The organism is Burkholderia sp. 9779_493 (assembly GCF_015712215.1).
In the GTDB taxonomy this organism is placed as follows: Bacteria; Pseudomonadota; Gammaproteobacteria; order Burkholderiales; family Burkholderiaceae; genus Burkholderia; species Burkholderia cenocepacia.
This window is the reverse complement of record NZ_JACCQA010000014.1, coordinates 1-57,671: the sequence shown is the minus strand read 5'-3', so window position 1 is coordinate 57,671 and position 57,671 is coordinate 1. Positions and strand designations below refer to the sequence as shown.

The following is a 57,671-nucleotide window of genomic DNA, read 5'->3' as shown; positions in this document are numbered from 1 at the left end:
ACACGTATGTCGAGTATGCGTGGCCCGCCGCGCTGGGCCAGCTCTACAGGCGCAACGGCCTGGCCGTCGCGCTTGCCCTCGCGATCGGGCTGGCGCTTTTCCTGATGCTCGGCGTCGCGATGCACGGCTCGCTGCTGAATGGCCCGTCGGGCGGCCGTTTCTACGCGATCTTTCCGCACAACCTGCTCGCCGCGATGTTCGGCTCGGTGTTCGGCCTCGCCGTTCTGGCGCTCGGGGTCGGCGTGACGCGTTTCTGGCGCGACGTGTCGACGGGTACGGCGAGCCTGCCCGCGGTCGCCGAGGCGGCGAAACACGCGCTCGCGCTGACCTATCTCGACGGCGGCCACGGTGACGGCTGCAACGAGTCGGACGATGCGTTCACGCGCGCGCGGCGCCGGTTTCACCACTTCACGTTCTACGGCTTCATGCTGTGCTTTGCCGCCACGCTCGTGGCGACCTTCTATCACTACGCGCTGGACCTGCACGCGCCGTACGCGTTCCTGAGCCTGCCCGTGCTGCTCGGCACCGTCGGCGGAATCGGTCTGCTGATCGGGCCTGCCGGCCTCCTGTGGCTCAACCTGCGGCGCGACCCCGCGCGGACCGATCCGGCACAACGTCCGATGGACCGCGGCTTCATTGCGCTGCTGATGCTCGTGAGCGCGTCGGGACTGGCGCTGCTCGCGTGGCGCGACACGAGCGCGATGGCGACGCTGCTGGCCGTTCATCTCGGCATCGTGATGGCGCTGTTCGCAACGTTGCCGTACGGAAAATTCGCCCACGGGATCTTCCGCTGCGCGGCGCTGCTCAAGTCGTCGATCGAAAAGCGCCAGGCCAACCGCCTGCAACTCGGCTCGGACTGAACCGGGCCAACCGAAGCGGTCCGGCTTTCGGGCCGCTTCGCACCATACATCCAACGGAGACACCCCATGCATCCCTCACCGTCAACCGCGCCGGACGGCACGGCCGCACGCACGTCGAAGCTCGGCGCGGTCCTGCGCGTGACCAGCGGCAATTTTCTCGAGCAGTTCGATTTTTTTCTGTTCGGCTTCTATGCGACCAGCATCTCGCGGGTCTTCTTTCCGGCGGCAAGCGAGTTCGCGTCGCTGCTGCTGACGTTTGCCGTCTTCGGCGCCGGTTTCCTGATGCGCCCGCTCGGCGCGATCGTGCTCGGCGCCTACATCGACGAAGTGGGCAGACGCAAAGGCCTGATCGTGACGCTCTCGATCATGGCGAGCGGCACGATCCTGATCGCGTGCGTGCCGGGGTACGCGACGATCGGGCTCGCCGCACCGGCGCTGGTATTGCTTGGGCGCCTGCTGCAGGGCTTCTCGGCCGGTGCCGAGCTGGGCGGCGTGTCGGTCTATCTGGCGGAAATGGCGACGCCCGGGCACCGCGGCTTCTATACGAGCTGGCAGTCGGCCAGCCAGCAGGTCGCGATCGTCATCGCGGCGGCCTTGGGCTATCTGCTGAATCATCTGCTGACGAGCCAGGAAATCGGTGCATGGGGCTGGCGCATCCCGTTCTTCATCGGTTGCGCGATCGTCCCGGTCATTTTCGTGCTTCGCCGAACGCTGCAGGAAACGGACGAATTCAAGGCGCGCACCCATCGTCCGCGTGCACGCGAGGTAGTCGCGACGATGCTGCGGAACTGGCGCACCGTGTTCGCCGGCATGCTGCTGGTCGCGATGACCACGACGACGTTCTATCTCATCACGGTCTATACGCCGACGTTCGGCAGGGCCGTACTGAAACTGTCGACGGCGGACAGCCTGGTCGTCACGCTGTGCGTGGGCGTGTCGAATTTCTTCTGGCTGCCCGTCGGCGGTGCGCTGTCGGACCGCATCGGACGCAAGCCGATTCTCGTGGCCATCGCGGTCGCGGCCATCGTGACGTCGTATCCCGCGCTCGCGTGGCTTGCGTCCGCCCCCAGCTTCGGCCGCATGCTGGCCGTGCTGTTGTGGCTCTCCTTCTTCTTCGGCATGTACAACGGCGCGATGGTCGCGGCGCTGACCGAAATCATGCCCGCCAGCGTTCGCGTGGCCGGTTTCTCGCTGGCCTTCAGCCTCGCGACGGCGGTCTTCGGCGGCTTCACGCCCGCGGTGTCGACCTATCTGATCGAGATCACGGGCGACAAGGCCGCACCCGGATACTGGCTCAGCTTCGCCGCATGCTGCGGACTGCTCGCGACCCTGTCGCTGTATCGCAAAGGCGGGACGGTGCGGCGTTCGGCGTCGCCTGCATGAGAAGCGCGCCCGGCGGCACGGTTGCGGCACGGTTGCGGCGCGCTGTTCGACGACGGCGGCGCGCTCGCGCGACTGCTCGGTCGCCTCGCGACGCCGTTGGAGAACCTCGTCGCTGCCGCATTGCGTACCGGAAGCCGCAATGAATCGAATGCTGGATCGACGAAGGCGCGCGTGCTTGCGACGCGCGAGCCACGTCGGTCCACGCACGTCATCCGGCATTCGCGCGCCGTGTGCGTCACGGTCGACCGTTCAGCGTAACGACGCGCGACGGTCCGGCCGCTGCGTTGACGTAGCCGGATCGCGGGCCGCGCGCCGTCGCGCACTCAGTCGAACGGCACGGCCAGCCGGTCGATCACCGCGCTGGTCTCGGGCCGGACGCCGCGCCACCAGGCGAACGCCTCGGCCGCCTGCTCGACCAGCATGCCGACGCCATCCGCGATGCCGTGCACGCCGGCATTTTTCGCGAGTCGGAGAAACGGCGTCAGGCGCTTGCCGTAGGCCAGTTCGTAGGCCGTGCCGGTCGGACTGAACACGCTCGGCGGGACAGGCGGCAGGTTGCCGGTCAGACTGGCCGACGTCGCATTGACCACCAGGTCGAAACGTCCCATCCGGGCGAGGTCCGCATAGCCGCCCGCGATGAGCGTTCCGCATCCGGCGACCTCCAGGGCCAGTGCGCGCGCCTTGTCGACGTCGCGATTCACGATTACGAGTTCGGCCGGCCCGGCATCGAGGAACGGCAGCAGCGCGCCGCGTGCCGCGCCGCCGGCACCGAGCAGCAAGATGCGCTTGCCCGCCATCGGAAGCCGGAGATTGACTTCGATGTCGCGAACCAGTCCGATGCCGTCGAAGTTGTCCGCCCAGATGCGGTCGCCGTCGAACTTGAGCGCATTGGCTGCGCCCGCCAGCGTCGCGCGCGCGCTTCGCTCGTCGGACATCGCGAATGCGTCGAGCTTGAATGGCGCGGTCACGTTGATACCCTTGCCGCCCCCCTCGAAAAATGCGCGAACCGCTGCAGCAAAGGCGCCTGCCGGCTCGACCGGCCCCTCGATCGCCGTATAGCGGATGTCCTGTCGCGTCTGTTGCGCGAACAGACCGTGAATCAGCGGGGATTTCGTGTGCCCGATCGGATAACCGATCACCGCGTATTGGTCCGTCATCGTTGGCTCGCTTTTGAATAGAGGACGCCGTCGGCCTGCATCGCATCGATTTCGGCCGAATCGAACCCGAGGGAGCGCGCGACCTCCGCGTTGTGCTGCCCGAGATCGGGGGCGACGTCGCGTATCGTCGTGTCGCAATCGGAAAACCGGAACGGCAGGTTCGGCAGGCGCAGCGTCCCGTAGCGCGGATGCTGCTGCTCGACGACCATGCCTCTGGCCTGGATCTGAGGATCGTTCAACACCTCGTCGATGCGCTGCACCTTCGCGCACGGCACGTCGATGCCGTCCAGCAGTTCCAGTACCGACGCGACGGAACGCGCGGCCACCCACGGCTCGACCACCGCCAGGATTTCCGCGCGGTGCGCGTTGCGGCCGGTGCTGTCGTGAAATCGTGTGTCCGCGCCGAAGCCGGCCGGGCCGCCGTGCGCTTCGATCAGTTGCGCGAAACGCCTCCATGCGTCGTCGACTTGCGCGGCGATCACGAGATCGCCGTCGGCGGCCCGGAACACGCCATAGAGCGTCGAGGTCGGCATGTCGTGCCCGGTCTGCTCGGGCAGCACGCGCTGCAGCGTGTAGCACTGCACCGCATATTCGTGCATCGATACCAGCGTGTCGTACAGCGCCATGTCGATATGCTGCCCGCGGCCGCTCTTCACGCGCCCGAGCAGCGCGGCGTTGATGGCCGCGACCGCATGAATCCCGGTGTACATGTCGCCGAGCGAAATGCGCAGCAGCGGCGGCCGCTCGCCGGGCGTGCCGACCATCTGCATGATCCCGCTCTTCGCTTCGGCGATCAGCCCGAAGCCGGCGCGATGCGCATCGGGACCGGTGTGCCCGTACGCCGAAATCGAGCAGTAGACGAGGCCCGGATTGCGCGCCGACAGTTCTTCATAGCCGAGCCCGAGCTTGTCCAGCGCGCCCGGCCGATAGTTCTCGATGAAGACGTCGGCCGAGTCGCACAGTCGCTGCATGAACGCCTTGCCGCGCGCGTCCTTCATGTTGACGCTCACGCCGCGCTTGCCCATGTTGAGCTGCAGGAAATAGCCGCTTTGCTGGTCGTCGAGCACGGTCGCATGCTGACGTCCGGCGTCGCCGGCGCCCGGGCGCTCGACCTTGATGACTTCGGCGCCGAGCGCCGCGAGACAGCGCCCGACATACGGGCCGGCAAGAAAATGGCTGTAGTCGACGACGCGCATGCCTTCGAGGGGACGGGCCTGCATCACGCTGCCTCCGGCCGGCGCGGCACCATCAGGCGATGTTCGCCGCGTTGAACGACCTGCCCGTCCTGATTGATCAGCTCCGACGGCAGCACGACGATGCCCCAGTCCGGGCGGCTCTTGCTGGCCCGCATCGAACCGACGCGGAACGTCACGTGCAGCACGTCGCCGACCTTGATCGGCAGCAGAAAATCCCAGGTCCAGCCGAGCGACATGCCGGGCACAAAGCGATAGTCGCTCTGGGTCTTCAGGCCGTCGGCAACGGACAGCCCGAACAGCCCGTGCGCGACGAGGCAGCCGAAATGGCTGGCGTTCGCGTAATCCTCGTCGACGTGCACGGGCGTATGGTCGCCGGTGAGGTCGGCGTACGCGAGAATGCGCGCCTTGGTCACGACGTAAGCCGGGCTCGTGCACGCGTCGCCCTCGCGGGCGTCGTCCCAGTATTTCTCGACGATCGTCATGGTCATGCCTCCGCGCGCGGGTCGATCGCCAGCGCCTGCGCGACGCAGGAAGCCGGCTTGGCCTGAATCAGTTCGACGGCAAGCCCGTCGGGCAGGCGAAGCCAGTTGCGCCCCTGCGGCATCTCCGTCACGTCGAATCGCCGCGCCGCGGCGAGCGCGGCTTCCAGGTCCTCGCACATCACGCCGAGATGGGCGAGCCGGCCTTCCGGGCCGTCGTGTTCCGGCGCGTGGATGAACTGCAGGCCGCCGAGCGTCCAGTACTGTCGCGGGGCGTCGAGCGGGCCGTCCACTTCGCGCAGCGTCATGCCGAGCACGTCCTCGAAGAAACGGATGTGCCAGCGGATGTCCTTCACCCAGATCGCGACGTGTTCGAGATAGGCTTTCGTGGCGCTCATGCGGCAGCCTCCTCGCGTTGGCGATCGGCCATCGCGCGCTCCAGCCCCTTGATGCACGCGACGAGCGTCGCATTGACCGGCGTCGGCACGCCGTAGCGCTGCCCGCAGCGCACGACCGAACCGTTGATGAAGTCGATCTCGGTGATCGAGCCCTTCTCGAGGCTTTGCAGCATCGAGGTCTTGAAGGTCGCGGGCAGCCCTTCAGCGGCCAGCGTCCATGCCTGTTCGGGGTCGGTCATCGACAACTTCACGCCGGCTGCCCGGGCCGCCGCGATCGCCTCGGCCACGGCCGCGAGCGACGTGGCCTTGAGCAGCGGCTCGTCGTAAAGCTGTCCGTAGGTGAGCCCCGTGAGGCCCGTCAGCGCGCCCGTCGCGACGTTCACCAGCAGCTTGTCCCACATCGTGCCGACGATGTTGTCGCTGATCGTCGTCGCGAGACCGGCGCCATCGAACGCGTCGGCGATCGCCCGCACGCGCGGCGTGATGCGGCCGTCGAGTTCGCCGATGTAGGTCGACTTGCCGATCACGCCGGATTCGATATGGCCCGGGCCGCGCCGCACGCCGCCGACGTAGGTCTTGCCCGCGAGCACGCGCTCGCGGCCGACGGCGTCGCTCAGGATGTCCTCGTGGCCGAGGCCGTTCTGCAGCGACAGCACGACGGTATCCGCGCCCACCAGCGATCGGGCGCCGCGAATCGCCGCGTCGGTGTGGAACGACTTGACCAGCACCACGACCAGGTCGGCCGTGCCGACTTCGGCAGCCTGCGTCGTCGCATGCACGCGTACCTGGCGGCTGCCGCGGGCGTCGTCGACGCGCAGTCCGTCGCGACGCATCGCGTCGACGTGCACGGGCGAGCGATCGATCAGCCAGGTCTCGTGACCGCCTTCGGTAAGGGTGGCGCCGATTGCGCACCCCAGCGCGCCAGCGCCCAGAATTGCAATTTTCAATGCTGTCTCCTTGACGTATGGCCTCACGATAGGAGTTGCTGCTCATGCCGGCAATGCAATGGATACAATGACGTCATTGCAATGGACAATAATGTGCCGATGCCTGCCGATCTGCCCGACCTGAAGCTGCTGCAGCTTTTCGATCTCCTGTACGACGTGCGCAGCGTCACGCGCGTCGCCGAGCAACTCGGCCAGAGCCAGCCGACGGTCAGCATCTGGCTCGGGCATTTGCGGGAACACTTGCACGATCCGCTCTTCATCCGGACGCCCGGCGGCATGGCGCCGACGCCTCAGGCCGATGCGCTGATCGGGCCCTGCCGGGAAATCCTCGAATCGCTGCGGCGCTTCACCGCGTGGGAGATCGCGTTCGATCCGTCGACGGCCCAGCGACGCTTTCGCGTCTGCATGACCGACGCGAGCCACATCACGCTGCTGCCGCGGCTACTGGCCCATGTCAGGGCGCAGGCGCCCGGCGTCCGGCTGGAAGCCGCACGGATCGACGGCAATACGGAACGCGCGCTCGAATCGGGCGAGGCCGACCTCGCGATCGGCTATGTGCCCTGGCTCGGCGGCGGCATTTACCAGCAGAAGCTGTATGACCAGGACTGGATTTGTCTGGCCAATCGGCATCACCCGAGAATTCGCGGCCGGCTCGGCGCAAAGCAGTATCGTTCCGAAGGACATGTCGCGATCACGGCGGGAACCGGCGCGCAGCTGCTCGAACAGGCGCTGCGGCAGGCGCGCATCGAGCGGGACGTGGTGCTGGAATTGCCGGGCTTCCTGGGTCTGGGGGCGATCGTCCAGACGACCGACCTGATCACGACGCTTCCCCGCCATATCGGCGAGACGCTGGCCCACGCGAACGACCTGGCGGTTCATGCCTGCCCGATCCCGGTCGACGGATTCGCGGTACGGCAGCATTGGCATGCGCGATATCACCACGAGGCGGGCAACCGGTGGCTGCGCGGCCTCGTGACCGAGTTGTTCGGTGCGTCGCGTTGACCGGTAGCCATGGCGCGGGGGTGCCGGTACGCGTAAACGGGGTGGGCGACCCAAACGTCACCGCCCTCATCCCGACGTAGACGCAGAAATAGAGGGGCCGCGGCCCCAACGGCACGCGACCGTTGCGCAGAATATCGAGCACGCCGGCCATGCTCAGCCACGGCGCAGGCCCGCTCGGTCTCCAGGTCGCGCAGCCCCATCGCGTCCTGCACGGGCGCCACGATCCAGCCGGACGGCGGGAAGAAGTCGGCCGTCTCGAAACCGGACGCGGCTTCGCTCGCCCTCCCGCCCGTGGCCGTGCGGCCCGCCGTTTCGCTTCGTCCTCCCAATCTCAAAATTACGATTGCAAATGCCTCTCATTTGCATTAAATTGCCGCGCAAATGTACTGTTTGGAACACAGATGTCGGCGCGAGGCCGCCCGCCGTGCCCGAACGCGAAACACACTAAAAGGAGGAGTATGAGCAGGAGGAACTGGGCGGCCGCACCGATGGCCATCGTCGTCGGCACGACCGGCATGGGCAGCGCCGACGCGCAGGAGACGGCGCTACCCACCATCGAGATCTCCGCCCAACGCGCGACGGCGCCGTTTCGCACGCGCGAATCGACGAGCGCGACGCGCAGCGAGGCGGACGTGATGGAGATTCCGTTCGCGGTCAGCAGCGTCGACACGAAGCTGATCCAGACCGTGGCCGCCACGCGCGGCGACGATCTCTACGACTGGGTCGCAGGCGTCTCGCGCCAGAACAACTTCGGCGGCCTGTGGGACAACTACGCGGTGCGCGGCTTCGCCGGCGACGGCAACACGTCCGGCACCGACTACCTCGTCAACGGCTTTTCGTGGAATCGCGGCATGAGCGTGCCGCGCGACACCGTCAACCTCGAACGGATGGAAGTGCTCAAGGGGCCGGCGTCCGCGCTGTATGGCCGCGGCGATCCGGGCGGGATCATCAGCTATACGACCAAGCAGCCGCAGTTTGCCCGCGCGACCACCGTCGGCGTGTCGGCCGGCAGCTACGGCGCATTGCGGCAGACCCTCGATACGACCGGCCCCGTCACGCAATCGCTGGCGTACCGCTTCGTCGCGATGAACGAGAACAACGGCAGCTTTCGCGACACGGTGTCGAGCAAACGCTACCTGTTCTCGCCGTCGTTCACGTGGGACATCGGCGCGGACACGACGCTCCACTACGAGTTCGAGAGTGCGCGTCAGCGCGCGCCGCTCGATCGCGGCGTGCTCGCGGTCAACGGGCAACTGGGCGTGATCCCCGCGTCGCGCTTTCTCGGCGAGCCGCGCGACGGCGACTACGACGTGCGCAACACGGGCCACCAGTTCACGCTCGAGCATCGCATCGATTCACGCTGGTCGATCAATGCCGGCGTCGCGCAACGCAACACCGACCTGTCGGGGCGCTCGTCCGAGGCGTTCGCATTGCAGCCGGACGGCCGCACGCTGTGGCGCCGCTACCGGCAAGTCGCGTTTCACTCGAACGACCTGCAAGGCCGCCTCGAGACGGCCGGCTCGTTCCGCACCGGCGGCATCGGCCACACGCTCGTGATGGGCGTCGATGCGTATCGCTTCAACTACGATCAGTTCGTCACGCGTTCCACGCCGACCGCCGCCGCGCCGTATGCGATCGACATCTTCGATCCGGTCTACGGCCAGCCCGCGCCGACGCCGCGCACCGCGACCAACCTGCTCGAACGCGACGACGGCCAAGGCGTCTACGCGCAGGACACGCTCGCGTTCGGGCCTCACTGGAAAATCCTGGCCGGGCTGCGCTGGGATCGCTTCCACCAGTCGATCGACAACCGCCTGAAGGGCGTGACGACGAGCCAGCTCCAGACCGCGCTGAGCCCGCGTATCGGCGTCGTGTATGAAATGAGTCCCGCGTGGTCGCTGTATGCGAACACCGCGTATTCGTTCCGGCCGAACAACGGCGCCGACGTCGGCGGCCGCGCGTTCGATCCCGAAAAGGGCCACGGCTACGAAGCGGGCGCGAAATGGGCGGGCGCGCGCTGGCTCACGACCGTCTCGGCGTTCTACGTGACCAAGCGCAACGTCCTCACCGCCGATCCGGCGAATGCGGGCTTCTCGCGCGCGGCCGGCGAAGTGCGCAGCCGCGGCGTCGAATTCGAATGGAGCGGCGATCTCGGTCACGGCTTGCGCGGGCTCGCCAACCTCGCGTACGTCGACGCCGAGGTCACGCGCGATGCCGTGCTCACGCCCGGGGCGCGCCTCGTCGACGTTCCGCGGCTGAGCGGCAGCGCGCTGCTGATGTACGAAACCACGCTGCCGTTCGCGGACAAGGCCGGCGCCGGTGCCGGCGTGATCTACGTCGGGCGCCGCGCGGGCAACACGGCCAACACACAGGACGGCTTCGAGCTGCCGGCCTACGCGACCGTGCAGCTGAACGGCTATCTTCAGGTCAACAAGCACCTGCGCGCGTCGGTCGTGCTGAACAACCTGTTCAACCGCACGACCTACGTCAGTTCGTACAACAGCCTGTGGGTCACGCCGGGCGCGCCGCGCAGCCTGTTCGCGTCGCTCGCCTACTCGTTCTAGCGCCCGTTCGCGCTACCGCGCGAGCGCGGCGACTTGCGTCGCCGTCAGCGCGCCCCTGCGGAAAACGCAGCGGGCTCCGCCGCGCCGTCCCGCTCGATGCGCTCGACGATGCGCGCCAGCCGAATGATGTCGGTCAGCGCGAAATCGGCCGCATCGGGCCGGGATCGGCCGCACGCGTCGGCCATCCGCATCGCGAACGACAGCGCTTCGGACCGCTCGTGCAGCAGCGCGCGCAGTGCATCCGCGATCACCTGCCGGTCGCGCGGATCACCGAGGCCCAGCACCGGGCCGGCATCCGGCATCGCGCGCGGCCCGGCCGCCCGCACGGAAACATCCTGCACGCGCATCGTGTTTCGTTCCATGGCCTTCCTCGTTGTCGACTCGCGACCGACCAGCGGCCCGTCACCGCCGGTTCGAGCGCGACACCACGTCGATCCACACCGCCAGCACCAGCACCGCGCCCTTGACGATCATCTGCCAGTACGCGTCGACGTCCAGCATCGACATCCCGTTGTCGAGGCTCGCCATCACGAGCGCGCCGATCAGCGCGCCGTAGACGGTGCCCGATCCGCCGCGCATCGACGTGCCGCCGATGAAGCACGCGGCGATCGCGTCGAGCTCGCCCATCGTGCCGGCGGACGGCGACCCGGCCGCGAGCCGCGCCGTGTTGACGAGGCCGGCGAACGCGCACATCAGGCCCATCAGCGCGAAGATCGCGAGTTTCACGCGATCGGTGTCCACACCCGACAGCCGCGTCGCCTCCAGGTTCGACCCCACCGCATAGATGCGCCGGCCGAATACCGTCTGCGTCGCGATCCACGAGAACACGCCGAGCAGCGCGAGCAGCAGCAGCACGGGCACCGGAATACCGCCATAACGGTCGAGTGTAGCGACGAACGCGAACAGCACCGCCCCGGCGCCGACGATCTTCGCGACGTCCTGCCACAGCGGCGCGACCGCGAGCCGGTAGCGCCGCCGCGTGCCGCGCTGCCGCACCACCAGCAGCGTCGCGACCACGAACAGCAGGACCGCGAGGGCGTCCCCGGCGACGCGCGGCAGATAGCCCTGCCCGATGAACACGAAGCCGTCCGACACGGGCGCGATCGTCGAGCCGCCCGTCACGCCGAGCAGGATGCCGCGAAACGCGAGCATCCCGCCGAGCCCGACGATGAACGACGGCACGCGCCGATAGGTCGACCACCAGCCGTTGAAAAGCCCGATCAGCACGCCGAGCGCGAGCACGGCCGGGACCGTCGCCGCGACCGACCAGTGACGGTTGACGTCGAGGATCGCGGCGACGCCGCCGAGCAGCCCGAGCAGCGAGCCGACCGACAGGTCGATCTCGCCCGCGATGATGACGAACACCATGCCGCACGCGAGCATGCCGGTGATCGACATCTGCCGCAGCAGGTTCGATACGTTGCGCGGCGTGACGAACGCGCCGTCCGTCAGCACCGAGAAGAACGCCCAGATCGCGACGACCGCGAACAGCAGCGCAAGCACCTTGTAGCGCGTGAAGACATGGCGCAATGGCAGCCGCGGCGCGCGGCCGGCGCCTGCATCCGGCGTCGCCGGGGTCGAGGAAGAAAGTTCGGAATTCATATCGCGCTCGCTGCAGTGGGTTCGGCGGGCAGCCGCGCGGGCTTCAGCGCGGCGCCGAGGATCTGTTCCTGCGTGAGGCCCTGGTTGACGAAATCGCCGCGCAGCTCGCCCTCGCCGATCACCAGCACGCGATCGGCCAGGCCGAGCACCTCCGGCAATTCCGACGACACGACGATCAGCGCGACGCCGCGCCTGGCCAGCGCGAAGATCAGCCGGTAGATCTCCGCCTTCGCGCCCACGTCGACGCCGCGCGTCGGTTCGTCGAGGATCAGCACCTGCGGCTCGGTCAGCAGCATCTTCGCGAGCACCGCCTTCTGCTGGTTGCCGCCCGACAGGCTCGCGATCGACAGGAACGGGTGCGCTGCGCGCACCGACAGCCGCTGCATCTCGGTGCGGATCGTATCGAGCTCGGCGGCCGCGTCGATCCGCCCGCGCGCTGCGAAGCGCCGCAGCACCGCGAGCGTGATGTTGTGGCCGACGCCGAGCTGCGGCACGATGCCGTGGCGCTTGCGGTCCTCCGGCACCATCGCGATGCCGGCGCGGATCGCGTCGGCCGGCGAGCGGATCGACAGCGGCTTGCCGTTCATCGTCACGGTGGCCGTGCACGCGCCCGGATACGCGCCGAAGATCGCCTGCATCAGCTCGGTGCGCCCCGCGCCGACCAGCCCGGCGACGCCGACGATCTCGCCGCGCCGCACGCTGAACGACACGTCGTCGACCCGCTTGCGGCGCGCGTTCGTCACGTCGCGGCACGTCACGTGGCGCACGTCGAGCACGACGTCGCCGATCTCGTGCGGCTCGCGCGGATACAGGTCGCGGATCTCGCGGCCGACCATCATCGCGATGATCCGGTCGGTGGTCAGCGCGGCCATCGGCTCGGTCGCGACGTGGCGTCCGTCGCGGATCACGGTGACCGTGTCGCACACGGCCGCCACCTCGTCGAGCTTGTGCGAGATGTAGACGCACGCCACCCCACGGCGCTTCAGATCGCGCACGATGTCGAGCAGGATGCGCGTCTCCGACGCACTCAGCGACGACGACGGTTCGTCGAGGATCAGCAGCTTCGCGTGCTTGTTCAGCGCCTTCGCGATCTCGATCAGCTGCTGGTGGCCGCCGCCGTAGTTCATCACCGGCTGCGCGACGTTGATCGTGTCGATCCGCAGTTCGTGCAGCAACGCCTCGGCGCGCCGGACCATCGCCGCGAAGTGCATGCGCCCGCCCGGCAACGTGATCTCGTTGCCGAGGAAGATGTTCTCGGCGACCGACAGCTCGGGCACGAGCATCAGCTCCTGATGGATGATCGCGATGCCCGCCCGCTCGGTGTCGCGCACGCCGGCGGCCACGAGCGGCGCGCCTTCCCAGCGGATTTCGCCGTCCCACGTGCCGTGCGGATAGACGCCCGACAGCACCTTCATCAGCGTCGACTTGCCCGCGCCGTTCTCGCCGCACAGCCCGACGCATTCGCCGGGCCGCACGGTGAGGTCGATGCCGTCGAGCGCCTTCACGCCGTCGAATGCCTTGACGATGCCGCGCATCGTCAGCAAGGGTTCCGTCATTCGTTCATGCCTCGCAGGATGCGCGCGGGCGCGCTAGTGAAGCGCCGCCCGCGCGTCGCGCCGTTACTGGCTCGCCAGCTGGGCCTGGGTATAGAAGCCGTCCTTCACGACGACGTCGACGTTGCGCTTGGTCAGCAGCGTCGGCTGCAGCAGCACCGTATCGACCTTCTTCCTGCCGTTGTCGTATTGCGCGTTGAACGCGGGCTTCGCGCCCTTCGCGAGATCGACCGCGAGCTTCGCGGCTTCGCTCGCGATCAGCTTCAACGGCTTGTAGACGGTCATCGTCTGCGTGCCGGCGATCACGCGCTTGACCGCGGCCAGATCCGCGTCCTGCCCGGATACCGGCACCTTGCCGGCCAGATGCTGCGCGGCGAGCGCCTGGATCGCGCCGCCGGCCGTGCCGTCGTTCGACGCGACGATCGCATCGATCTTGTTGTTGTTCGCGGTCAGCGCATCCTCGACGATCCGCAGCGCGGTCGATGCGCTCCATTCGGGCACCCACTGCTGGCCGACGACCTTGATGTCGCCGCGGTCGATCGCCGGCTTCAGCACCTTCAGTTGTCCTTCGCGCAGCATCTTCGCGTTGTTGTCGGTCGGCGCGCCGCCCAGCAGGAAATAGTTGCCCTTCGGCTTCGCATCGAAGACGCCCTGCGCCTGCAGCTCGCCGACCTTCTCGTTGTCGAACGAGATGTACGCGTCGACGTCCGCATCGAGAATCAGGCGGTCGTACGACACGACCTTGATGCCGGCCTTCCGCGCCTCGGCGACGACGTTGCCGAGCGTCTTCGAGTTGAACGGCACGATCACGATCACGTCGACGCCGCGCGAGATCAGGTTCTCGATCTGCGAAATCTGCCGCGCCTCGCTCGCATCGGCGGACTGCACCGATACCTTCGCGCCGAGCTTCGTCGCGGCCGCGACGAAATAGTCGCGATCGCGCGACCAGCGCTCGACGCGCAGGTCGTCGATGCAAAAACCGATCTCGGGCTTGTCCTTGCTCGCATGGGCGAGCGGCGTGCCCAGCGCGAGGATCGCGAGCGCGGCGGCGCCGGCCAGCGAACTCAATACGGTACGACGCGTTACGGATTTCATGTCTCCAAACTCCTTGTTATGGAACCACCTCACGAACGCCGGGCGGCAGCCGACATGCGCCGCCCGCATCGAGTCACTGCAAAGCCCGGCAGCGCGACCGTTGCCGGCCACCTGCGCGGCATCGCGTCAGCGCAACCCGTAGATCGCCTGGTTCACGATGTTCTCGAGCCGCTCCTGCGCGCCGCTCGCATGTTGCGGGTCCACGCCGCGCGCGAGCGCGTCGGCCGCGAGCGACTCCAGCGTATAGCCGCCCGCCAGGATCTTGCGGCCGAACGCGTCGTCCCATTGCGCATAGCGCTGCCGGCGCAACGCATCGAGTCGGTCGTTCTCGACCAGCACCGCCGCGCGTTCGAGCGCGAGCGCGAGCACGTCGATCGCGCCGACGTGGCCGTAGAACAGGTCTTCCGGATCGATGCTCTGGCGGCGCACCTTCGCGTCGAAGTTCATCCCGCCGGTCGTGAAACCGCCGTGACGCAGGATCTCGTAGAACGCGAGCGTCAGTTCCTCGACGCTGTTCGGGAACTGGTCGGTGTCCCAGCCGTTCTGCGGGTCGCCGCGGTTCGCGTCGACGCTGCCGAACACGCCGAGCGCGAACGCGTTCGCGATCTCGTGATGGAACGAGTGACCGGCGAGCGTCGCGTGGTTCGCCTCGATGTTCACGCGAATCTCGTTCTGCAGTCCGTACTGCACGAGAAAGCCGTGCACGGTCGCGACGTCGTAGTCGTACTGGTGCTTGGTCGGCTCCTGCGGCTTCGGCTCGATCAGCAGCGCGCCCTTGAAGCCGATCCGGTGCTTGTGCTCGACGACCATCGACAGGAAGCGGGCGAACTGGTCGCGCTCGCGCTTCAGGTCGGTATTGAGCAGCGTCTCGTATCCTTCCCGCCCGCCCCACAGCACGTAGTTTTCGCCGCCGAGGCGATGGGTCGCGTCGAGTGCATGGCATACCTGGGTCGCGGCCCACGCGAACACGTCGGGGTTCGGGTTCGTCGCGGCGCCGGCCGCGAAGCGCGGATGCGAGAACAGGTTCGCGGTGCCCCACAGCAGCCGCACGCCGCTTGCCTGCTGGCGCTCGCCGAGATAGTCGACCATCCGCGCGAAGTTGGCCGCGTATTCGCGCAGGCTGTCGCCTTCCGGCGCGACGTCGGTGTCGTGGAACGTATAGAACGGCGTACCGAGCTTCGTGAAGAATTCGAACGCCGCATCCGCCTTCATCCGCGCCCGCTCGAGCGCATCGCCCGGCTGCTGCCACGGCCGCCGGAACGCGGCCTGCCCGAAGATGTCGTGACCGGGCCACACGAACGTGTGCCAGTAGCAGACCGCGATCCGCAGATGCTCGGCGAGCGTCTTGCCCAGCACGCGCTTGTCGGGGTCGTAATGGTGATACGCGAGCGGGTTGTCCGACTGCGGGCCTTCGTAGCGAATCGCGGGAATATGTTCGAAATACGACATGGCGTCTCCGTGCGGGTTCTTGTTGCAGCGCAACGCGCGTCGCGGCGACGCGCGCGGCCGAATTCGGTTGGCTGGATCGTGCCCGCGCGCCTGCCGGCCGGCAATTGCGAAATTGCGCAGCCCGCTTGATGTTTCTTGCCAGCGGCGCTCGTACGGTACGCATTCCGTCCTACAATCGCCGTCACCAGACCACCGCGCGCCGCCTCCGCGAGCGCGCCCCGGAGACAACGGCACGGCGCCCCCGACGCGCTCGCCCGACACCGAGATGACACGCGCCCCTTCCGCCCAGACACCGCACCGCATCGCGCTGCTGTTCAACGCGAACAAGGTCTACGACCGCGAGATCATCAGCGGCATCGGCCAGTACCTGCACACGACGCGCGTCGTGTGGGACCTGTTCCTCGAAGACGACTTCCGCTGCCGGCTCACCGGGATCGAGCGCTTCGACGGCGACGGCATCATCGCCGACTTCGACGACCCGGCCGTGGCCGACGCGCTCGCCGGCTCGCCGCTGCCGATCGTCGCGATCGGATCGTCGTACGAGGACCCGACGCAGTACCCGGACGGCGTCCCATATATTGCGACGGACAACCCGAAGCTCGTGTCGCTCGCGTACACGCACCTGATCGGCGCCGGGCTCGCGCATTTCGCGATGTACAGCCTGCCGGTCGCGCAGGAGAACCGCTGGGCGCAGCAGCGCGAGTTGGCGTTCGACCGGCTCGCGCGCGCGGACGGGCTCGACGCACCGATCTACCGCGGGCTGTCGACCAGCGCGTCGGGCTGGAATCACGCGATCGAGCAACTGATCGGCTGGCTGCATGCGCTGCCGAAGCCCGTCGGCGTGATCGCGGTGACCGATGCGCGCGCGCGGCACCTGCTGCAGGCGTGCCTGATCGCCGGCCTCGCGGTGCCGGAACAGGTCGCGATCATCGGCATCGACAACGATCCGCTCACGCGCACGCTGACGCGCATTCCGCTGTCGTCGGTGATCCAGGGCACCGAGGAAATGGGCCGCACCGCCGCGCACCTGCTGCACCGGATGCTGCGCGGCGCGCGCTTTCCCGGGCAGCGCATTCTCGTGCCGCCGGTCGGCATCAACGTGCTCGAATCGACGCGCCACCAGCCGCTGGCGAGCCCGCACGTGATGCGTGCGCGGCATTTCATCCGCCAGTACGCGTGCCAGGGGATCAAGACCGAACAGGTCGCCGACTATGTCGGCGTGTCGCGCTCGCTGCTCGAGGAGCACTTCCGGCGCGAACTGCAGCGCACCGTGCACCAGGAGATCCTGCGCCACAAGCTCGAAGCCGCGCAGGCGCTGCTTGCCGGCCGGCAGGCCAGCAGCGCCGAAGTCGCGATCCGTTGCGGGTTCACGTCGCTTCAGTACATGTATGCGGTGTTCAGGCGCGAACTCGGCTGCACGCCGCGCGAATATCAGGAACGCGCGGCCGCCACGCCCTGACGCCCGCCGCCCATCCGACCTCCACTCATGCATATCGATACCGATTCCTCCTACCTGACACGCGGCGTCGCACGCGTGCACGCCGAGCCGTGGGGCACGTTGCCCGACGGCGAGCCGGTGCGGCGCTATACGCTGCGCAACGCGCACGGGATGCGTGTCGTCGTCAGCGACCTCGGCGCGACCGTCGTGTCGTGGCTCGCGCCCGATCGCACGGGACGCTTCGCCGATATCGTGCTCGCGCACGACACGCCGGCCGAGTACGTCGAATCCGGCGTCTACCTCGGCGCGACGATCGGCCGATGGGCAAACCGGATCGCCGGCGCCCGCTTCACGCTCGACGGCGTCGACTACCTGCTCGACCGCAACGAGAACGGCAACCTGCTGCATGGCGGCGCGAACGGGTTTCATCGCGCGCGGTGGGACGTGATCGACGACGGCGGCGGCCTGACGCTGCGGCTCGATTCGCCGGAAGGCGATGCGGGATTCCCCGGCAACGTGAGCGTCCAGGTGCGCTACACGCTCGACGACGACGGCACGCTGACGATCGACTATGCGGGGTGGACCGATGCGCCGACGCCGCTGAACCTGACGAATCACAGCTACTTCAACCTGAACGGACGCGCGGGCAGCGACGTGCGCGGCCATCTGCTGCACATCGACGCCGACGCGTTCCTCGAAGTGGACGACGCGCTGATCCCGACCGGCACGGCCGACGTGACGGGCACGGCGTTCGATTTCCGGCACAGCGCGCCGCTCGGCGCGCGCCTCGACTGGCCGCATGCGCAACTCGCGCGGGCGCGCGGCTTCGATCATTGCTTCGTCGTCGGCAACGGCGCGCGCGAAGTCCGGCCCGTCGCACGCGTCTACGATCCGGAAAGCGGCCGCGAGTTGATCGTGTCGACCGATCAGCGCGGCCTGCAGCTCTATACGGGCAACTATCTCGACGGCGTGCGCGTGAGCGGCGGCACGCGGTGCGCACGCCACGCGGCGCTGTGCGTCGAGGCCGGCGGCTTTCCGGACCAGGTCAACATGGACGGCCTGCGCGACGACGTGATCGTTCGTCCGGGCACCGTCTATCGACAGACCACGCGGTATCGGGTCGGCGTTCACGCGTAGCGCGGGGCGGACGGCAGCGTCGCTTGGCGGGAACCGGCGCGAATGCCGACGCTTCGCCACGCGGCCCCGCTTGCTCGCGTCGGCTTTCCCCCTGCGGATTCACGCCGTCACGCGCACAGCCGGGGCAACGAGGCGATCGCTGAAACAGGAAAATGCTTTCTACGATTCGTTGGTTTGAGCGGCGCGGCGCAGCCCGTAGCATGGGCGCGTCACCCATCCTCCAGCATCGGAATGTCCGCGCAAACAGACAAGGTCGTCCATTGGCTGCTGTCCAGCCTGGAGCCGAGAAGCCAGCTTTTTCATGTCGGCCAGTATTGCGGCGACTGGCAGGCGTCCACCGCCGGCCGTGCGAAAGCGAGCTTCCACGTGATCCTGCACGGATCGGCGTGGCTGCATTTCGCCGACGGGCGCGACAGCATCCCGGTCACCGCCGGTGAAGCCGTCTTTCTGCTGCGCGACGTGCCGCACGGCTTGTCGCCGAGCCCGGTCGACCCGCAGGCCTGCGCGGTCGCGGGCGGCCGCCCGCTCGAGCGACGCGGGTCGATGCAACCGCTCGACCCGTCGGTCGACGGCAGCGTCGGGCTCGCCTGCGGCTTCATCGAATTCCGCTCCACCGTGTCGCGCGCGATCGTGTCGCTCTTTCCCGAGTACCTGATCGTGCGGCGCGGCGACGACGCCTATCGCGGTATCCACGGGCTGTTCGACCTGATTCGCGCCGAGGGCCGCCATGGCGTCGACGCGCCCTCCCCGCTGATCGACAAGCTGGTCGAACTGCTGTTGTTCTATGCGGTGCGGGATGCCGCGGGGCACGATACCGTGGCCAGCGGCCTCGCGTCGCTGATGCAGCGGACCGGTTTCGCCACGCTCGTCGCCGCGATCATCGATGCGCCCGCCGACGCGTGGACCACCGACTCGATGGCCGCATTCGCGAACATGTCGCGCACCGCGTTCTGCAAGCACTTCAGCGAAGCGTCCGGCCATCCGCCGATGCAGTTCGTCACGATGGTGCGGATGCGACTCGCGGCGGACCTGTTGCAGCAAGGCCTGCCGATTTCGCGTGCGGGTGAACTGGTCGGCTATCAGTCGGAATCGGCGTTCGCGCATGCGTTCAAGCGCACGATGGGCATGCAGCCCGGCGCATGGCGGCGCGGCGGCCCTGCGTCGCCATCGGCGGCGCGCCTGCACTAGCCGGAGACGGCGCGACGGCGGAACGCGCGGCGCGGGACGAACGCACAGGAATCGCGGATGTTCGCGCATTGTCCGGCGGGGGCGCCGCCTCGACAATGATCTCACTGCCCCTCCGGAGAATCCTGTGAGCCGCCTGCCCTTGCCCACCATCGAAACCGCCCCCGCGCCCAGCCAGCCATTCCTGGAAAAGTCGCAGCGCGCGAACGGTTTCCTGCCGAACCTCGTGCGCTCGCTCGCGAACGCGCCGGTCGCGCTCGAAACCTATCTGACCGTCGCGGAGATCAACAGCCGCGCGGGCCTCACGTTCGCCGAGCGCGAAGCCGTGCAGATCACCGCGGCCGCCGTCCACGGCTGTGCGTTCTGCGTGGCCGGACACACCGCGGCGGCGCTGAAAAAGGCCCACGTCGACCACGCCGACGTCGATGCATTGCGCGACGGCGAACCGGTCGCCGATCCGCGGCTCGACGCCGTCGCCGCATTCACGCGCGCCGTGATCGCGACGCGCGGCGGCGTGCCCGACGACGCGCTCGACGCGTTCCTGGCCGCCGGCTTCACCGAGGCGAACGCGCTCGAAGTGGTGCTGGGCGTGAGCCTCGCGACGCTGTGCAACTTCGCGAACAACCTGTCGCGCAACGAACTCAACCCCGAACTGGCGGCATACCGATGGGAACCCCGGACACAGGCCGCCTGACGGCGCCCGAACTCGACGCGTCGCTGGTCGACTGGCTCGACGCGAACGCCACGTCGCTCGACACGCGCGCCGCGCTGAAAGCGGAAGTCGTGCCGCGCCTCGCGGCGGCCGGACTGTTCCGGATCGGCGTGCCGGCGGGCCTCGGCGGCGCCGGCGGCACCACCGCGGACGCCATTGCCGGCATCGCCGCGGTGGCCGAGCATTCGCTGACCGCGGCATTCGTGCTGTGGGGCCAGCGCAGCTTCATCGAGTACCTGTTGCAAAGCCCGAACGCCGCACTGCGCGCGCGCTGGCTGCCGGCGCTGCTCGACGGCCGTTGCGCTGGCGCCAGCGGGCTGTCGAACGCGATGAAGTATCTGTGCGGCATCGAGTCGCTTCAGATCGACGCGACGCGGCACGCGGACAGCGCCGACGACTGGCGGCTGACGGGCAGGATGGCGTGGGTGACGAACCTGCGCGCCGAACGGTTCGTGGTGGCGGCAGCCGTCGCGTTCGACGATGGCCGCCCGTCCGCGATCGTCGCGATTCCGGATGACGCGCGCGGCCTGGCCCGCAGCACGGATCTCGACCTGATCGCGCTGCGCGGCAGCAACACCGCCGCGCTGCATCTCGACGCCGTGCCGAGCGACGCCGCCTGGCTGATCCATCCGGATGCGCAAACCTTCCTGCCCGCGGTACGACCGGCATTCCTCGGCTTGCAGTGCGGGCTGTCGATCGGGCTCGCGCGGCGCTCGCTGGCCGAAGCGCGGCGCGCGGCGGAGACGACGCGCGGCATTCTCGGCCCCGAAGTCGAATCGTGCGCGGCCGAACTGGCCGCCGCGTGCTCGCAGTTGTCGGCCGGCATCGCCGACGGCAGCCTGCGCCTGCATCCGAACCGCCTGTTCGAGCTGCGTATCGCGCTCGCGACGCTAGTGGCCACCGCCGTGAACCTCGAACTCGAGGCGAGCGGCGGGCGCGGCTATCTGCGCGATGCGGGGCTCGGCTTCGAGCGACGCTGGCGCGAAGCGGCGTTCATTCCGATCGTCACGCCGAGCGTGGTGCAGTTGAAGGCGCAACTCGCCGCGCAGGCGCGGAGCATCGCCGCATGACGCCCCCGCTGCTGGACGCCCGTCACCTGACGCTCGGCTACGGCGACGAGCCGCGCACGACCGTGCTTGCCGACGTGTCGCTGTCGGTCGGGCGCGGCGAAATCGTCGCGTTGATCGGCCCGAGCGGGACCGGCAAGTCGAGCCTGCTGCGCGCACTGGCCGGGCTCGAGCGGCCGCAATCCGGCACCGTATCCGTCGACGGCGCGCTGCTGCAGGGCCCGCACCCGAGGATCGCGATCGCGTTCCAGGACCCGTGCCTGCTGCCGTGGCTGTCGACCGAACGGAACGTCGCGTTCGGGCTTGCCTTCGCGCATCAGGAGCGCCTCACGCGCGATCAGCAACGCGAACGCGTCCGCTCGGCGCTGCGCGCGGTCGGGCTCGACGCCGCCGCGTCGCTGCGCCCGGCCCAGCTTTCCGGCGGGATGGCGCAGCGTGCGGCGCTGGCGCGCGCACTGGCGCGTCGGCCGCACGCGCTGCTGCTCGACGAACCGTTCTCGGCGCTCGACGAAGTCACGCGCGCGGCGATGCAGCAGCTGCTGGTGAACATCGTGTCGACGACGCGCTGCGCGACGGTGCTCGTGACCCACGACATCGACGAGGCGCTGCTGGTGGCCGATCGCATCGTGCTGCTCGGCACGCAAGGCCGCTTCATCGACGCGTGGCAGGTCGATTACCCGCATCCGCGCGACGCGTTCGTCAGCGAACTCGGCACGATGCGCATCGACATCCTGAAGGCGTTGCAGGCCGGCATGAAGCGCCCGCACGCGTCCGAACCCCATCCCTTGAACTGACCTCCCTATCCATGTGCCAGATTCCGATGTCGCGCCGCGAATGGCTGAAGCTCGCGGCCCTGTTCACCGCGACGGGTGCCGCCCCGTTGCTGTCGATGGCCAACGCGCACGCCGCGGCCGAGCCGGATGCGCCGGTTCGCATCGGCTATCTGCCGATCACCGACGCGGCCCCGCTGCTGGTCGCCCACAACAACGGCTATTTCGCGTCCGAAGGGCTGACGGTCGAGCAACCGAAGCTGCTGCGTAGCTGGGCGCAGCTCGTCGAGGCGTTCCTGTCCGGCCAGGTCAACGTCGTGCACCTGCTGTCGCCGATGACGCTGTGGGCGCGCTACGGCAGCCGCGCGCCGGCGAAGGTGGTGGCATGGAATCACGTGAACGGCTCCGGGCTGACGGTCGCGCCCGACATCGACTCGCTGCGCGATCTCGGCGGCAAGACCGTCGCGGTTCCGTTCTGGTACTCGATTCACAACGTCGTGCTGCAGGACATGCTGCGCGGGCAGGGGCTCGTCCCCGTGCTCAAGCGGCGCGGCACGCCCGCGGCGAACGAGGTCAACCTCGTCGTCATGGCGCCGTCGGACATGCTGCCCGCGCTCGCCGCGCGCCAGATCGCCGGATATATCGTCGCGGAGCCGTTCAACGCGACCGCGGAATTGATGAAGATCGGCAAGATCCTGCGTTTCACCGGCGATGTGTGGAAGAACCATGCGTGCTGCGTCGTGTTCATGCACGAGCAGGATCTGACGCAGCGCCCCGCGTGGTCGCAAAAGGTCGTCAACGCGATCGTGAAGGCGCAGCTGTGGGCGCGCTCGCATCCGCAGGAAACCGCGCAACTGCTGTCGAAGGACGGCACGCACCGCTATTCGCCGCACACGCTCGCATCGCTGGACCGCGTGCTGGTGCCGCCGGCGTCGCTGGCCGACACCTATCGGGCGAGCGGCGCGATCCGCCACGCCGACTGGCACGCGAAGCGGATCGACTTCCAGCCGTATCCGTTCCCGAGCTATACCGAGGCGCTGGTGCAGCGGCTGAAGCGGACGGTGGTCGACGGCGACAGCACATTCCTCGCGTCGCTCGATCCGGCGTTCGCGGCCCGCGACCTGGTCGACGACCGGTTCGTGCGCAAGAGCATCGACGCGGTCGGCGGGCTGACCGCGTTCGGTCAATCGGGCGGGTTCCGCCGCGAGGAGATCGTCGTTGTCTGATGCGCTTGCTACCCGCCGCTCGTCCGCACCCGGCACGCGCCGGACCGGCGGCGCCCGTTCCCCGGCACCTGCGGCCGCGGGCTGGCTCGGCGTGGCCGGGCTCGTGGCGACGGTCGCGGTCTGGTGGGCCGCGATCCATGCGTTGACCGAGCCTGGCTCGCTCGGCCGGCAGTTCGCGCCGGACAGCGCGTTCGCCAGCCTGCGCTCGCTATGCGCGGACGATCATCTGCTCGAACACGCGCTCGTCAGCCTGCGACGCATCGGCGTCGGGCTCGGCGCGGCGCTGCTGGCCGGCGTCCCGCTCGGCTTGTTGCTCGGCCGCGTGCAATGGGTCGAGCGGATGCTGTCGCCGACGTTCCAGTTCCTGCGCATGGTGTCGCCGTTGTCGTGGATGCCGCTTGCGGTCATGTCGTTCGGCATCGGCGACCGCGCGATCTACTTCCTGCTCGGGTTCGCCGCATTGTGGCCGGTGCTGATGAGCACGGCGGCCGGCGTCAAGCAGATCGACCGGCGCTGGCTGCAGCTCGGCGCAAGCCTCGCGGCCACCCGCCGCGAGCTGCTGGTCCATATCGTGCTGCCCGCGATCGCGGGGCCGCTGCTCAACGGCACCCGGCTCGCGATCGGCATCCTGTGGATCGTGCTGGTGCCGGCCGAGATGCTCGGCGTCAACGCGGGCCTCGGCTACCTGATCCTCGATACGCGCGACCGGCTCGCGTATGCGGAACTGACCGCGGTGATCGTCGTCATCGGCGCGCTGGGTTTCGCGCTCGACGGCATCGCGCGGGGGTTGACCCGCGCGCTGCTGGCGTCCGGGCGCTGACGTTCAATTCCACGCATGGCGCGCCGGGCGCGCGCCGTTCAGGTAGTAGTTGCCGACAAGGTGATATTTCCAGCGCACCGGGTCGTGCAGCGTATGCGTGCGCGCATTGCGCCAATGGCGGTCGAGGTTGTGCTCGGCGAGCGTCGCTTGCGTGCCGGCCAGCTCGAACAGCTTCTCGCCCGCGAGCAGCGCGACCTCGGTCGTCAGCACCTTCGCTTCGCCGACCGCCACCGACGCCCGCGCGACGTCGTCCTCGGTCACGTCGCCCTTGGCCGCGATCTCGTCGAGCGTGCGCGCCGCGCGTTCGAGCAACGCGTCGGCCGCATGCAGCTGGATGTGCAGCCGGCCGATTTCACGAATCGTCAGCGGATCGTCCGTGGCCCGCTCGACGCCGCTGTCGACCCACGGCCGCGTGCGGGTTCGCACGAACGCGAGCGTATCGTCGATCGCCGCCTTCGCGATGCCGGCGTCGATTGCCGCCTGGATGATCTGCGACAGCGGGCCGTTGAGCGTCGGCACGTCCGACACGCGCTGCGCGGGCAGCACGTGCGACGCCGGGATGCGCACCGCGTCGAGCACGACCGTGCCGCTCGCGGTCGTGCGCTGGCCGAAGCCCGACCAGTCGTCGATCACGGTCAGCCCGGGCGTCGGTTGCGGCACGTACGCGAGCCAGGCCTGCTGCGCGTCGTCGAGCCCGAGCACCGGCACGTAATGCGCGAACAGCGCGCCGGTCGAGTAGAACTTCGTGCCGTCGACGACGTAGTCGTCGCCGTCGCGGCGCACGCGCGTCTTCAGGTCGAGCACGTGCTTCGTGCCCTTCTCCGAGAACCCGTTGCCGAACCGCTTGCCGCTCAGCACTTCGGCGAAGAAATGCCGCTTCTGCGCGTCGGTGCCGACGAGCGTGATCACGTCGATCAACCCGAAATGATTCTGCGGAAGCTGCCCGAGCGACGCATCGGCCGCGGCGACGATCTTGATCACCTCGGTGAGCGTCACGTGCGAGACGCCTGCGCCGCCGTATGCCTTCGGCACCGTGATCGCCCACAGCCCCGACTGCGAGAACCATTCGATTTCCTCGCGCGGCAGGCGGCGGTCGCGATCGCGCTCGGCGGCGCCTTGCGCGAGGCGTTGCGCCAGCGCATGCGCGGCCGCGATCGCTTCAGCGTCGTCGGCGATCACGCGGGCCACCTGCGGGTGTGCATCGGCCGGCCGCTCCTGAATCGTCGCGCTCGTGTCTGACATCGGGCTCTCCTGTCGAATGGCGAAAGCATTCAATCTAGCAGCGCCGCGCGGGCCGGAAAACCGAGCGATTCTCGGAACGATATTCCTTGGGAGAACAAACGACGTCGCGCCTGACGCAGGTGGAACGGCGTTTTGACGTCGCAACGGATGCATGAACGTCGATGCGTCCCCGCGTGGTTGCGGTCGCAGTCGCGGTAATACGCAGCGACGATAACGATCCGAGAATCCGTTATTGGAACGCCCGCTTCGCGCTTCCTATACTGGGCTCCCGGCGCACGCCCTTCGAGGAAACCCGCATGACTTCGTCGCACGCAGCCCCCGACCTTTCCACCGGTACCGATTACGATGCGCTCGCGAGCCGGTTCCGGCCGATCTTCGAGCGTATCGCCGCCGGCACCGCCGAACGCGAACGCCGCCGCGAACTGCCGCACGAGGCGATCGGCTGGCTGAAATCGGCGGGCTTCGGCGCGATACGGCTGCCGGCGAGCGCGGGCGGCGCCGGCGCGTCGCTGCCGCAGTTGTTCCGGCTGCTGACCGAGCTGGCCGCCGCCGATTCCAATTTGCCGCAGGCGTTGCGCGGACATTTCGCGTTCGTCGAGGACTGGCTGAACGCACCGGACGGCCCGCAACGCACGACCTGGTTCGACCGCTTCGCGAGCGGCCAGCTGGTCGGCAATGCATGGTCGGAAGCCGGCGACGTGCCGCTCGGCCAGACCGTCACGAAGGTATCGGAGCAAAACGGCCGGCTCGTGCTGAACGGCCGCAAGTTCTACAGCACCGGCAGCCTGTTCGCCGACTGGATCGACGTGTTCGCGCAGCGCGCGCACGACGGCAGCGACGTGATCGTCGCCGTCGCGACCGCGCAGCCGGGCGTGATCCGCGAGGACGACTGGGACGGTTTCGGCCAGACGACCACCGGCAGCGGTACGACGCGTTTCGAGGACGCGGCGGTCGATGCGGACAACGTGATCGATTTCGCGCGCCGCTTCAAGTACCAGACCGCGTTCTATCAGTTGTTCCACGTCGCGACGCTGGCCGGCATCGGCCATGCGATCGTGCGCGACGCGGGCGAACTCGTGCGCAACCGCACACGGGTGTACAGCCACGGCAATGCGCCGCGCGCGGGTGACGACGCGCAGCTGCAGCAGGTGATCGGCGAGATCGCGTCATGGGCCTACGCGGCCGATGCGCTCGCGCTGCGCGCCGCGCAGCCGCTTCAGCACGCGTACGAAGCGCGCTTCGGCGGCGACGAAGCGGCCGAGCAGGCCGCGAACGTCGCGGCCGAAATCGAATCCGCGCAGAGCCAGCTCGTCGTGTCCGAACTCGTGCTGCGCGCGGCGACGCGCCTGTTCGACGCGCTCGGCGCGTCGGCGACCCGCAGCACGACCGCGCTCGATCGCCACTGGCGCAACGCGCGCACGGTGTCGTCGCACAATCCGCTCGTCTACAAGGCGCGCATCGTCGGCGACTGGATCATCAACGGCCGCACGCCGCCGTTCGTGTGGCGCGTCGGCAACGGTGCGGACGCCCATGCGGGCGCCAGCGCGGAAACGGGGGCCGCGCAATGAGCAAGACCATCCGCTTCAATGCGTTCGAGATGAACTGCGTGGGCCACCAGTCGCCCGGCCTGTGGGCGCATCCGCGCGACCGCTCGTGGCAGTACAAGGATCTCGACTACTGGACCGACCTCGCCCGCGTGCTCGAACGCGGGATCTTCGACGCGATCTTCATCGCGGACGTGATCGGCTACTACGACGTGTACAAAGGCAGCAACTATCACGCGCTGCACCAGGCCGCGCAGATTCCGGTCAACGATCCGCTGCAGCTCGCCGCGCCGATCGCGATGGCGACCGAGCATCTCGGCATCGGCATCACCGCGTCGACGACGTTCGAGCATCCGTACACGTTCGCGCGCCGGCTGTCGACCGCCGACCACCACACGAAGGGCCGGCTCGCGTGGAATATCGTCACGTCGTACCTGGAGAGCGGCGCGAAGAACGTCGGCGATCACGGGCTGCGCACGCACGACGACCGCTACGCGGTCGCGGCCGAGTACGTCGAAGTGCTGTACAAGCTGTTCGAAGGCAGCTGGGAAGATGGCGCGGTGGTGCGCGATCGCGACGGCCGCGTGTTCACGCATCCGGAGAAAGTGCATGAGATCGGCCACAAGGGCCGCTTCTTCGACGTGCCCGGCTATCACCTGTGCGAGCCGTCGCCGCAGCGCACGCCGGTGCTGTTCCAGGCCGGCGCGTCGGGCCCCGGCAAGGCGTTCGCCGCGCAGCACGCCGAATGCGTGTTCGTCGCCGCGCCGACCCGCGACCAGCTTGCGCGCTATGTGGCCGACGTACGTGCGCAGGCCGCGGCCGCCGGGCGCGACCCGGCGAAGGTGCTGATCTACAACCTCGTCACGGTGATCGTCGACGAGACCGACGAGAAGGCGCAAGCGAAGTTCGACGAGTATCGGCGCTACGTGTCGTACGACGGCTCGCTGGTGTTCATGTCCGGCTGGACCGGCATCGACTTCGGCCAGTACGCGCCGACCGATCCGGTCAGGCGCGTCGAAACGAATGCGATCGTGTCGGCGGTCGAGCACCTGTCGGGCGGCGACACCGCGTGGACGATCGAGGCGCTGGCGGCCTGGGGCGGCATCGGCGGGATGGGCCCGGTGTTCGTCGGGTCGGCGTCGACCGTCGCGGACATCCTGCAGGAATGGGTGGCCGCGACCGACGTGGACGGTTTCAATCTCGCGTATGCGGTCGCGCATGAAACCTTCGAGGACGTCGTGCGCCATCTCGTGCCCGAGTTGCAGCGGCGCGGCGTGTATCCGACCGCGTATGCGCCGGGCACGCTGCGCGAAAAACTCTTCGGCGGATCGGCGCGGCTGCCGGACGAGCATCCGGCCGCGCAGTTTCGCGATATCGAACAGGTCAAGCGCGCGGCCGAGCGGGAAGCGGTGAGCGCGTAGCGTTGGGCGACGTCGAAGCCGGTCTGTCCGCATTCACGCGGCGGCCGGCTTCAGTACAAACGGCTTCGTGCAGTCTGACGAAGCCGTTTGTATTTGCCGGGGGACAACGAGCGCCCCCAGGGTCGATGGTTACGCCACGCTTTCGTCGTCGACGTCGTTCGCCGTCGGCTCATAACGAATGATCAGCAGGAACACGATCGGCGTGACCGCGCTGATCGCGACGACCCAAAACATGTCGGTGCCGAGACGCGCCTGCAGGATCGGCAGCACGAACAGCGCGAGTGCCTGGCCGATGCCGCACAGCGACCGCCCGAAGCCGACGCCGGTGCCGCGGATCGCGGCCGGATACGACAGCGTCGGATAGATCATCATCTGCGCGCCCGGCCCGAAACCTTCGGCGAACAGCCAGGTGCCGAGCATCAGCAGCACGACGCCGACCGCCAATGCGCCGTGCGGATGCCCCGCCAGCGCCAGCGCGACGAGCGCGACCGTTTGCAGCGCAAACCCCGCGATCGCGACATGACGCGACGGATAGCGATACGCGAGTCGCATACCGAGCAAGCCGCCTGTGAACGCGAACAGCACGTTCAATGCGAGCGACGCCGCGATCGTCTCGAATACGCCCGCGCCGAGGAATTGCGACAGGATCGACGGCAGGAAGAACGCGATCGCCGTGTATTCGAACGGGATGCACAGGTTCATCACGCTGGCGACGATCGTGCGCCCCAGATACGGACGCTGGAACAGCACGCGAATCCGCACCGGCGGCGGGCTCGGCTCGCGTCCCGCATCGTCCGCTTCGTGCGCGTGAATGCCGTACGATTCGCGCAGGATGCGCGCGGCATTGGCCAGGTCGCCCTGATTCGCGGCCCACAGCGGCGACTCGTTCATGAAGCGGTTGCGGAACAGGATGATGACGAGCGCCGGCACCGCGCCGAAGATCAGCGACGCGCGCCACAGCCAGCCCGCATGCTCGGCCGGCAGCAGGAAATACAGCCCGAAGATCAGCAGGAAGCACACCGACGACGCGACGTACCACATCGGGCACCACGCAGCGAGCCGCGACGCCTTGTTGCCGCGGCCGTTGAACTTCGAGAATTCGGCGAGGAACGCCATCGCGACGGGCAGGTCGATGCCGACGCCGAGCCCCATCACGAAGCGCGCGGCGATCAGCACCCAGACATTCGGCGCGAGCCCGGCCGCGATCGCCGCGACCACGAAGAACAGCATGTCGGCCATGAACACCTGATAGCGGCCGATCCGGTCCGTCAGCCAGCCGCCGACCAGGCTGCCGAAGATCGTGCCGATCATGATCGCCGACCCGACCAGCCCGGTCAGCGCGGGCGTCAGGCCGAATTCGCGCGCCACGTCGTCGATGCCGTACGACAGCGTCGTCAGGTCGTACGCATCGAGAAACACGCCGCCGAGCGCCAGCAGCACGATCATCCGTGCGTGGCTCACCGAACTGTCCACCGTATTGATCAGGCGCGCGACGTCGCTCGCCGAGCGGATGGGGGAAGAAACCGGCGTGACTGAGCCTAGATCGATCGAACTCATCGGATTCCTTAGTTTGATGCCGAATGCACGGCAAGGTGATCGTAAAGCCGGGGAACCGGGCAGGCGCCTTCGCGACCGTCGCGGCGTCGAGCGCATGCGGCCCCGCTGCAGCCGGGTTCCGGCAACGGAAATTCTGTTCCCTCGATCCGGCAATCCCAAGCGATATAAACCGATAAATTAATCGGCGTGCGTCATAAAGTTGCGCGGCAGAGGCGCTTAGCAGCAGCGTGCATGTGCAATCGCGGATTTCTTCGTTAACGGAACGCCTGCGCTTCGTTACAGTAGCCCACTACCCTGCCTGTTCGCGGCGCGTTGCCGCTCTTCCGGAGAATTCCCGATGAAGTCGTTCTGGTCCCGCGTGTGGCAATCCGCGGCCGTCGTCGTTGCCGCGCTTGCCGGCCTCGCGTCGATACACGCGCAGGCGGCGACGCCCGCTGAAATCCGCGTCGACTACGCGTACTACTCGCCCGAGAGTCTCGTGATCCGCCACTTCGGCTGGCTCGACGACGAATTCAAGGCCGACGGTACGTCGATTCGCTGGGTGCTGAGCCTCGGCAGCAATCGCGCGCTCGAATACCTGAACAGCGGCGCGGTCGATTTCGGCTCGGCCGCGGGGCTGGCGTCGGTGCTCGCGCGCGCGAACGGCAACCCGATCCACACGGTCTACGTGTTCTCGCGCCCCGAATGGACGGCGCTGGTGGTGCGCAAGGATTCGCCGATCCGTTCGCTCGCCGACCTCAAAGGCAAGAAGATCGCCGCGACGCGCGGCACCGATCCGTTCCTGTTCACGCTGCGCGCGCTGCACACGGTCGGCCTGACCCGCGACGACGTCGAGATCGTCAACTTGCAGCATCCGGACGGCCGCACCGCGCTCGCGAACGGCCAGGTCGATGCGTGGGCCGGGCTCGATCCGCACATGGCCGCCGCGCAGCTCGACGACGGCGCGCGCCTGCTGTACCGCAACGTCGCATTCAATACGTACGGCTTCCTGAACGTGCGCGATGCGTTCGCCAGCCAGTATCCGCAGGCGGTCGCGCGCGTGCTGAAGGTCTACGACCGTGCGCGCCAGTGGATCGGCGCGCATCCGGCCGAAACCGCGCAGATCGTCGCCGACGAATCGAAGGTGTCGCTGCCGGTCGCGAAGCTGCAACTTCAGCGCAACGACTTCAGCGACCCGGTGCCGGGCGACACGCAGCGCGCGGCGCTGAAGGCCGCCGCGCCGGTGCTGACGGCCGAGCAATTGACCAAGCCGGGCGTCGATCCGGCGAAGATCGTCGATACGCTGCTCGATCCGTCGTTCGCGCGCCCGATCGTCGCGGCGTCGCACTGAGCGTGACGCCGATGACGGACACCACCGCGCGCGGCGACGCGCGCGCGTCCCGCCAACCCGCTTCGCCGCCGCGTGCGGCCCGACGTGACCCGCTGCGCGCGTGGCGAGTCGCGGGCCTCGCGCTGCCGTTCGCGGCGCTCGTGCTGCTGGAGTTCGTGGTGCGGCGCGGCTGGCTGCCCGAACATCTCGTGCCGGCGCCGAGCGAGATTCTCGATACGCTCGCGCGAATGGGCGTCACGCGGGTTGCGCGTCACGTCGGCGCGAGCACGCTGCGCGTCGCGGCCGGCTTTGCGGCGGGCGCCGGCCTCGCGCTCGTCGTCGGCGCGGCGATGGGCCTGAGCCGCCGAGTCGATGCGCTGTTCGAACCGACGTTCCAGGCGTTGCGCGCGATTCCGTCGCTTGCGTGGGTGCCGGTGCTGCTGCTGTGGCTCGGCATCGACGAAGCGCCGAAGATCACGCTGATCGCGATCGGCGCGTTCTTTCCCGTTCATCTCGCGGTGGTCGCCGGCATTCGCGACGTCGACCGCAAGCTCGTCGAGCTCGGCGCGGTGTACCGGCTCGGCCCGCTCGCGCTGTTCCGCCGGATCCTGCTGCCCGCCGCGCTGCCGCAGATCGTCACCGGCCTGCGGACCGGCCTCAGCCTCGCGTGGATGTTCATGGTCGCCGCGGAGTTGATCGCGGCCACGCGCGGCCTCGGCTTCCTGCTGAGCGACGGCCGCGAAACCGGACGCCCCGATCTCGTGTTCGGCGCGATCCTGCTGCTCGCGTTGCTCGGCAAGCTGACCGACGGCGCGATGCGTCGCATCGAGTCGCGCTGGCTCGGCTGGCGCGATGCGTTCGACGGCGCGGCGCGCCAGGGCGGCAAATGAGCGCCTCCCCTTCCGTCCGCCCGGCCGCCGGCATCGCCGCGCCGCTGCTCGACCTGCGGATCGCCCGCAAGCTGTATGGCGATCGCACGATCCTGGCCGACATCGCGTTGCAGGTCGCGCGAGGCGAAATCGTCTGCGTGGTCGGCCCGAGCGGGTGCGGCAAGAGCACGCTGCTGCGGATCGTCGCGGGCCTCGACCCGGACTTCCGCGGCAGCGTGACGCTCGATGGCAGCGCGCTGGCCGGGCCGTCCGCGCGCGTCGGCGTGATCTTTCAGGAGCCGCGGCTGCTGCCGTGGCTGTCGATCGCGGACAACGTCGGTTTCGCGTCCGGCGCGCGGGGCGGACGCGATCCGAGCGTCGCGCGGTTGCTCGACGAGGTCGGCCTGGCCGGCGTCGCGCGGCAGCTGCCGGCGACGCTGTCGGGCGGCATGGCGCAGCGAGCCGCGATCGCGCGCGGGCTGTTCGGCGAGCCGGATCTGCTGCTGCTCGACGAGCCGTTCAGCGCGGTCGACGCGATCACGCGGATGCGCTTGCAGACGCTGCTGCTCGAGGTCGTCCATCGGCACCGGATGGCCGCGATCGTCGTCACGCACGATCTCGACGAGGCGCTGTATCTCGGCGATCGCGTGCTGGTGCTCGCGCCGAACCCGGGCCGCGTCGACGATGAACTCCACGTCGACGTCGCACGGCCGCGCGATCGGCGCGATCCGTCGCTGGCCGCGCAGCGCGCGCGGCTGATCGATGCGTTCCAGCGCTTTCACGATCGTGAGGCACGCGACACCACTGGCATCCCGGTCACGCCGGCGTGACGTCGCCACTTCATTGCGCAGACGCCGACCGGACGAACGCGGCCAGATCGCGATTGAACCGCCCGGCTTCCTCGATGAACGGCGCGTGACCGGATGCCGCGTACACCTTGCTGACGATGCGTGAGTTCAGTGCGGCCGCGCGAGCCAGCGTCGCCTGCGTGTCGACCAGCGCGTCGCGCCCGCCGTAGATGAACAGCAGCGGCACGCGCGCGTGGCCGAGCCCCGCGGCGGCGAATACCGACATCGTCGGGATGGCCTTTTGCATGTCCCACGACGCCATCGCGGCGTTGGCGAGCAAGCGCTCGAACGTCGCGGCATCCGGCCGGCGGTTGAAGCACAGACCGACGAAAGTCCGCTCGCCGTCGAGATGCGTTTTCAGATCCGCCGCATTCATGTCGCGGTACACGTCCGGATGATCGACGATCTGGCCCGGCGCAAGCTCGACCACGCCGTCGACGTACACCGCGCCCGCGATCGCGCGGTCGCCGTATTGGGCGAGGTAGTTCGAGATCACCACGCCGCCGAGCGACCAGCCGACCACGACCGGTTTGCGCGCATGCGTGCCGTCGATGACCGCCGCGAGATCGTCGCCCCAGCGGGTTCCGTCGCGATACGGCTGCGCGCCGGACGGCTTGTCCGACAGCCCGTGGCCGCGCAGGTCGTACGTGATGATCCGGAAGCCGCGCAGTTCGGCGCTCTGGACCTGCGCGTCCCAGTTCAGGCGGCTGCCGAGCAGGCCGTGAATCAGGATGACCGGAACGCCGTCCGGGTCGCCGCTTTCCTGAACGGCCAGCTTCACGCCGTCCGTCGACGTCACGGTATAGCTCAGCGGCGCGGCGGCCGCGTCGTACGCCCACGCGAACGGCATCGCCCACCAGATCACGGCAATCAGCCAGCGCATCAGCACGCGGGTATCCATGGTGTTTTCCTCCAGGCATGAACGGACGCCCAGTCTCAACCCTCACACTGATGTAAGAGTCAAGCGGATCGTGCTAACCTGCCCTTCATGAAAAATCCGCCTACCCAGCCACTGCTGACCATCGGCAAACTCGCGCAGCTCACCGGCGCGAGCGTGCGCTCGATCCGGCACTACGACGAGCACGGCCTGCTCGCATCGGTGCGCGCGGACAACGGCTATCGCCTGTTTCCCGACAAGGCTGTGACGCAGGTCAAGCAGATTCAGCGCATGATCGCGACCGGTTTCACCCTCGACGACATTCGCGGCTTTCCGGACTGCATGCTGCTGATCGACGGCGCCCGCTCGTGCGACCAGATCACCGACGTCCAGCGCGAACGCCTCGAAGCGATCGACCGCCAGATCGCCGATCTCGAGAAGCGACGTGCAAGGCTCGTCAAGATGTTGCGGGATGGTGCGGTGCCACCGCTCGATTGATCGATGCGCGGGTTCGCCAGCGGTCCGCCTTTTCCCGCTACGGATACCAGTCCACCCGCGCGCTTCGGGCACAATACGCGCCCTCACCTTTTTGCCGGTGGTCACACCCATGCGCGTCATCGTCGTCGGAACAAGCGGAGCCGGGAAATCCAGCTTTGCCAGCGCACTGGCCGCCGCCGCGGCCTGCCCGTACATCGAACTCGACCGGCTCTACTGGGGCCCGGGCTGGACCGCCGTGCCGCCCGCGCAGTTCGACCATGCGGTGCGGGCGGCGACGGCCGGCGACCGCTGGGTCGCCGACGGAAACTACAGCGCGGTGCGTGACGTGCTGTGGTCGAGGGCCACGCACGTCGTATGGCTCAACTTCGGGCGATGGACGGTGTTTTCCCGTGTGCTGCGGCGCACGATCGGTCGCGGGCTCATGCGCACCCGGCTCTCTCACGGCAACCGGGAATCGCTGCGGATGGCGTTCTGCTCGCGGGACTCGGTGCTGCTGTGGTCGTACACGACGTTCGCGAGAAACCGCGTGAAGTTCGCCGGCTTGCGCGACGACCCGAAATACGCGCATCTGCAATGGACGGAGATCACCAAGCCGTCGCGTACCCGCGCGGTCATCGAGACGCTCGCCCGCGCCAGCCGTTGCGATTGAGCGTGGCACGCACTGCGTCGCATCAATCGTCGAAAGTGCCCTGATATTCCGGCGCGGCATCCGCGCGCGTGTTCAGTTCGAACATCACGCCGCCCGGCGCGCGGCAAAAGAAGCGCGAGCCGCGCCCGTTGTTGAAGACGTCCGTCTCCATCGCGACGCCTTCCTCCTTGAAGCGCGCGAACAACGCGTGCACGGCATCGAGACTCGGCAGTTCGAAGCCGACGTGGAAATTGGCGGGCCATGCGGGCACGCCGTCGCCGACGTGATCGATCACGACGTCGAAGCCCGGGCGTTTGAGGATCCAGGATTTTTCCCAGCTTCCCGCTATCGTGAAGCCGAGGTATCGCTCGAAGAATCGGGCGGTGGCCAGCGTGTCGGCGGAGGGAAAGCTCAGGTGGTTCAGCTGCATCGTGGCTGTCGTTTCGGTCATGGTCGCGCTCTCCGATGCGGTGGTGGGCGGAGGCCCCATGCCGTGCCGCCCGAGGACTTCAGAATACGAGCGTGGGCTCGCATTCCACAACTCGCATTGGACGCACGGGTGCGCGGGGCGCCAAGCCCGCATGAGGCCGTCGTTCGAGCGATGGGCAATGCGCGGCGCGGGTCGTGCTGCTCGCATTCGGAGCCGCGCGACGGACGCGGCGCGACCGCTCGAACCGATGTGCGTCGAACGACACAGGCCCGGGGTCCGCACACGGGCCCCGGGCCACCGTTCGACCGCGAGTGCCAGGCATGACTGCCGTTGCCCGGCACCCGCGCATCGCTCAACGCTGCGCGAGCCCCATCAGAACTGGTAACCCGCACCGACCACCGCGCCGAAGTCCGACCGCGTGTTGCCCGTCACCGATGCCTTGACGACCCATCGGTTGCTCTCCGTCACGTACGAGTAGCCGGCCGCGAAGCCCTGCTGGCCGTGATAGTTCGACGTCGCCGCCGACACCATCGAGCGCCCCGCGCCGGTCGGCTGCGGCAAGCCGGCCACCGCCATCGCCGACGCGACGCCGCCGTACATGTCCTTCTTCAGGTCGTTGAACGAGTTGTACACCTGCCCGATGCGCTGGTCGGTGTAGCCCTTCGCCTGCGTCGACGCCGTCGCGAGGTTGTCGTTCAACTGCTGCACGTTCACCGCGTCGGTCGGCGCCATGCCGGCCGCGACGTTCGTGACCTGGCGCTCGCTGCCCTTCGCGCCGACCGAGAACGAGTTGTCGCGATCGGCGACGGAACCCTGGCCGACCGCCACCGCGTTCTTGCCGGTCGCCGTCGCCGTCGAGCCGATCGAACCCGCATCGGCACGCGCGATCCACGTGGTGTTCGCATCGGTCGCGGCCGCGCGGATCTTGTCGTTGGCCGCCACGTTCTTCAGCGCGTTGTTGAACTGGCCCATGTTGACCGCGTCGTTGTCGCTCACGCCCGCCGCGACGCCGGTCAGCACGCGGTCGCCCGCCGTGCCCGAGAAGTTCACGCTGGTGCCGCCCGAATCCTTGCCGACCGTGATCGCGCCGTTCGGGTCCTGCTGCTGCACGAGGCCGGCCTTGCCGTTCGCGATGTTGGTGACGCTGCCTTGCAGGTTGGAAATGTCGGTGGTGTTCTTCGACACCTGCTGGTTGGTCGCATAGAGCTGCGAGCCGTTCACCGCGTCGGTGCTGGTCGCGCTGAGCGTGCCGGCCTGCACGTTGGTGATGCGCGTGCCGCCCGCGCCGCCGAGCGTGATCGTGCTCTTCGAGCTGTCGTCGTACTGCACCGCGAGCGCGCCGAGCTGGTTCAGGTTCGACTGCACGTCCTTCAGCTGCTTCACGTTCACCGCGTCGGTATCGCTGGTGCCCGTCGCGACGTTCTTCAGCACGACCGCCGACGTGGCGTCGCCGCCGATGAGCGACACCGAATTCAGCCGGTTGCCGCTCGCGTCGACGTCGTACTTGACGACGTTCTTCACGGCTTCGCCGGCCTGGTTCGACACGTTCGTGATCTGCTGCTCGAGCGCGGTCTTCACGCCCGACAACTGGCCGCCATTCACCGCGTCCGTGCTGCCCGCGGCGACGTTGCCGTCGGCCACGTTGCTCAGCTTCGTCGGCGCGCCGCCGCGCGCGGCGTTGAATGCGCCGAGCGTCGGGTCGAATTGCAGCGCATCCTGCTGCAGCCCGGCAATCGCCGCCGTGTTGCCGGCGATATTGGTTTCGGCATTGTCGATGCGCGTTTCGTGATTCGCGAGCGTCGTCGTGTTGCTGCCGACCCGGCCGTCGAGGTTCGTCAGCGCGTCGCCGACGTTGTTGAACGCACTGCCGCCGATCTTGTAGTTCGGTGCGCCGATCGAGCCGTCCGGGTTCGCCGTCGCGCCGCCGCCGAGCGCGGCCGCGGCGCCGTCGGTCGCGCGCCGCAGTTGCGCGCCGTTCACCGCGTCGGTACTGCCGGCCGCGACGTTGCCTGCCGCGACGTTGGTCACACGCACCGGATTGCCGCCGTTGCCTGCACCGAGCGATATCTGCTGCTTGCTCGCATCGTCGTATTTCACGGCGAGCGCATCGAGCTGGCTCGTGCCGTCGTGAATCGCCGCGTTCAGCTGGTCGACGTTGACCGCATCCGTGCCGCTCTTGCCGGCCGCGACGTTGCTGATCAGTTGCGGGCCGTGGCCACCGTGGCTCGCATCGTAGGCGCCGAGGCCCGGGTTCCACTGCAGCGCATCCTGCTGGAGCGCCGCGATGTTGCCGGTATTCGTCGTCACCTGGTTGCCGACGGTCGTGATCGACTGGTTGAGCGTGTCGGTCGCCTTGCCGAGCTGGCCGACGTTCACGGCATCGCCCGCCGCCACGCCGTCCGCCACGTTGTGCAGGCCGACCGGCGCCGTTGCGCCCTTGCCGCCGAGCGTGACGCCGCCGTGCGCATCGTCGTCGTACTGCACCGCGTTCTTCGTCGCGTTGCCGATCTGGCTGGTGATCGACGTGCTCAGGTTGCCGAGCGTCGTGCTGAGGTTGTTCGTCACGCTCGTGCTGAGCGACGCGAGGCCGCCGTTCAACTGGCCGACGTTGACGGCGTCGTGCGGGTCCTTGCCGTCCGCGACGTTGTGCAGCGTCGTGCCGTTGGGGCCGGCGAACGTCACCGAGTCGAAGCCGCTCGCGCCGTCGTACTTGACGTTGCGCGTATCGGCCGCCTGCAGGCCGGCGATGTTCGATGCCGCCGTGCTCAGCGAGCCGTTGATGCCCGTCACGCTGTTCTGCAGGTTCGTGATGTTCGAAGCCGCCGTCGAAATGGACGTCTGCAGCGGCGTGAGGCTGCCCTTCAACTGGCCGACGTTGACCGCGTCGGTATCGGCGACGCCGGCGGCCACGCCGCCGATCGTCGTGCCGGTAGCGCCGTCGAGCGCGATCGCCGCGTGCGAGTCGTCGGTGTATTTGACGACGTTCTGCGTGGCCGTGACGATGCTCGTGCTGAGGCTGTTGCCGACGCTGGTCACACGCTGGTCGACGTTCGAGATCGAGGTCGACAGCGCGTTGCCGACCGACGTCACGCGTGCATCGACGTTGCCGATGCTCGTGCTCAGCGTGCTGTTCACGTTCTTCAGCTGCTGGACGTTGACGGCGTCCGTATCGGCCGCGCCCGCCGCGACGTTCTTGAGCTGACGTTCGCTGCCGATCGCGCCGAACGATACCGCGCCGCCCACCGGCGCGGCTGTGCCGCCGAATACCGGCGTGCCGCCATTGTTCGCGCCGACGCTGCCCGAGCCGATCGCCACCTGGTTGTTGTCGCTCGTCTGCGCGCCGGCGCCGATCGCCACCGACTGCGTGCCGCCGGCACGCGTTTGCGTGGCCGCGTCGTATGACGCGCCGGCCGATACGCCATCGCTCGACGTCGGGTTCGCGCCGCCGATCGCGACCGAGCGGTCGCCGCTGGCGAGCGCCGAGTGACCGAGCGCGATCGAGCTCGTGCCGTGCGCATCGGCGACGTTGCCGAGCGCCATCGAGAAATCACCGACCGCCGCCGACTGGCGGCCGATCGCCAGCGAGGTATTGCCCTGGGCGACCGCCACCGTGCCGATCGCGGTGGCCGAGTTCGCCAGCGCCTGCGAGCCGACCCCGATCGCAATCGCGCCGCCACTGCCGCTGCCGCCCTTGCTGCTCGCATTCGACTGGTCGCCGATCGCGATACCGCTGGTACCGGCCTTCGCATTGGTGCCCTGCGTCACGTTCGCGGTACTGACTGCGACGTAGCTGCCGTTCTTCGTTGCCACGCATAGCGGGTTGGTGCCGTCGATACACTGGCCGTTCAGCGCGTTGTCGGGGTTACCGCGGTCGACGAAATTGTCCGCGTGGGCGGCGCCGGCGATCAGCACACCCGCACCCGTGAACATCGCGGCGGCGAGCGCCGAAATCTGCTTCCTCTTCATGGTCTTCTGCTCCGTTGTATAGCGTCTGGTTTAAATACGGACTACTTACTTTTATTGACAGCTTCGACTTCGATTGCGACTTCGGTTCGGAAACGGATTGCGCTTCACGGCAAGCCATGCCGAGACGACACGCATCGAGCAGCCGTTTCGACCGGGCGTTCGAAAGCCCGGGGCATGCCGTCGGCTCGATGTCCCGTTTCGTTAATTCGACAACTGACTTAGGAATACGTATTGATTGTCATGGACGAGCTTTTCCCCGACTGAATCCGGAGATTCAACCCGTCGTCATGTACTTCCCCGATTTTTTGCCGCGCTGACCGCGACCCACCACGCTTCTTTTATTTCATCTCCGGCAACCGGAGTTTCACTTCGGTGCAGCGAACCCCGGCCTGGACCGTCATCAATCGATGCGCGAGGCCCGGGTCAGGCAACGTCCGTCACCGCTTGCGGTGCTTCCGCTGCCCTGCGCCACCCGTCGTTCAAAGTTCGGACGAATTATGAGACACGGACTTGAATTATTAAAGCCGGCATTCTTTATAGATTGTAAAATTTATATTATTCAAAGGCTTACGCAAAATACACGCATTCCGCAAACGATTTCGCACCGGCGCCGTCATTCAAAATCTTTTATCGAGCGGATAAATACTTTGCCAAAGCGGATTCAAATAATATTTCGTCTGAAAAAGCCAATCGGGAAACGCGGCCGGCCGTGCGTTTTTCTACCGGATATACGCGTAAACCACGAGCATCGATGCATATCGACACTTCGCGTTCCTGTCGCAAACCGCCATTTTCGATAATCACGCACGCGGAATGGCACGAATGGAGTCGTCATGTCTGGCCGGATTCGAAATATGCTCCTACAATTCCGCTCGCATCGATTCCGGCAGTCGCGGTCATTCCTCGCGCAAACACGGCAATCCCGCGCATCTTTACCGGCTCAGTGATCAAAACAACCCACGCCGTCCGATGCGCCGGGCGGTTGCCCGCCGCGCCGTTTCGCGCTGTCCGGAATCGATGCGGGCGTGCGATGCGATGGATGCATCGCCACAGAGCGGCTTCCGACGTTTCCACCGCACCGGGCAGGCCACCCGCGGAAACGCAGCCAACCGCCTTTTCACAACAGGTGCACGATGCCTTCACCGATCTCCGCATTGAGCGACGCTCATATCCTGATCGTCGACGATCAACCCGACCAGCTCCGGTTGCTGATCGACATCCTGCGCGGCACGGGATGCCGGATCAGCATCGCATCCGACGGCGCGCAAGCGTGCCAGCGCGCGCAGGCGCTGCTACCCGACCTGATCCTGATGGACGTGCGCATGCCGCGCATGGACGGCTTCACCGCGTGCCGGCTGCTCGCCGCCGATCCGCTGACGTGCGCGATCCCGGTCATCTTCCTGACCGTGGCCGGCGCATTGCACGAACGGCTCGAGGGGCTCGAGATCGGCGGCGTCGACTACGTGGTGAAACCGTTCGAGCCGGCGGAGGTGATCGCACGGATTCGCGTGCAGCTCTCACGGACGAAACGCGAACGGCCGGCCGAGGCGGACGCGGCGGAAAACCCGTTCGCGGCCGGCAACGACGACGACATCATCGTGCGCGCGGCGATCCGCCACCTGTCGCGCACGCTGAACGATCCGCCGACGGTGGAAGAACTGGCGCGCGCGGTCGGCACGCACGAAAAGCGCTTGTCGCGCGCGTTTCGCGACAATCTCGGCCAGACGGTGTTCGAGTATCTGCGCTTCGAGCGGCTGCGGATCGCGCAGGATCTGCTGGATTCGACCTCGCTCAGCATCGCCAGCATCGCGAAGGAAATCGGCTTTTCGACGCCGGCCAATTTCGCGACCGCCTTTCGCGAACGTTTCGGCATCACGCCGACCGAATGGCGACGCCAGGGCCATGCGGGTGCGCGCACCGCGACCGGCGAGCCGCAACGTCGCGCGTAAGTCGCATGTTCACCAGCTGTATTTCGCGCTGGCCAGCACGGTCCGCTCGTTGCCAAACACGCACACCGCGTACGACTGGCATCCGCTGACATAACGCCGGTCGAACAGGTTCGCGACGTTCACCGCGAAACGCCAGCGCGGCAGGTCGTAATGGATCGCGAGATCGTAAAGCGTCGCGCTCGGCACCGTCAGCGAATTGTCCGGCGCGCCGGCCGACGCGCTCTGGTAGCGCACGCCGCCGCCGACGCCGACGCCCGCCAGCGCGCCCGTGTGCCAGGTCCAGTCGGCCCACATCGACGCCATCTGCCGCGGCAACGGCACGGACACCGGCCAGTGGTTCAGCGACGCGTCGTTCGCCTGCACGTTCTTGACGTCCTGATAGAGATACGACGCGACGATCGACAGCTCGCGCGTCACCTTGCCGACCGCACTCAGCTCGATGCCGCGCGAGCGCACCTTGCCGGTCTGCACCGACGTCGTGGCGGTCGGATCGAGATTCACCGGCGTCGGCGTCACGACGTTGGTCTGGTCGATCTGATACACGGCCGCGTTCAGCATCAGGTTCCGGCCGGGCGGCTGCCAGCGCAGCCCGGCCTCCGTCTGCGCGCCGCGCGTCGGTTTCGGCAAGCCGCCGCCGAACATCCGCACGCCGATGACCGGATCGAACGACGTCGAATAGCTGACGTAAGGCGACCACCCGGCGTCGCCGCGATAGGTGAGCCCGACGCGCCCCGAAAACGCACTGACGTCCTGCTGCACGTGCATGCCCGCCGACCGGTCGTCGAACCGCGCATTCACGACATCCTCGCGGCCGCCGAGCGTCAGCGTCCAGCGCCGCCAGCGGATCTGATCCTGCGCATACACGCCGAACGCGTTCATCGCCGTGTACTGGTCGACGTGGCCGAGCGACGTCGGGCCCGAGAAGATCGCGGCCGTCACGGGCCGATAGACGGGGTGGTACAGGTCGAGCGACGGCGCGAGCGCGAGCCATACGCTGTTGGTCGTCGTCTGCCGGTCGAATTGCGCGCCGAACAGCAGCGTGTGTTCGAGCGGCCCGGTGCCGAAGCGCGCCTGCGCGTGGTTGTCGATGTCGAGCCGGCTGTAGTTGAGCTGGAACAGCCCCGCGAAACGCATCATGTTCGTCGTACTGCGGGGCGCGAGGCCGTTGCCGAACACCGTCGCGTCGTCGAGCGACAGGTGCGACCAGCGCACGTCCTGACGCAGCGTCCAGATCGCATTCACGCGGTGTTCCAGCGCGTAGCCGAGCGACCATTGCTTCTTGCGGTAGTCGTTGAACGACGGGTCGCCCATGTAGAGGTCCTGCGACAGACGGCCGTTCGGGTTCGGCAGCACCGTACCCGACGCGGGCAGGAAGTTCGACGAGATGTCGCCGCTGTCCTGCAGGAACGTCGCGGAAAATGTCAACGACGTATCCGCGTTCGGCCGCCACCGGAACGACGGCGCGAGCGCGACGCGCCGGTCGCCGTTCGGGCCGGTCACCGCGTTGCCGTCGCGCGCGACGCCGACGAAGCGGTAGGCGTACCTGCCATCCGGATCGAGCCGGTCGCCGACGTCGAGCATCGCTTGCTTGCGCGCATCGTTGCCGATCTGCACGCCGGCTTCGCGCACGCGCTCGCCGTCGGCGAGCTTCGTGTGCGCGTCGACGATCGCACCGGGCTCGCCCGCGCCATACAGCACCGACGTCGGCCCGCGCAGCACCGCGATCGAGTCGATCGTGTACGGATCGACGCGCCAGTTCGCGATCACGGCGGTATTCGGCGCCGGCAGGCCGTCGACGTACAGCGTCGGCGTGAAGCCGCGCAGCGCCGCATACCAGTCGGTGCGGCTGTCGGCGCCGAACGTCGCGAAACCCGGCACGTAGCGCAACGCCTGGTTCAGGTCGGCCGCGCCGGTCATCTCGATCTGTTGCGCGGTCACGATGTTGATCGTTTGCGGAATCTCGTCGATCGGCGTGTCGGTCTTGGTGCCGGTGACGGTGCGCCGCGCGACGAGCCCGACGGACGAAGCGTCGGCCGGCCCACGCACGTCGATCGGCGGCAGCGCGACTGCCGCGGCGCCCGGCGCCGTTGCCTGCGCGTACGCCCCGCCCGCGGCGGCCACGCACATTGCCCCGCCGGCCGCGATCGCCCGCGCGCACCGCCCCGTCCCTGTCTCCGTCCACATCGTGTCGATACTCCGTCGTGCTGGGTTGGCCCGTTCGGCCGGATCGGCGGACCGCGCATCGTCTGGTCCGTCCGGTAGTGTCGTCATGGTCTTGATTGCCGTGCTGGCGCAGCCGGTGACGCATGAATCGGTACGCACCGGCCGATTGCGTCGCTCGCGAGCGCAGCGATCATACCGGCCGAACGTGGCACGGTCTTTAAGAAAACAAATCGGCGACGGTCGCGGCACGCAAATTGCTCGTCGCCGGAACCGCATCAGGAACCCGGCGCGGCCGGGCATCGACGTGACACGCACTTCGGGCAGGATTCACATCGGCATTTCAGGCTGGCGCTACCCGGGCTGGCGGGGAACCTTCTACCCCGCCGACCTGAAGCAGGCCAGCGAGCTGCGATACGCATCGGGCCGGATGCAGACGATCGAAATCAACGGCACGCACTACAGCCTGCAAGCGCCCGACAGCTGGCGGCGCTGGTACGCCGACACGCCGCCGGGGTTCGTGTTCAGCGTGAAAGGTTCACGTTACCTGACGCACATGCTGCGTTTTCGTGACGAAACGGCCACGGTCGCGTGCGCGAATTTTTTCGCTCAGGGACTGTTCGCGCTGAAGGACAAGCTCGGGCCGCTGCTGTGGCAATTTCCGCCGTCGTTGCGATTCGACCCGGCGCACATGGAGCGCTTCCTGAGCCTGCTGCCGCACGATACGGAGGCGGCGCTCGCGCTCGCCCGCCGGCACGATGCGCGGGTTCGCGAGCCGTATCTGCAGATCGACCGCAAGCGGCCGTTGCGTCATGCGGTGGAAGTGCGGCACGACAGCTTCGTGGACCCGGCATTCGTGAAGCTGCTGCGCCGCCACAAGGTCGCGCTCGTCGTGTCGGATTCGACCGAGGCGTGGCCGCAGTTCGAGGATCTGAGCGCGCGGTTCGTCTACCTGAGGCTGCACGGCACCGAAACGAAGTATTCGGGCGAATACGCCGATGCGGCGCTCGAACGATGGGCGCAAAGAATCGACGCGTGGAGCCGGGGCGCGCAACCGGCCGATGCGCGTCTCGCCGCACCGGCGCTGCAACCGCCGCGTGCGCAGACGCGCGACGTGTACTGCTACTTCGACAACGATACGAAAACGCAAGCGCCGTTCGATGCCGGGCGGCTGATGGCGCGGCTGGGGCTTCATGCGCAGGATGCGGTGGAGTGAAACACTCGGCGAGCTGCGTAGCCGGGAAATGCCGCCGGCGCGGCCAAGCCAGGCTCGCAACATGCTCCCGCATGCGCGGATCGCGCCTTTCATCGCGCCTCGCCGCGCGAGCGGTAAATTTTGCACGACCGGCAATCGGCGTCACGGGCCAACACTGCAAGGAGAAGAACGATGACCCTGCTCATCTACCTGGTCGGATGGATCATTTTCATCGGCGGCGTCGCCTGGGGTTTGATGACGCTGCATGTCTCTCAGCACATCATCGAGATCGTGGCCGTCATCCTGTTCGGCATCGCGGTCATCACCGGAGCGACGCGCGCTCGCAATCGCGACCGGTCCTAGCGCGGCGCGCATGCTGCGAGCGCGTACGCCGCGAGCGGCCGACCGCGACACAGCGCCGGAGTCCGCCGACGGCCACGCGAGCGCCGTCCGCGCCAATCGTGCCGTCCGTCGAGCCGCACTGCGACGACGAGCAACGCGTGACGGCGCTCGCCAGATAGTAGGCAACGCGCGGGTTCTTTGCATCGGCGGCGACAGGTGCGCTACGCTCCATTCGGCCTCGTCTCGCAGGCCGAAATTTAAGCGCTTAAAAACACCGGAGCCGCCCCCACGCACGACGGGGTCCATGACATGGAGGATGACGATGAACAGACGATCGATGCTGCGCTGGAGCATCTCGAGCGCGGCGCTTGCGTGCCTCGACCTGGCTGGCCCGCTGCCTGCCTTCGCACGACCCGCGCCGCGCAGTGCGACGGCCGGCGGCTTCGCGATGGGGGCCGACATCTCGACGCTGCCCGAACTCGAAGCGCATGGCGCGGCCTTCTTCGACGGCGGCGGCGCGCCGCGCGACTGCCTGAAGATTCTCCGCGCGCACGGCGTCGATTCGATCCGGATCAAGGTGTGGAACGATCCCGGCAATCCGGATTTCTTCCCCGCGAACCAGAGCGCTGCGGCGGGCTACAACAATGCCGCGCACGTCGTGGCACTCGCGCAGCGCGCGGCCGCGCTCGGGATGCGCATCCTGATCGATTTCCACTACAGCGACTGGTGGGCCGACCCCGGCAAGCAATACCCGCCGCATGGGTGGGCCGGCAAGAATCTCGCCGAGACGTGCGCGCTGCTGTCGGCCTATACGACCGACGTGCTGCGCCAGTTGCAGCGCGCCGGCGTGCGGCCCGAGTGGGTGCAGATCGGCAACGAGATCACGGGCGGCATGCTGTGGCCGCTCGGCCGCTACGATCAGTGGGACAACCTCGCGCAGTTGCTGAAAACCGGTCACGACGCGGTGAAGGCGGTCGATCCGCGCATCAAGGTGATGCTGCATATCGACAGCGGCGGCGACAACGGCAAGAGCCGCTGGTGGTTCGACAGCGCGAAGCAGCGCGGCGTCGCGTTCGACGTGATCGGTCTGTCGTACTACCCGCAATGGCAAGGCGCGCTCGACGATCTGCGCAACAACGCGAACGATCTCGCGGTGCGCTACGACAAGGAGCTGATCGTCGTGGAGACCGCCTATCCGTGGACCACGAGCGACGGCGATTCGGAGCCGAACGCGATGACGAACACCGGCTCGACGACCTTCCCGCCGTCGCCGGCCGGCCAGGCGCAATTTCTCGCGGCGGTCGTCGATATCGTGAAGGGCGTGCCCGGCAATCGCGGCAAGGGCGTGTTCTGGTGGGAACCGGAATGGATCCCGACGCCCGGTGTCGGCTGGAAGCTCGGCGCGGGCGACCAGTGGGACAACAACACGCTGTTCGATTTCCACGGTCGCGCGCTGCCGTCGCTCGGCGCGTTCCGGCAGCGCTGACGCGTCACCGCGCCGCGGCTTCACCGCACCGGCGCATGCCGCGTCAGTGCGGTGAATCGAAGCCGCGGCGCGCCCCGCTCGTGCGGCGTGCGCTGCCCCGCTCGCCGTACGCATCCACGGCGAGCAGCACGCACGCCACGAGCGCGAGCCCGCCGCATCCGGCGAACGTCGCGCGATAGCCGAACAGATCGACGCACGCGCCCGACAGCACACCGGATGCGATCGAGCCGACCCGCGCGGTGCTGAAGAACATCGCGGTCGCGGTGCCAGGGCGCGTGGGCATCAGGTCGCACACGCGCGTCATCCCGAGACACGACGTGATCGCGACCACGCATGCGCTCAGCAGCTGCAGCGGCAGGATCAGGTTCACGCGCGTCACCGCCGCGAGGCCGACGAAATACGCCGCATGCACGAGCGCGCACGCGGTCAGCCAGCGCGCCTTGTCGAGGCGCGTCGAACGGATGCCGAGCCACAGCATCATCGGAATCTCGAGCAGCGCGGCGAGCCCGAGCGCGGCCGACACGTTCGCCGGCGTGCCGCCGAGCGCGTGCACGATGTAGAGCGGCAGCACGATCATCGTCGCGTTCGCCGCGAGCCCGATCAGCGTCAGCGCGACGAGTGTGCGCAGCACGCTTGCACGCGTTGCGGCGACGACGACCGCTGCACCCGCAGCGTCAGGCGGCGGTGCAACGCGGTCCGGGGCTTGCACGTGAGCCGCCACGGGCCGCCGCGCCGGCTCCGGAATCCGCGCGACGATCGCCGCGCACGCGACGAAGCCCGCGGCAGCCGCCAGAAAGAGTCCGGTAAAACCCGTCTGCGCGAGAATCAGCGCACCGAGCGCGGGGCCGAACACCCACGCGATCGACAGCATCGTGCGCAGCGCGGCCGACGCGAGTTCGCGCTGCGCATCGTCGGCGACGGGCAGCACCGCACGCGCGAACGAGAAGATCTGCGACAGCGACACGGCGCCCGCGCCGAGCAGGATCGTGCCGGCGGCGATCACCGGCCCATGCGCGCGCAGCACGCACAGCAGCGCGAAGCCGAGCGCGGCCGCCCCGAGCGACACCACGAGCAGCGGCCGGTGCCGCTCGCGTCGATCCGACCAGCGCCCGGCCCACGTGCTCGCGACGACGCCGCTCGCCGCGATCGACGTCATGAAGATGCCGGCCAGAAACGGCGACATGCCCGCCGCCTCGACGCCGAACAGCGACAGGTACGGCGCCGTAAACGACATCGCGACGCCGAGCATCAGCGCCGCCGCGGACAGCGGCACGAAGTGCGCGATTCCCGCCAGGCGCGCGAAATGCAACAGCAGCGGCCGCAACGACTGCATCGCGTCAGTCCGGCTCGACCCAGGCGGCGACGTCGACCGCGCCGAGGTCGCGATTGCCGAGGACGAACGTGGCACCGCCCGGCGCGGGCAGCATGCACGGCGTGTCGCCGTAGTTGAACGCGAACGTCACGCGCCCGCGTCGGCGCAACCGCACACCGTCCGGCATCGCGCGCACCAACAGGCCAGCATCGCTCGCACAGCGGGCGACGATCGCGCGCAACAGCGTGCGGTCGAAACAGGCCGTCGCCATCGTCACGCGACCGCGCCGCACGAGTGCGGGCACGCCGTCGTCGCAGGCGGCCAGCACGTCTGCGCCGCGCGCCGCCTCCATATCGACGTGATCGCGCCATTTCAGCGCATGGCCGTCGATGCCTTCGAACGACACACGCGGCGCGAGCGACGGCCGTAGCGACTCGACCTGGCCGATCCGCACCGGTAGCACATCGCGCAGCTTGCCCGGTGCGAGACCCGGCGCGATCGCGAATTCAGCGGTGCGTGAACCCGTGCGCGGCCCGAACAGCCAGTGTGCGTGTCCGCTCGCGGCCTGCTCGACGATGCGATCCGTGACGACCGGCAGCGTCGGCGCGATGACGAGCGCGTAACGCGACACGTCGGCGCCGGCCGCGACGATGTCGACGTCGAGGCCCAGTTCGCGCAGCGCGCGATACCAGTCGAACGCATGCTGCTGATAGTCGAAATCGGCGCCGTGCGGCTGGATCCGGATCATCCAGTCGGCCTCGTAGTCGAACAGCAGCGCGACACGGGCCGCATCACACTCGCCGGCGACGAGCTCGGGATCCAGCGCGGCGATTTCGCGTGCGACGCGCGCCACTTCGTGGCCGCCCGGCGCCAGCCGGTCGTCTGGCGCGTTGAGCCCCGAGTGCAGTTGCTCCTGCGCATGCGGATACTGCCGCCAGCGAAAATACGACACGAGCTCCGCGCCATGCGCGAACGCTTCCCACGTCCAAAGCCGCACCGCGCCGGCGTGCGGCACCGGGTTGTACGGCCCCCAGTTGACCGGCCCCGCCTGCTGCTCCATCACCCACATCCGGCCGTTGCCGACGCCACGATACAGGTCGTGCGAGAACGCGGAGACGTCCGGATGCCCGGTGCGGGCCCAGCGTTGCTTGTCCGCTTCGTCGAGCGGCAGCACTTCGGTACGCGGCACCGGATAACTGTCCCACGCGGCGACGTCGAGCCCGCTTCGCGCGAATGCGTAATGATCGAATTCGGTGAAAAACCCCATGAAGTTGTGCAGCACGTCGCGGCCGGGCGCGTGCGGGCGGATCGCATCGACCTGCACCGCATGGAACCGCGCGACCTCGTCCGACTGGTAGCGCCGGAAATCGAGCAGATGCGCGGGATTCGCGTCGGTCGGCGTATGGCGCGGCAGCTCGATCTCGTCGAAGCCGCGATACTCCATGCTCCAGAACACGTTGCCCCACGCGCGGTTCAGCGCGCCGATATCGCCGTAACGCGCGGCAAGCCACGCACGAAAGCCGTGGAGCGCCGCACGCGTATAGCTCGGCAGCGTGTTGTGACAGCCGATTTCGTTGTCCGTCTGCCACGCGATCACGGCCGGATGCGCGCCGTAGCGCCGCGCCATCGCGTCGACGATGCGCACGCAGTGCTCGCGATACGCCGGGCTCGCGATGTCGTAATGGCGACGCGAACCGAACTGCCGCACCGCGCCGTCCGCGCCCACCGGCAGGATCTCCGGATGGCGATCGACGAGCCATTTCGGCGGTGCGGCGGTCGGCGTGCCGAGCACGATCTTCAGGTGCCGGCCGGCGAGCGTGTCGATCGCTTCGTCGAGCCACGCCCAGTCGTAGCGGCCGGGCTCCGGCTCCATCCGGCTCCACGCGAATTCGGCGATCCGCACGCGCGTCAGGCCGAGTTCGGCCATCCGCCGCGCATCGCGCGCCCATTGCTCGCGCGGCCAGTGTTCGGGGTAATAGCAAACGCCGAGATGCATCGTGGATTCCTTGCTGAAGAAAGAGGATGGGACGGATCAGCCCTTCGTCGCGCCGAACGTGAGCCCCGCGACGAAGTGCCTCTGCATCGCGAAGAACATCGCGACGGACGGCAGCGCCGCGAGCACGGAGCCGGCCGACACGATGTTCCAGGCGGTCGTCCACTGCCCTTTGAGCGCGGCGACGCCGACGGTGATCGGTGCCGCGTCGTCGCCTTGCGTGAGGCACAGTGCCCAGAAGTAGTCGTTCCACACGAACGTGAACACGAGGATCGCGAGCGCCGCGAGCGCGGGCCGCACGAGCGGCAGCACGACGCGCCAGTAGATCGCCCACTCGGACGCGCCTTCGACGCGCGCGGCCTCGATCAGCTCGAACGGCAGCTCGCGGATGAAGTTGCGCAGGAACAGCGTGCAGAAGCCGGTCTGGAACGCGGTGTGGAACAGCACGAGCGCCCACACGGTGTTGTACAGGCCGACGCCGAGCATGATCTGCCGCACCGGAATCATCAGGATCTGGATCGGCACGAAATTGCCGGCGACGAACAGGCCGAGCAGCACGAGATTGCCGCGGAACCGGTAGTTCGCGAGCGCATGCCCGGCGAGCGACGCGAGCAGGATCGACGCGGCGACCGACGGCACCGTGATCAGGAGGCTGTTCGCGAAATAATGGAGCATCGGCGTTTGCGTGAGCGCGGCGCCGTAGTTGTCGACGAGCGCGAACTGCTTCGGCCAGCGCCAGTAATCGCCGGCCACGATCTCGTCGGTCGAGCGGATCGACGTGACGAGCACCGCGAGCAGCGGCACGAGCCACAGCGCGAGCGCGCACGGCAACGACAACCGGTACAGCAGGCGGGCGGGACGTCCCCAGCGGGACACGGGCATCGGGTACATGTTGGTGGTCCTTGCTGTGGTCCTTACGACTCGACGCGCACCAGCTTGCGCAGCTGCCACACGATATAGACGAGCATGATCGCGAACAGCACGACGGCGATCGCGGCCGAATAGCCTTCGCGGTAGTACTTGATCGCCTGGTCGACCATGAAGTACGCGAGCACGGTCGAGCTGTCGAACGGGCCGCCGCCCGTCATCACCGAGATCAGGTCGAAGCTGCGCAGCGCGCCGATCACGGTCAGCACGACGGCCATGAAGGTCGCGGGCCGCAGCTGCGGCAGGATCACGTGCCACAGCAGCGTGAAGCCGCGCGCGCCTTCCATTCGCGCCGCCTCGACGATCTCACCGTTGATGCCGGTCAGCCCGGTCAGGTACAGGATCATGCAGAACGGAATCTGCGGCCACAGCGCGGCGGCGATCACGCCGTAGGTCGCATAACGCGGATCGCCGAGCACCGGGATTCCGTGCCCGACGATCAGCTTCAGCAGCCCGAACGTCGGGTCGTAGAACCACGAGAACACGAGGCCGACCATCACACCCGGCAGCACGAACGGCGCGAAGAACAGCGACTTCACGAGCCGGATGCCGAACACGTTCTGGTTCAGGTACAGCGCGAGCGCGAGGCCGAGCGGCGGCGCGGCGAGAAACAGCACGAGCCACAGCACGTTGTTCTTCAGCGCGACGGTGAACGTGTCCGACTGCAGCAGCTCGCGATAGTTGTCGAGCCCGGCGAACGTCATCGGCGTCATCCCGTCCCAGTGATGGAAGCTCAGCCAGATGCTGCTGACGATCGGATACAGCACGAACACGGTGAAGAGCGCGAAACCCGGCAGCACGAACCACAGAGCCGCGCGGTTGCGCCGCCGCGCGAGCGACGCGTGCGCAGGCCGCCGCGGGCCGGCATCGCGGCGCGCGGCGCTTTCGGACAGGCTGGTCGACATGAGATGGCCTTCGATGAAACGAACGTACAGTGACAACGACGCACCGGGCCGGCACCCACGCCGGCCCGGCCGCGCGCTACTTGCGGTAGATGCGCTTGCGGGTCTGTTCGAGGCGCTGCAGGATCGCGTCGAGCTGCGTCGGGTCGGACAGGAACTGCTGCATCGCCTTCATCCCCTCGTCGGCCATTTCCTTCGTCATGTCGCGGTCGTAGAACTGCGCGATGCCGCCGGGCGTCGTCGCGAGCGTGCGGAAGCCGATCTTCGAGATCGGGTCCTGCGGCTCGGGCGCCTTGTTGTTCGACGGCAGTTGCCCCATCCCCTTCGCGAACTCGCCGTTGACCGCCGGCTGCCCCATGAACGCGAGGAAGCGCCGCGCATCGGCCTTGTTGTGCGCTTTCGCGGGAACGATCAGCACGTTGACCGGGCCGTCCTCGGCGAGCGGCACCGATGCATCGATCACCGGGAAGCGGAAGAAGCCGATCGGGTTGCGCGCCGCGCTCAGCAGTCCTGCCGAATACCAGGTGCCCATCAGCGTCATCGCTGCCTGGCCGTTCACGATCAGCGGGCTCAGCGAATCGACGTCGTAGGACAGCGCGTTGTCGATGAAATACTTGTCGTCGATCAGCTTCTTCCAGGCCGCATACACCGCACGCACGCGCGGATCGGTGTACGCGACGTCGCCGGCCATCAGCTTCTGGTGGAACGCATAGCCGTTGATCCGCAGGTCGAGATAGTCGAACCACGCGGCGAGGGTCCACGCATCGCGCGCGGCCACCGCGATCGGCGCGATGCCGGCCGCCTTCAGCTTGCGGCACGCATCGAGAAACTGCGGCCAGTCGGCCGGCTCGCCGTGGATGCCGGCCTTCTCGAACAGGTCCTTGCGGTAGAACAGGCCGTACGCGTCGTAGCCGAGCGGCAGGCTGTAAATCTTGCCGCCATACGTCGACGACTGCTTCACGGACGCATACGTGTCGTTCCAGCCGTTCTTCTGCCAGTCCGCGCCCAGGTCCTCGATCAACCCGCGCTTCGCGAAATACGCGAGCCGCTCGCCGTTGTTCCAGCTCAGCACGTCGGGCGGATCGGTCGCGAGCCAGCCGGACATCTGCACCTTGTACGCCTCCTCGCCGACGTAGCTGATCTTCAGGTCCACGTCGGGATTCGCCTTGTGGAACTGGTCGAACACGGCCTGCCACGTCGCGCGCTGGTTGCCGCGCGCCGCGACGTTCACTTTCAGCGTGCCCGCGTCGGCCATACCTGCGGCGCACGCCGCGGCGGTCGTCAGGGCAAGCAGCAGTCGGCTCGCACGAAGTCTCATCGTTGTCTCCTGGTATTGGTGTGATGGGTGCCGCGTCGCGCGCGGCCGGTCTGCGCCGCGCCCGCTAGGCGAACGCCGCTTCGGCGTGAAGCGCCGGCACCGCGATGCCGGCTTCGTCGAACAGATGGCAGCGCGAAGGCGACACGTGGAACGCATGCCGCTCGCCGCGCCGTAACGCCGCCTGTCCCGGCAGTTTCGCGAGCAGCGGCACGCCGCCGGGCTGGTCGAGGTGGACGTATGCGGCTTCGCCGAGCTGCTCGACGAGCGCGACGTCGCGCACGAACGCCGGCAGGTCGGTGTCGCCGGGCGCCCCGATCGTCAGGTGCTCGGGGCGAACGCCGAGCGTCACGCGCGCGCCGCGGCCGACGTGGCGCGGCAACGCGCGATCGCGCAGCGTCAGCGTCTCGCCGGTGCCTTCCAGCGTCAGCCGGCAGCCGTGCGCATCGCCCGCGTCGACGACGGCCGGCAGAAAATTCATCCGCGGCGAGCCGATGAAGCCCGCGACGAAGCGGTTGGCCGGCCGGTGATACAACTCGAGCGGCGCACCGGCCTGCGCGATGCTGCCGAAGCGCGCGACGTCGTCGCCCGCATGCAGCAGCACGATCCGGTCGGCGAGCGTCATCGCCTCGATCTGGTCGTGCGTGACGTAGACCGAACTCGATTGCGTGAAGCGCGCGTGCAGCCGCGCGATTTCGACGCGCGTCTGGCCGCGCAGCGTCGCGTCGAGGTTCGACAGCGGCTCGTCGAACAGGAACACGCGCGGCTCGCGCACGATCGCGCGGCCGATCGCGACGCGCTGGCGCTGCCCGCCGGACAACGCCTTCGGCTTGCGATCGAGCAGCGCTTCGAGCTGCAGCACGCGCGCGGCCTCGGTCACGCGGCGGCGGATTTCGTCCTTCGGCGTGCCGGCGATTCGCAGTCCGAAACCGATGTTGTCGAACACGGTCATGTGCGGAAACAGCGCATAGCTCTGGAACACCATCGCGACGCCACGCTCCGCGGGCGGCGTGTCGTTCATCCGTGCGCCGCCGATCCGCAGCTCGCCCTCGGTCACGTCCTCGAGCCCGGCGATCATCCGCAACAGCGTGGATTTTCCGCAGCCCGACGGACCGAGAAACACGCAGAATTCATGCGACGCGATCTCGAGGTTCACGTCGCGCAGCACCGGCGCATGGTCGCCGTAGCGCTTCGAGACGTCCTTCATTGAAATGGCGGTCATCGCGCTCTCCTCTCGCCGGTCACACGCATCGGACCGGAAAATTTAAACGCTTAAATTTTGGTGGCGCGATTCGCCCGGTTCGCCGTACCATGTCGTCTCCTTCCTCTGATGTGTCGAGAAATTAGCGTATCGGCCGTCCCTGTGCAACTTGTGGGACGCACTCCCAGAATATGAGCAGACACTCCCCCGCTTCACGTCAGGTGCACCCCGCCAACCGGCCGATCGGAGGCCGCGCATGGTAACGCTCGCGCAAGTCGCGCAGCGCGCGAACGTCACGGCGGCGACCGTCTCGAACGTGCTGCGCAATCCGCAGAAGGTGAAGCCCGCCACCGTCGAACGCGTGATGGCCGCGATCCGCGAACTCGGTTATCGGCCGAACCTGACCGCGCGCGCGCTCGCGGAGGGCCGCACGTCGACGCTCGCGCTGATGCTGTCGAACATCACGAACCCGTTCTATCCGGAGTTCGTGCTGGCCGCCGAACGCGAGGCGCGCAAGCGCGGCCATTACCTGCTCGTGTCCAATACCGACGACGATCCGGCGATCACGCGCAACTACCTCGAGCGGATCGCCGGCACGCTCGCGGCCGGTGCGATCGTGATGAACACCGATCTCGCCGAGGCCGAACTCGCCGACATCGCGCGTCACGGCGCATCGATCGTGCTGTGCATGTGGGAACACGTGCATGCGTCGCGCACGCTGCCGTGCGTGACTGTCGATTTCGCGGCGGCAGGGGCGCTGGCGGCCGCGCATCTGTCCGGGCTGCGCCATCGCGCGTTCGGCGCGCTGGTCGGCAAGGGCTCGGGCGGCCCGCAGTCGGTGCGACTGCGCGGGTTCGCCGACGAACTCGCGGCGCGCGGCCATCCGGCCGGCGCGCTGACGACCGCGTCGACGCACGACTCGATCGAAGGCGGCTACGAAGCGGCCGCCGCGCTGTTGCGCGAGAAGCCCGGCCTCACCGCGCTGTTCGCGACCAACGACCTGATGGCGATCGGCGCGATGCAGGCCGCCGCCGATCTCGGGCTGCGCGTGCCGGCCGATCTGTCGGTGGTCGGCATGACCGATATCCAGCTCGCGCACCAGTTCCGCCCCGCGCTGACGACGGTGAGGTTCCCGACGTCGCAGATCGCCGCGCGGGCGATCGCGCTGACGCTCGACATGATCGACGGGATCGAGCCGAGCACGGCCGTGCATACGATCGGCGCACCGGAGCTGGTCGTGCGCGAATCGACCGGGACGGCGCCGGACTGACGCTTCGGTGTGCTCACGTTTGCGGATGCGGCGTATGCGTCGGAATGGATCGCATGGCGTCGGTCGCGCGGTTTCGGGTTTCTCGTTCGACCACGACGCAAATCGGCACATCGCCACCTTCCAGGCACGGCGAATCGATGCAGGCGGGAAGCGATCGGGAACCCGGGACGGCGGCATCCGATGTCGCGACTCCCCAAATGCAAAATGGCGCGTCACCGAGGCAACGCCGCGCGATTCGACATGGTTCGTCGTTCCGCGGGCGTCACGGGTGACGCGCCTGACGCGTGAAGATTCGCGGCCGCCCGGAGCATGTGGCGGCCGCGGTGTCGACGTCGCCTACTTCTTGATCACCGGAACGGTGAGCGAAGTGACGAGCGACGTCACGGGTGCCAACAGACCGCCCGACGCGCTACCGCCCCCTTGCGCGGAATTGCCGTTCAGCGAGACCGCCAGCGCGGGAACGACGCCGGCCACCGACCCGACGGCCGAACCGACCGATTGCACCGCCGCGTTGGCGATCGTCGCGCCGCCGGAGATGAGCGCTCCCGCGGCGTTCGTCACCCCGCCGACCGCACCGGCTGCCGTGCCGCCGTTGAGCGCGACGCTCAGTGCCGGAAGGGTCCCGGCGACCGCGCCGGCCGTGCCGGTCACGGTGTGCGCGAGCGAGCCCGTCAGGCCAGTGGCGACCGTCGCGAGCGAGCCCGCCGCACCGGTTGCGCCGGAGAGCGCGCCGGATCCCGAGCCGACGACGTTGCCGGCGCCGCCCGTGGCGGATCCGATCAGCGACGTGACGGTCGATGCGATCGGCGTGATCGCCGCGGTGCCGCTGCCGGCGAGGCCGGTTACCGCGCCGGACGCTGCGCCGATCGCACCGGTGGCTGCACCGACCGGCAACGCGCCGCCGAGATTGCCGACGATGCTCGTGATCGGCGTGATCAGCGCGCCGCCGTTGCCCGCGACACCGGTGACGGCGTTGATGACGCCCGGACCGGCGTTGGCGACCGTGCCGACGATGCCGCCGAGACCGCCGGTCGCGCCGCCGACACCACCTGCTGCGCCGGTCAGCGCTCCCACCGCACCCGTTGCCGAGTTGGCTACCGTGCCAATGATGCCACCGAGGCCGCCCGTCGCGCCGCCGGCACCGCCTGCTGCACCAGCCAACGTCCCGAGTGCACCGGTTGCCGTGTTACCCACCGTGCCAACGACGCCACCGAGACTGTCGAGGCCACCAGTCGCGCCTCCGCCAACACCGCCAACTGCGCCAACCAACGTCCCGACTGCGCCGGTTGCCGAGTTGCCGACCGCGCCAACGACGCCGCCGAGACCGCCCGCTGCGCCGGCCAATGTTCCGACTGCACCCGTTGCGGAGTTAGCTACCGTGCCAACGATGCCACCGAGGCCGCCGGTCGCACCGCCGGCGCCGCCCAGGGCACCCGTTACCGTACCGACTGCGCCGCTTGCCGCGTTGCCCACCGTTCCGACGACGCCACCCAGACCACCGGTCCCGCCACCAACACTGCCCAGCGCCCCAGTCAGCGTTCCAACTGCTCCCGTCGCCGTGTTCGCTACCGTGCCGACGACACCACCGAGACCACCGGTCCCGCCGCCGACACCACCCAGTGCGCCAGTCAGTGTTCCGACTGCACCGGTTGCCGTGTTCGCCACCGTGCCGACGACACCACCGAGACCACCGGTCCCGCCGCCAACGCCACCCAGTGCACCGGTCAATGTTCCGACTGCACCCGTTGCCGTGTTCGCCACCGTGCCGACAACGCCACCAAGGCCGCCCGTCGGATTACCGCCACCGATCCCACCCAGTGCACCGGTTACCGTGCCGACCACACCACCAAGACCACCGGTCGGATCACCGACGCCACCCAAGGCACCCGTCACCGTACCCACTGCACCACTTGCCGCGTTGCCCACTGTCCCGACAACCCCGCCGAGGCCACCAGTCCCGCCACCGATGCCACCCAGTGCACCGGTTACCGTGCCGACTACACCACCAAGTCCGCCGGTCGGATCGCCGACGCCACCCAAGGCACCCGTCACCGTACCCACTGCACCGCTTGCCACGTTGCCCACCGTCCCGACGACGCCACCGAGACCGCCGGTCCCGCCGCCGACACCGCCCAGTGCGCCAGTCAGTGCTCCGACTGCACCCGTCGCCGTATTCGCTACCGTGCCGACAACGCCACCAAGGCCACCCGTCGGGTTGCCGCCACCGATGCCACCCAGTGCACCGGTTACCGTGCCAACCACGCCACCGAGACCGCCGGTCGGATCGCCGACGCCACCCAAGGCACCCGTCACCGTACCCACTGCGCCGCTTGCGGCGTTGCCCACCGTCCCGACAACACCGCCGAGACCGCCGGTCCCGCCGCCGACAC

General features: G+C 68.2%; 47 protein-coding genes (1 of these 47 running past the window's edge). 24 read left to right on the top strand and 23 right to left on the bottom strand.

Annotated elements, in window-relative coordinates; genetic code table 11:
• Both tcuB and H0X95_RS16340 read left to right on the top strand, forming a co-directional pair.
• Positions 1-860 carry the 3' portion of a tricarballylate utilization 4Fe-4S protein TcuB gene (gene tcuB / locus H0X95_RS16345; protein ID WP_006483284.1) on the top strand. Its footprint begins 343 nt before the window's first position, so 860 of the gene's 1,203 nt are visible here — the last part of the coding sequence; the start codon falls outside the window, past its left edge; the stop codon is at positions 858-860.
• A 66-nt stretch (positions 861-926) separates the two neighbouring features.
• Positions 927-2,243, top strand: coding sequence for an MFS transporter (locus H0X95_RS16340; RefSeq protein WP_006483289.1), 1,317 nt, complete (start codon positions 927-929; stop codon positions 2,241-2,243).
• A 323-nt stretch (positions 2,244-2,566) separates the two neighbouring features.
• Here H0X95_RS16340 and aroE read toward each other — a convergent pair whose 3' ends face one another.
• From aroE to H0X95_RS16315, 5 genes are read right to left on the bottom strand one after another with little or no spacing between them, the layout of a single operon-like run.
• On the bottom strand, positions 2,567-3,400 hold the full coding sequence (aroE, locus tag H0X95_RS16335; protein ID WP_006483282.1) for a shikimate dehydrogenase: 834 nt from the start codon (positions 3,398-3,400) through the stop codon (positions 2,567-2,569).
• Entirely contained in the window at positions 3,397-4,620 is a 1,224-nt protein-coding gene (locus H0X95_RS16330; RefSeq protein ID WP_059723019.1) for a CaiB/BaiF CoA transferase family protein, read from the bottom strand. The genes aroE and H0X95_RS16330 overlap by 4 nt, the downstream gene beginning before the upstream one ends.
• Positions 4,620-5,078, bottom strand: a complete 459-nt coding sequence (locus tag H0X95_RS16325) for a MaoC family dehydratase (RefSeq protein ID WP_058903931.1) — start codon at positions 5,076-5,078, stop codon at positions 4,620-4,622. Before H0X95_RS16325 ends, H0X95_RS16330 begins: the two co-directional genes overlap by 1 nt.
• 2 nt (positions 5,079-5,080) lie before the next feature.
• Positions 5,081-5,473, bottom strand: coding sequence for a VOC family protein (locus H0X95_RS16320; RefSeq protein ID WP_006483283.1), 393 nt, complete (start codon positions 5,471-5,473; stop codon positions 5,081-5,083).
• Positions 5,470-6,420 (bottom strand): ketopantoate reductase family protein, encoded by a 951-nt coding sequence (locus H0X95_RS16315; protein ID WP_059723022.1) that lies wholly within the window; start codon positions 6,418-6,420, stop codon positions 5,470-5,472. Before H0X95_RS16315 ends, H0X95_RS16320 begins: the two co-directional genes overlap by 4 nt.
• An 81-nt stretch (positions 6,421-6,501) precedes the next feature.
• Here H0X95_RS16315 and H0X95_RS16310 point away from each other — a divergent pair, with 81 nt between their 5' ends.
• Together H0X95_RS16310 and H0X95_RS16305 are read left to right on the top strand one after the other, a co-directional pair.
• Complete coding sequence (locus H0X95_RS16310; RefSeq protein WP_048985820.1) at positions 6,502-7,422, top strand: LysR family transcriptional regulator; 921 nt, start codon at positions 6,502-6,504, stop codon at positions 7,420-7,422.
• Between the two features lie 458 nt (positions 7,423-7,880).
• Positions 7,881-9,986 carry a TonB-dependent siderophore receptor gene (locus H0X95_RS16305; protein ID WP_059723025.1) on the top strand — a complete coding sequence of 702 codons (2,106 nt, stop codon included), beginning with the start codon at positions 7,881-7,883 and terminating at the stop codon, positions 9,984-9,986.
• Positions 9,987-10,030: 44 nt separating this feature from the next.
• Here the strand turns inward: H0X95_RS16305 and H0X95_RS16300 are convergent, their stop codons facing one another.
• The 5 genes from H0X95_RS16300 to xylA all read right to left on the bottom strand — a co-directional run bounded on the left by H0X95_RS16300 (position 10,031) and on the right by xylA (position 15,685).
• The gene (locus H0X95_RS16300; protein ID WP_006483278.1) at positions 10,031-10,348 is read right to left on the bottom strand and encodes a hypothetical protein; all 318 of its coding nucleotides are present in this window, start codon (positions 10,346-10,348) and stop codon (positions 10,031-10,033) included.
• 40 nt (positions 10,349-10,388) lie between these two features.
• Entirely contained in the window at positions 10,389-11,588 is a 1,200-nt protein-coding gene (locus H0X95_RS16295) for a sugar ABC transporter permease (protein ID WP_059723026.1), read from the bottom strand.
• Positions 11,585-13,144, bottom strand: a complete 1,560-nt coding sequence (xylG, locus tag H0X95_RS16290) for a D-xylose ABC transporter ATP-binding protein (RefSeq protein ID WP_059723028.1) — start codon at positions 13,142-13,144, stop codon at positions 11,585-11,587. The genes H0X95_RS16295 and xylG overlap by 4 nt, the downstream gene beginning before the upstream one ends.
• A 63-nt stretch (positions 13,145-13,207) precedes the next feature.
• Positions 13,208-14,236 (bottom strand): D-xylose ABC transporter substrate-binding protein, encoded by a 1,029-nt coding sequence (gene xylF, locus H0X95_RS16285; RefSeq protein WP_006483304.1) that lies wholly within the window; start codon positions 14,234-14,236, stop codon positions 13,208-13,210.
• Positions 14,237-14,362: 126 nt separating this feature from the next.
• A complete protein-coding gene (gene xylA, locus H0X95_RS16280; protein WP_006483287.1) occupies positions 14,363-15,685 on the bottom strand; it encodes a xylose isomerase in 1,323 nt (440 codons plus the stop codon).
• A gap of 265 nt (positions 15,686-15,950) precedes the next feature.
• Between xylA and H0X95_RS16275 the strand changes: the two genes are divergently transcribed.
• The 8 genes from H0X95_RS16275 to H0X95_RS16240 all read left to right on the top strand — a co-directional run bounded on the left by H0X95_RS16275 (position 15,951) and on the right by H0X95_RS16240 (position 24,040).
• Positions 15,951-17,144: a XylR family transcriptional regulator gene (locus H0X95_RS16275; RefSeq protein WP_006483281.1), complete on the top strand. Its 1,194-nt coding sequence runs from the start codon at positions 15,951-15,953 to the stop codon at positions 17,142-17,144.
• Between the two features lie 27 nt (positions 17,145-17,171).
• Positions 17,172-18,260, top strand: a complete 1,089-nt coding sequence (locus H0X95_RS16270; protein WP_034203488.1) for an aldose epimerase family protein — start codon at positions 17,172-17,174, stop codon at positions 18,258-18,260.
• A gap of 231 nt (positions 18,261-18,491) precedes the next feature.
• The gene (locus tag H0X95_RS16265; protein WP_058903924.1) at positions 18,492-19,448 is read left to right on the top strand and encodes an AraC family transcriptional regulator; all 957 of its coding nucleotides are present in this window, start codon (positions 18,492-18,494) and stop codon (positions 19,446-19,448) included.
• 124 nt (positions 19,449-19,572) lie between these two features.
• Entirely contained in the window at positions 19,573-20,139 is a 567-nt protein-coding gene (locus H0X95_RS16260; protein ID WP_006489008.1) for a carboxymuconolactone decarboxylase family protein, read from the top strand.
• Entirely contained in the window at positions 20,112-21,227 is a 1,116-nt protein-coding gene (locus tag H0X95_RS16255) for an acyl-CoA dehydrogenase family protein (protein ID WP_058903923.1), read from the top strand. The genes H0X95_RS16260 and H0X95_RS16255 overlap by 28 nt, the downstream gene beginning before the upstream one ends.
• Positions 21,224-22,018, top strand: coding sequence for an ABC transporter ATP-binding protein (locus tag H0X95_RS16250; RefSeq protein ID WP_059723034.1), 795 nt, complete (start codon positions 21,224-21,226; stop codon positions 22,016-22,018). Before H0X95_RS16255 ends, H0X95_RS16250 begins: the two co-directional genes overlap by 4 nt.
• An 11-nt stretch (positions 22,019-22,029) precedes the next feature.
• A complete protein-coding gene (locus H0X95_RS16245; RefSeq protein ID WP_059723037.1) occupies positions 22,030-23,220 on the top strand; it encodes an ABC transporter substrate-binding protein in 1,191 nt (396 codons plus the stop codon).
• On the top strand, positions 23,213-24,040 hold the full coding sequence (locus H0X95_RS16240) for an ABC transporter permease (protein ID WP_059723040.1): 828 nt from the start codon (positions 23,213-23,215) through the stop codon (positions 24,038-24,040). The genes H0X95_RS16245 and H0X95_RS16240 overlap by 8 nt, the downstream gene beginning before the upstream one ends.
• A gap of 3 nt (positions 24,041-24,043) precedes the next feature.
• Here H0X95_RS16240 and H0X95_RS16235 read toward each other — a convergent pair whose 3' ends face one another.
• Positions 24,044-25,282, bottom strand: a complete 1,239-nt coding sequence (locus H0X95_RS16235; protein WP_059723042.1) for an SfnB family sulfur acquisition oxidoreductase — start codon at positions 25,280-25,282, stop codon at positions 24,044-24,046.
• 296 nt (positions 25,283-25,578) lie between these two features.
• Between H0X95_RS16235 and H0X95_RS16230 the strand changes: the two genes are divergently transcribed.
• Both H0X95_RS16230 and H0X95_RS16225 read left to right on the top strand, forming a co-directional pair.
• Positions 25,579-26,850: an acyl-CoA dehydrogenase family protein gene (locus H0X95_RS16230; RefSeq protein WP_012493722.1), complete on the top strand. Its 1,272-nt coding sequence runs from the start codon at positions 25,579-25,581 to the stop codon at positions 26,848-26,850.
• Positions 26,847-28,247: an LLM class flavin-dependent oxidoreductase gene (locus H0X95_RS16225; protein ID WP_006483335.1), complete on the top strand. Its 1,401-nt coding sequence runs from the start codon at positions 26,847-26,849 to the stop codon at positions 28,245-28,247. Before H0X95_RS16230 ends, H0X95_RS16225 begins: the two co-directional genes overlap by 4 nt.
• Before the next feature lie 129 nt (positions 28,248-28,376).
• Here the strand turns inward: H0X95_RS16225 and H0X95_RS16220 are convergent, their stop codons facing one another.
• Entirely contained in the window at positions 28,377-29,804 is a 1,428-nt protein-coding gene (locus tag H0X95_RS16220) for an MFS transporter (RefSeq protein ID WP_059723045.1), read from the bottom strand.
• A 337-nt stretch (positions 29,805-30,141) separates the two neighbouring features.
• On the opposite strand from H0X95_RS16220, the gene H0X95_RS16215 reads away from it, so the two are divergent.
• Genes H0X95_RS16215 through H0X95_RS16205 form a run of 3 tightly spaced genes read left to right on the top strand, consistent with a single transcriptional unit; the run spans position 30,142 to position 32,812 of the window.
• Complete coding sequence (locus H0X95_RS16215) at positions 30,142-31,134, top strand: aliphatic sulfonate ABC transporter substrate-binding protein (RefSeq protein WP_059723049.1); 993 nt, start codon at positions 30,142-30,144, stop codon at positions 31,132-31,134.
• 11 nt (positions 31,135-31,145) lie between these two features.
• Positions 31,146-32,003 carry an ABC transporter permease gene (locus H0X95_RS16210; protein WP_059723118.1) on the top strand — a complete coding sequence of 286 codons (858 nt, stop codon included), beginning with the start codon at positions 31,146-31,148 and terminating at the stop codon, positions 32,001-32,003.
• Positions 32,000-32,812 (top strand): ABC transporter ATP-binding protein, encoded by an 813-nt coding sequence (locus H0X95_RS16205; RefSeq protein ID WP_058903916.1) that lies wholly within the window; start codon positions 32,000-32,002, stop codon positions 32,810-32,812. The genes H0X95_RS16210 and H0X95_RS16205 overlap by 4 nt, the downstream gene beginning before the upstream one ends.
• Positions 32,813-32,822: 10 nt before the next feature.
• Here the strand turns inward: H0X95_RS16205 and H0X95_RS16200 are convergent, their stop codons facing one another.
• The gene (locus H0X95_RS16200) at positions 32,823-33,731 is read right to left on the bottom strand and encodes an alpha/beta fold hydrolase (RefSeq protein ID WP_006483331.1); all 909 of its coding nucleotides are present in this window, start codon (positions 33,729-33,731) and stop codon (positions 32,823-32,825) included.
• 87 nt (positions 33,732-33,818) lie between these two features.
• On the opposite strand from H0X95_RS16200, the gene H0X95_RS16195 reads away from it, so the two are divergent.
• Together H0X95_RS16195 and H0X95_RS16190 are read left to right on the top strand one after the other, a co-directional pair.
• The gene (locus H0X95_RS16195) at positions 33,819-34,205 is read left to right on the top strand and encodes a MerR family transcriptional regulator (protein ID WP_006483333.1); all 387 of its coding nucleotides are present in this window, start codon (positions 33,819-33,821) and stop codon (positions 34,203-34,205) included.
• Positions 34,206-34,314: 109 nt separating this feature from the next.
• Complete coding sequence (locus tag H0X95_RS16190) at positions 34,315-34,854, top strand: toxin (protein WP_059723052.1); 540 nt, start codon at positions 34,315-34,317, stop codon at positions 34,852-34,854.
• Positions 34,855-34,876: 22 nt separating this feature from the next.
• On the opposite strand, the gene H0X95_RS16185 is transcribed toward H0X95_RS16190, so the two are convergent.
• Complete coding sequence (locus H0X95_RS16185) at positions 34,877-35,284, bottom strand: VOC family protein (RefSeq protein ID WP_195904305.1); 408 nt, start codon at positions 35,282-35,284, stop codon at positions 34,877-34,879.
• 351 nt (positions 35,285-35,635) lie between these two features.
• Complete coding sequence (locus H0X95_RS16180) at positions 35,636-39,229, bottom strand: YadA family autotransporter adhesin (protein ID WP_059723055.1); 3,594 nt, start codon at positions 39,227-39,229, stop codon at positions 35,636-35,638.
• A gap of 1,133 nt (positions 39,230-40,362) precedes the next feature.
• Between H0X95_RS16180 and H0X95_RS16175 the strand changes: the two genes are divergently transcribed.
• Positions 40,363-41,178, top strand: a complete 816-nt coding sequence (locus H0X95_RS16175; protein ID WP_006483332.1) for a response regulator transcription factor — start codon at positions 40,363-40,365, stop codon at positions 41,176-41,178.
• Positions 41,179-41,187: 9 nt separating this feature from the next.
• On the opposite strand, the gene H0X95_RS16170 is transcribed toward H0X95_RS16175, so the two are convergent.
• Positions 41,188-43,362, bottom strand: a complete 2,175-nt coding sequence (locus H0X95_RS16170; protein WP_125333559.1) for a TonB-dependent siderophore receptor — start codon at positions 43,360-43,362, stop codon at positions 41,188-41,190.
• 283 nt (positions 43,363-43,645) lie between these two features.
• Here H0X95_RS16170 and H0X95_RS16165 point away from each other — a divergent pair, with 283 nt between their 5' ends.
• The 3 genes from H0X95_RS16165 (at position 43,646) to H0X95_RS16155 (ending at position 46,361) form a co-directional block, all read left to right on the top strand.
• The gene (locus H0X95_RS16165; RefSeq protein ID WP_059723060.1) at positions 43,646-44,554 is read left to right on the top strand and encodes a DUF72 domain-containing protein; all 909 of its coding nucleotides are present in this window, start codon (positions 43,646-43,648) and stop codon (positions 44,552-44,554) included.
• Positions 44,555-44,725: 171 nt separating this feature from the next.
• Complete coding sequence (locus tag H0X95_RS16160; RefSeq protein WP_006397039.1) at positions 44,726-44,896, top strand: hypothetical protein; 171 nt, start codon at positions 44,726-44,728, stop codon at positions 44,894-44,896.
• Between the two features lie 301 nt (positions 44,897-45,197).
• On the top strand, positions 45,198-46,361 hold the full coding sequence (locus H0X95_RS16155) for a glycoside hydrolase family 53 protein (protein ID WP_059723124.1): 1,164 nt from the start codon (positions 45,198-45,200) through the stop codon (positions 46,359-46,361).
• Between the two features lie 43 nt (positions 46,362-46,404).
• Here the strand turns inward: H0X95_RS16155 and H0X95_RS16150 are convergent, their stop codons facing one another.
• The 6 genes from H0X95_RS16150 to H0X95_RS16125 all read right to left on the bottom strand — a co-directional run bounded on the left by H0X95_RS16150 (position 46,405) and on the right by H0X95_RS16125 (position 54,032).
• Positions 46,405-47,694 carry a sugar efflux transporter gene (locus tag H0X95_RS16150; protein ID WP_059723064.1) on the bottom strand — a complete coding sequence of 430 codons (1,290 nt, stop codon included), beginning with the start codon at positions 47,692-47,694 and terminating at the stop codon, positions 46,405-46,407.
• 4 nt (positions 47,695-47,698) lie between these two features.
• Positions 47,699-49,669, bottom strand: a complete 1,971-nt coding sequence (locus tag H0X95_RS16145; RefSeq protein ID WP_196446116.1) for a beta-galactosidase — start codon at positions 49,667-49,669, stop codon at positions 47,699-47,701.
• Positions 49,670-49,705: 36 nt separating this feature from the next.
• A complete protein-coding gene (locus tag H0X95_RS16140) occupies positions 49,706-50,557 on the bottom strand; it encodes a carbohydrate ABC transporter permease (RefSeq protein WP_006482010.1) in 852 nt (283 codons plus the stop codon).
• Positions 50,558-50,580: 23 nt separating this feature from the next.
• Entirely contained in the window at positions 50,581-51,498 is a 918-nt protein-coding gene (locus H0X95_RS16135; RefSeq protein WP_196446115.1) for a carbohydrate ABC transporter permease, read from the bottom strand.
• Between the two features lie 76 nt (positions 51,499-51,574).
• Positions 51,575-52,813 carry an ABC transporter substrate-binding protein gene (locus H0X95_RS16130; protein WP_058903907.1) on the bottom strand — a complete coding sequence of 413 codons (1,239 nt, stop codon included), beginning with the start codon at positions 52,811-52,813 and terminating at the stop codon, positions 51,575-51,577.
• Positions 52,814-52,877: 64 nt separating this feature from the next.
• Positions 52,878-54,032 (bottom strand): ABC transporter ATP-binding protein, encoded by a 1,155-nt coding sequence (locus H0X95_RS16125; RefSeq protein WP_059723075.1) that lies wholly within the window; start codon positions 54,030-54,032, stop codon positions 52,878-52,880.
• A gap of 235 nt (positions 54,033-54,267) precedes the next feature.
• Here H0X95_RS16125 and H0X95_RS16120 point away from each other — a divergent pair, with 235 nt between their 5' ends.
• Positions 54,268-55,281 carry a LacI family DNA-binding transcriptional regulator gene (locus H0X95_RS16120; RefSeq protein ID WP_006490776.1) on the top strand — a complete coding sequence of 338 codons (1,014 nt, stop codon included), beginning with the start codon at positions 54,268-54,270 and terminating at the stop codon, positions 55,279-55,281.
• Between the two features lie 336 nt (positions 55,282-55,617).
• On the opposite strand, the gene H0X95_RS16115 is transcribed toward H0X95_RS16120, so the two are convergent.
• Positions 55,618-57,671, bottom strand: a 2,054-nt coding sequence (locus H0X95_RS16115; RefSeq protein ID WP_442859834.1) for a beta strand repeat-containing protein, incomplete at its 5' end; no start/stop codon positions are given.

Coding starts and splice junctions, on each gene's coding strand:
- xylA (WP_006483287.1), bottom strand. CDS start 15,685: ATGTCGTATTTCGAACATATTCCCGCGATTCGCTACGAAGGCCCGCAG.
- H0X95_RS16210 (WP_059723118.1), top strand. CDS start 31,146: ATGACGGACACCACCGCGCGCGGCGACGCGCGCGCGTCCCGCCAACCC.
- H0X95_RS16140 (WP_006482010.1), bottom strand. CDS start 50,557: ATGTACCCGATGCCCGTGTCCCGCTGGGGACGTCCCGCCCGCCTGCTG.
- H0X95_RS16245 (WP_059723037.1), top strand. CDS start 22,030: ATGTGCCAGATTCCGATGTCGCGCCGCGAATGGCTGAAGCTCGCGGCC.
- H0X95_RS16320 (WP_006483283.1), bottom strand. CDS start 5,473: ATGAGCGCCACGAAAGCCTATCTCGAACACGTCGCGATCTGGGTGAAG.
- H0X95_RS16220 (WP_059723045.1), bottom strand. CDS start 29,804: ATGAGTTCGATCGATCTAGGCTCAGTCACGCCGGTTTCTTCCCCCATC.
- H0X95_RS16125 (WP_059723075.1), bottom strand. CDS start 54,032: ATGACCGCCATTTCAATGAAGGACGTCTCGAAGCGCTACGGCGACCAT.
- H0X95_RS16190 (WP_059723052.1), top strand. CDS start 34,315: ATGCGCGTCATCGTCGTCGGAACAAGCGGAGCCGGGAAATCCAGCTTT.
- H0X95_RS16170 (WP_125333559.1), bottom strand. CDS start 43,362: ATGTGGACGGAGACAGGGACGGGGCGGTGCGCGCGGGCGATCGCGGCC.
- H0X95_RS16160 (WP_006397039.1), top strand. CDS start 44,726: ATGACCCTGCTCATCTACCTGGTCGGATGGATCATTTTCATCGGCGGC.
- H0X95_RS16155 (WP_059723124.1), top strand. CDS start 45,198: ATGAACAGACGATCGATGCTGCGCTGGAGCATCTCGAGCGCGGCGCTT.
- H0X95_RS16330 (WP_059723019.1), bottom strand. CDS start 4,620: ATGCAGGCCCGTCCCCTCGAAGGCATGCGCGTCGTCGACTACAGCCAT.
- xylF (WP_006483304.1), bottom strand. CDS start 14,236: ATGAAATCCGTAACGCGTCGTACCGTATTGAGTTCGCTGGCCGGCGCC.
- H0X95_RS16340 (WP_006483289.1), top strand. CDS start 927: ATGCATCCCTCACCGTCAACCGCGCCGGACGGCACGGCCGCACGCACG.
- H0X95_RS16265 (WP_058903924.1), top strand. CDS start 18,492: ATGTCCGCGCAAACAGACAAGGTCGTCCATTGGCTGCTGTCCAGCCTG.
- aroE (WP_006483282.1), bottom strand. CDS start 3,400: ATGACGGACCAATACGCGGTGATCGGTTATCCGATCGGGCACACGAAA.
- H0X95_RS16235 (WP_059723042.1), bottom strand. CDS start 25,282: ATGTCAGACACGAGCGCGACGATTCAGGAGCGGCCGGCCGATGCACAC.
- H0X95_RS16135 (WP_196446115.1), bottom strand. CDS start 51,498: ATGTCGACCAGCCTGTCCGAAAGCGCCGCGCGCCGCGATGCCGGCCCG.
- H0X95_RS16230 (WP_012493722.1), top strand. CDS start 25,579: ATGACTTCGTCGCACGCAGCCCCCGACCTTTCCACCGGTACCGATTAC.
- H0X95_RS16185 (WP_195904305.1), bottom strand. CDS start 35,284: ATGACCGAAACGACAGCCACGATGCAGCTGAACCACCTGAGCTTTCCC.
- H0X95_RS16325 (WP_058903931.1), bottom strand. CDS start 5,078: ATGACGATCGTCGAGAAATACTGGGACGACGCCCGCGAGGGCGACGCG.
- H0X95_RS16145 (WP_196446116.1), bottom strand. CDS start 49,669: ATGCATCTCGGCGTTTGCTATTACCCCGAACACTGGCCGCGCGAGCAA.
- H0X95_RS16120 (WP_006490776.1), top strand. CDS start 54,268: ATGGTAACGCTCGCGCAAGTCGCGCAGCGCGCGAACGTCACGGCGGCG.
- H0X95_RS16175 (WP_006483332.1), top strand. CDS start 40,363: ATGCCTTCACCGATCTCCGCATTGAGCGACGCTCATATCCTGATCGTC.
- xylG (WP_059723028.1), bottom strand. CDS start 13,144: ATGACGGAACCCTTGCTGACGATGCGCGGCATCGTCAAGGCATTCGAC.
- H0X95_RS16180 (WP_059723055.1), bottom strand. CDS start 39,229: ATGAAGAGGAAGCAGATTTCGGCGCTCGCCGCCGCGATGTTCACGGGT.
- H0X95_RS16130 (WP_058903907.1), bottom strand. CDS start 52,813: ATGAGACTTCGTGCGAGCCGACTGCTGCTTGCCCTGACGACCGCCGCG.
- H0X95_RS16225 (WP_006483335.1), top strand. CDS start 26,847: ATGAGCAAGACCATCCGCTTCAATGCGTTCGAGATGAACTGCGTGGGC.
- H0X95_RS16150 (WP_059723064.1), bottom strand. CDS start 47,694: ATGCAGTCGTTGCGGCCGCTGCTGTTGCATTTCGCGCGCCTGGCGGGA.
- H0X95_RS16270 (WP_034203488.1), top strand. CDS start 17,172: ATGCATATCGATACCGATTCCTCCTACCTGACACGCGGCGTCGCACGC.
- H0X95_RS16275 (WP_006483281.1), top strand. CDS start 15,951: ATGACACGCGCCCCTTCCGCCCAGACACCGCACCGCATCGCGCTGCTG.
- H0X95_RS16295 (WP_059723026.1), bottom strand. CDS start 11,588: ATGAATTCCGAACTTTCTTCCTCGACCCCGGCGACGCCGGATGCAGGC.
- H0X95_RS16250 (WP_059723034.1), top strand. CDS start 21,224: ATGACGCCCCCGCTGCTGGACGCCCGTCACCTGACGCTCGGCTACGGC.
- H0X95_RS16300 (WP_006483278.1), bottom strand. CDS start 10,348: ATGGAACGAAACACGATGCGCGTGCAGGATGTTTCCGTGCGGGCGGCC.
- H0X95_RS16215 (WP_059723049.1), top strand. CDS start 30,142: ATGAAGTCGTTCTGGTCCCGCGTGTGGCAATCCGCGGCCGTCGTCGTT.
- H0X95_RS16200 (WP_006483331.1), bottom strand. CDS start 33,731: ATGGATACCCGCGTGCTGATGCGCTGGCTGATTGCCGTGATCTGGTGG.
- H0X95_RS16195 (WP_006483333.1), top strand. CDS start 33,819: ATGAAAAATCCGCCTACCCAGCCACTGCTGACCATCGGCAAACTCGCG.
- H0X95_RS16255 (WP_058903923.1), top strand. CDS start 20,112: ATGGGAACCCCGGACACAGGCCGCCTGACGGCGCCCGAACTCGACGCG.
- H0X95_RS16310 (WP_048985820.1), top strand. CDS start 6,502: ATGGACAATAATGTGCCGATGCCTGCCGATCTGCCCGACCTGAAGCTG.
- H0X95_RS16305 (WP_059723025.1), top strand. CDS start 7,881: ATGAGCAGGAGGAACTGGGCGGCCGCACCGATGGCCATCGTCGTCGGC.
- H0X95_RS16205 (WP_058903916.1), top strand. CDS start 32,000: ATGAGCGCCTCCCCTTCCGTCCGCCCGGCCGCCGGCATCGCCGCGCCG.